This is a genomic window from Achromobacter mucicolens (assembly GCF_902859725.1).
Taxonomy (GTDB): Bacteria; Pseudomonadota; Gammaproteobacteria; order Burkholderiales; family Burkholderiaceae_B; genus Achromobacter; species Achromobacter mucicolens.
Genome location: NZ_CADIJP010000019.1, coordinates 57,672 through 112,946 on the forward strand (window position 1 = coordinate 57,672; position 55,275 = coordinate 112,946).

General features: G+C 66.1%; 56 protein-coding genes (1 of these 56 cut by a window edge). 43 read left to right on the top strand and 13 right to left on the bottom strand.

Annotated elements, in window-relative coordinates:
- From HV786_RS21695 to HV786_RS21710, 4 genes are all read left to right on the top strand, one after another.
- On the top strand, window positions 1–568 hold the 3' portion of the coding sequence (locus HV786_RS21695) for an ABC transporter substrate-binding protein (protein WP_056323846.1). 404 nt of this gene lie to the left of the window's left edge; 568 of the gene's 972 nt are visible here — the last part of the coding sequence; its start codon lies off the left edge, out of view; its stop codon occupies window positions 566–568.
- Window positions 569–890: 322 nt separating this feature from the next.
- Window positions 891–1,781 (top strand): ABC transporter permease, encoded by an 891-nt coding sequence (locus HV786_RS21700; protein ID WP_056323849.1) that lies wholly within the window; start codon window positions 891–893, stop codon window positions 1,779–1,781.
- 1 nt (window position 1,782) lies between these two features.
- Window positions 1,783–2,577, top strand: coding sequence for an ABC transporter ATP-binding protein (locus HV786_RS21705; RefSeq protein WP_056323852.1), 795 nt, complete (start codon window positions 1,783–1,785; stop codon window positions 2,575–2,577).
- A 132-nt stretch (window positions 2,578–2,709) separates the two neighbouring features.
- A complete protein-coding gene (locus HV786_RS21710) occupies window positions 2,710–3,039 on the top strand; it encodes a ribonuclease E inhibitor RraB (RefSeq protein WP_128828628.1) in 330 nt (109 codons plus the stop codon).
- A 3-nt stretch (window positions 3,040–3,042) separates the two neighbouring features.
- On the opposite strand, the gene HV786_RS21715 is transcribed toward HV786_RS21710, so the two are convergent.
- From HV786_RS21715 to HV786_RS21725, 3 genes are read right to left on the bottom strand one after another with little or no spacing between them, the layout of a single operon-like run.
- On the bottom strand, window positions 3,043–4,290 hold the full coding sequence (locus HV786_RS21715; RefSeq protein WP_175211859.1) for an NAD(P)/FAD-dependent oxidoreductase: 1,248 nt from the start codon (window positions 4,288–4,290) through the stop codon (window positions 3,043–3,045).
- A gap of 8 nt (window positions 4,291–4,298) precedes the next feature.
- Window positions 4,299–5,942: an NAD(P)-binding protein gene (locus tag HV786_RS21720; RefSeq protein WP_175211833.1), complete on the bottom strand. Its 1,644-nt coding sequence runs from the start codon at window positions 5,940–5,942 to the stop codon at window positions 4,299–4,301.
- Window positions 5,942–7,453, bottom strand: a complete 1,512-nt coding sequence (locus HV786_RS21725) for a polyamine aminopropyltransferase (RefSeq protein ID WP_128828627.1) — start codon at window positions 7,451–7,453, stop codon at window positions 5,942–5,944. Before HV786_RS21725 ends, HV786_RS21720 begins: the two co-directional genes overlap by 1 nt.
- 89 nt (window positions 7,454–7,542) lie before the next feature.
- On the opposite strand from HV786_RS21725, the gene HV786_RS21730 reads away from it, so the two are divergent.
- The 8 genes from HV786_RS21730 (at window position 7,543) to HV786_RS21765 (ending at window position 13,301) form a co-directional block, all read left to right on the top strand.
- A complete protein-coding gene (locus tag HV786_RS21730; protein WP_128828832.1) occupies window positions 7,543–7,929 on the top strand; it encodes a DUF350 domain-containing protein in 387 nt (128 codons plus the stop codon).
- A 39-nt stretch (window positions 7,930–7,968) separates the two neighbouring features.
- Window positions 7,969–9,021: an SPFH domain-containing protein gene (locus tag HV786_RS21735; protein WP_175211835.1), complete on the top strand. Its 1,053-nt coding sequence runs from the start codon at window positions 7,969–7,971 to the stop codon at window positions 9,019–9,021.
- A 6-nt stretch (window positions 9,022–9,027) separates the two neighbouring features.
- Window positions 9,028–10,503 (top strand): DUF4178 domain-containing protein, encoded by a 1,476-nt coding sequence (locus HV786_RS21740; protein ID WP_128828626.1) that lies wholly within the window; start codon window positions 9,028–9,030, stop codon window positions 10,501–10,503.
- Window positions 10,504–10,668 carry a hypothetical protein gene (locus tag HV786_RS21745; RefSeq protein ID WP_172802197.1) on the top strand — a complete coding sequence of 55 codons (165 nt, stop codon included), beginning with the start codon at window positions 10,504–10,506 and terminating at the stop codon, window positions 10,666–10,668.
- Complete coding sequence (gene speD / locus HV786_RS21750; protein ID WP_128828625.1) at window positions 10,665–11,015, top strand: adenosylmethionine decarboxylase; 351 nt, start codon at window positions 10,665–10,667, stop codon at window positions 11,013–11,015. Before HV786_RS21745 ends, speD begins: the two co-directional genes overlap by 4 nt.
- 130 nt (window positions 11,016–11,145) lie before the next feature.
- Window positions 11,146–11,904, top strand: a complete 759-nt coding sequence (gene modA, locus HV786_RS21755) for a molybdate ABC transporter substrate-binding protein (RefSeq protein WP_128828624.1) — start codon at window positions 11,146–11,148, stop codon at window positions 11,902–11,904.
- A 27-nt stretch (window positions 11,905–11,931) separates the two neighbouring features.
- Window positions 11,932–12,618, top strand: a complete 687-nt coding sequence (gene modB, locus HV786_RS21760; protein ID WP_056323878.1) for a molybdate ABC transporter permease subunit — start codon at window positions 11,932–11,934, stop codon at window positions 12,616–12,618.
- Window positions 12,615–13,301, top strand: a complete 687-nt coding sequence (locus tag HV786_RS21765) for an ATP-binding cassette domain-containing protein (protein WP_128828623.1) — start codon at window positions 12,615–12,617, stop codon at window positions 13,299–13,301. The genes modB and HV786_RS21765 overlap by 4 nt, the downstream gene beginning before the upstream one ends.
- Before the next feature lie 39 nt (window positions 13,302–13,340).
- Here the strand turns inward: HV786_RS21765 and HV786_RS21770 are convergent, their stop codons facing one another.
- A complete protein-coding gene (locus HV786_RS21770; RefSeq protein ID WP_128828622.1) occupies window positions 13,341–14,135 on the bottom strand; it encodes a TOBE domain-containing protein in 795 nt (264 codons plus the stop codon).
- Window positions 14,136–14,310: 175 nt separating this feature from the next.
- Between HV786_RS21770 and HV786_RS21775 the strand changes: the two genes are divergently transcribed.
- From HV786_RS21775 to HV786_RS21835, 13 genes are all read left to right on the top strand, one after another.
- Window positions 14,311–14,907, top strand: a complete 597-nt coding sequence (locus HV786_RS21775) for a DUF4136 domain-containing protein (protein WP_128828621.1) — start codon at window positions 14,311–14,313, stop codon at window positions 14,905–14,907.
- Window positions 14,908–14,917: 10 nt separating this feature from the next.
- On the top strand, window positions 14,918–16,114 hold the full coding sequence (locus HV786_RS21780) for a DUF3734 domain-containing protein (RefSeq protein WP_128828620.1): 1,197 nt from the start codon (window positions 14,918–14,920) through the stop codon (window positions 16,112–16,114).
- Window positions 16,115–16,440: 326 nt separating this feature from the next.
- A complete protein-coding gene (locus HV786_RS21785; RefSeq protein ID WP_420809652.1) occupies window positions 16,441–16,746 on the top strand; it encodes a winged helix-turn-helix domain-containing protein in 306 nt (101 codons plus the stop codon).
- 204 nt (window positions 16,747–16,950) lie between these two features.
- A complete protein-coding gene (locus HV786_RS21790) occupies window positions 16,951–18,249 on the top strand; it encodes an efflux RND transporter periplasmic adaptor subunit (protein ID WP_175211837.1) in 1,299 nt (432 codons plus the stop codon).
- Window positions 18,250–18,314: 65 nt separating this feature from the next.
- Entirely contained in the window at window positions 18,315–21,545 is a 3,231-nt protein-coding gene (locus HV786_RS21795) for a multidrug efflux RND transporter permease subunit (protein WP_128828619.1), read from the top strand.
- Window positions 21,542–23,035, top strand: a complete 1,494-nt coding sequence (locus HV786_RS21800; RefSeq protein WP_175211839.1) for an efflux transporter outer membrane subunit — start codon at window positions 21,542–21,544, stop codon at window positions 23,033–23,035. Before HV786_RS21795 ends, HV786_RS21800 begins: the two co-directional genes overlap by 4 nt.
- The gene (pdxJ, locus tag HV786_RS21805; RefSeq protein ID WP_062839094.1) at window positions 23,032–23,772 is read left to right on the top strand and encodes a pyridoxine 5'-phosphate synthase; all 741 of its coding nucleotides are present in this window, start codon (window positions 23,032–23,034) and stop codon (window positions 23,770–23,772) included. Before HV786_RS21800 ends, pdxJ begins: the two co-directional genes overlap by 4 nt.
- Window positions 23,773–23,810: 38 nt before the next feature.
- On the top strand, window positions 23,811–24,245 hold the full coding sequence (gene acpS / locus HV786_RS21810) for a holo-ACP synthase (protein WP_056323898.1): 435 nt from the start codon (window positions 23,811–23,813) through the stop codon (window positions 24,243–24,245).
- 49 nt (window positions 24,246–24,294) lie between these two features.
- On the top strand, window positions 24,295–25,353 hold the full coding sequence (gene nagZ, locus HV786_RS21815) for a beta-N-acetylhexosaminidase (protein WP_128828618.1): 1,059 nt from the start codon (window positions 24,295–24,297) through the stop codon (window positions 25,351–25,353).
- Window positions 25,316–27,142, top strand: coding sequence for an excinuclease ABC subunit UvrC (uvrC, locus tag HV786_RS21820; protein ID WP_056323901.1), 1,827 nt, complete (start codon window positions 25,316–25,318; stop codon window positions 27,140–27,142). Before nagZ ends, uvrC begins: the two co-directional genes overlap by 38 nt.
- Window positions 27,143–27,342: 200 nt before the next feature.
- Window positions 27,343–27,915: a CDP-diacylglycerol--glycerol-3-phosphate 3-phosphatidyltransferase gene (gene pgsA, locus HV786_RS21825; protein ID WP_128828617.1), complete on the top strand. Its 573-nt coding sequence runs from the start codon at window positions 27,343–27,345 to the stop codon at window positions 27,913–27,915.
- 160 nt (window positions 27,916–28,075) lie between these two features.
- Window positions 28,076–29,383 (top strand): MFS transporter, encoded by a 1,308-nt coding sequence (locus HV786_RS21830; RefSeq protein ID WP_062839092.1) that lies wholly within the window; start codon window positions 28,076–28,078, stop codon window positions 29,381–29,383.
- A gap of 206 nt (window positions 29,384–29,589) precedes the next feature.
- Window positions 29,590–30,591, top strand: a complete 1,002-nt coding sequence (locus tag HV786_RS21835) for a cytochrome-c peroxidase (protein ID WP_128828616.1) — start codon at window positions 29,590–29,592, stop codon at window positions 30,589–30,591.
- Window positions 30,592–30,651: 60 nt separating this feature from the next.
- Here the strand turns inward: HV786_RS21835 and queF are convergent, their stop codons facing one another.
- The gene (gene queF / locus HV786_RS21840) at window positions 30,652–31,476 is read right to left on the bottom strand and encodes an NADPH-dependent 7-cyano-7-deazaguanine reductase QueF (protein WP_128828615.1); all 825 of its coding nucleotides are present in this window, start codon (window positions 31,474–31,476) and stop codon (window positions 30,652–30,654) included.
- 317 nt (window positions 31,477–31,793) lie between these two features.
- Here queF and aceA point away from each other — a divergent pair, with 317 nt between their 5' ends.
- Window positions 31,794–33,113, top strand: coding sequence for an isocitrate lyase (gene aceA / locus HV786_RS21845; protein ID WP_128828614.1), 1,320 nt, complete (start codon window positions 31,794–31,796; stop codon window positions 33,111–33,113).
- 205 nt (window positions 33,114–33,318) lie between these two features.
- Window positions 33,319–33,714 carry a DUF1398 family protein gene (locus HV786_RS21850; RefSeq protein WP_128828613.1) on the top strand — a complete coding sequence of 132 codons (396 nt, stop codon included), beginning with the start codon at window positions 33,319–33,321 and terminating at the stop codon, window positions 33,712–33,714.
- Window positions 33,715–33,740: 26 nt separating this feature from the next.
- Here HV786_RS21850 and HV786_RS21855 read toward each other — a convergent pair whose 3' ends face one another.
- Window positions 33,741–34,805 carry an NAD(P)-dependent alcohol dehydrogenase gene (locus HV786_RS21855; RefSeq protein ID WP_128828612.1) on the bottom strand — a complete coding sequence of 355 codons (1,065 nt, stop codon included), beginning with the start codon at window positions 34,803–34,805 and terminating at the stop codon, window positions 33,741–33,743.
- A 106-nt stretch (window positions 34,806–34,911) separates the two neighbouring features.
- Here HV786_RS21855 and HV786_RS21860 point away from each other — a divergent pair, with 106 nt between their 5' ends.
- Window positions 34,912–35,796 carry a LysR family transcriptional regulator gene (locus tag HV786_RS21860; RefSeq protein ID WP_128828611.1) on the top strand — a complete coding sequence of 295 codons (885 nt, stop codon included), beginning with the start codon at window positions 34,912–34,914 and terminating at the stop codon, window positions 35,794–35,796.
- 28 nt (window positions 35,797–35,824) lie between these two features.
- On the opposite strand, the gene bioD is transcribed toward HV786_RS21860, so the two are convergent.
- From bioD to HV786_RS21875, 3 genes are read right to left on the bottom strand one after another with little or no spacing between them, the layout of a single operon-like run.
- Complete coding sequence (bioD, locus tag HV786_RS21865) at window positions 35,825–37,261, bottom strand: dethiobiotin synthase (protein ID WP_175211841.1); 1,437 nt, start codon at window positions 37,259–37,261, stop codon at window positions 35,825–35,827.
- Complete coding sequence (locus HV786_RS21870; protein WP_175211843.1) at window positions 37,258–37,935, bottom strand: alpha/beta fold hydrolase; 678 nt, start codon at window positions 37,933–37,935, stop codon at window positions 37,258–37,260. Before HV786_RS21870 ends, bioD begins: the two co-directional genes overlap by 4 nt.
- Complete coding sequence (locus tag HV786_RS21875; protein WP_175211845.1) at window positions 37,932–39,122, bottom strand: aminotransferase class I/II-fold pyridoxal phosphate-dependent enzyme; 1,191 nt, start codon at window positions 39,120–39,122, stop codon at window positions 37,932–37,934. Before HV786_RS21875 ends, HV786_RS21870 begins: the two co-directional genes overlap by 4 nt.
- A gap of 182 nt (window positions 39,123–39,304) precedes the next feature.
- Between HV786_RS21875 and HV786_RS21880 the strand changes: the two genes are divergently transcribed.
- The 12 genes from HV786_RS21880 (at window position 39,305) to HV786_RS21935 (ending at window position 49,335) form a co-directional block, all read left to right on the top strand.
- On the top strand, window positions 39,305–40,573 hold the full coding sequence (locus tag HV786_RS21880; RefSeq protein ID WP_128827115.1) for an adenosylmethionine--8-amino-7-oxononanoate transaminase: 1,269 nt from the start codon (window positions 39,305–39,307) through the stop codon (window positions 40,571–40,573).
- Between the two features lie 161 nt (window positions 40,574–40,734).
- On the top strand, window positions 40,735–41,712 hold the full coding sequence (locus tag HV786_RS21885) for a P-type ATPase actuator domain-containing protein (RefSeq protein ID WP_175211847.1): 978 nt from the start codon (window positions 40,735–40,737) through the stop codon (window positions 41,710–41,712).
- Window positions 41,709–41,870 (top strand): cbb3-type cytochrome oxidase assembly protein CcoS, encoded by a 162-nt coding sequence (gene ccoS, locus HV786_RS21890; RefSeq protein WP_062839088.1) that lies wholly within the window; start codon window positions 41,709–41,711, stop codon window positions 41,868–41,870. Before HV786_RS21885 ends, ccoS begins: the two co-directional genes overlap by 4 nt.
- A gap of 184 nt (window positions 41,871–42,054) precedes the next feature.
- On the top strand, window positions 42,055–43,542 hold the full coding sequence (ccoN, locus tag HV786_RS21895; protein WP_056323933.1) for a cytochrome-c oxidase, cbb3-type subunit I: 1,488 nt from the start codon (window positions 42,055–42,057) through the stop codon (window positions 43,540–43,542).
- 10 nt (window positions 43,543–43,552) lie between these two features.
- Window positions 43,553–44,281: a cytochrome-c oxidase, cbb3-type subunit II gene (ccoO, locus tag HV786_RS21900; protein WP_056323935.1), complete on the top strand. Its 729-nt coding sequence runs from the start codon at window positions 43,553–43,555 to the stop codon at window positions 44,279–44,281.
- 2 nt (window positions 44,282–44,283) lie between these two features.
- Window positions 44,284–44,460: a cbb3-type cytochrome oxidase subunit 3 gene (locus tag HV786_RS21905; RefSeq protein WP_056323938.1), complete on the top strand. Its 177-nt coding sequence runs from the start codon at window positions 44,284–44,286 to the stop codon at window positions 44,458–44,460.
- The gene (gene ccoP, locus HV786_RS21910; protein ID WP_062839086.1) at window positions 44,457–45,422 is read left to right on the top strand and encodes a cytochrome-c oxidase, cbb3-type subunit III; all 966 of its coding nucleotides are present in this window, start codon (window positions 44,457–44,459) and stop codon (window positions 45,420–45,422) included. The genes HV786_RS21905 and ccoP overlap by 4 nt, the downstream gene beginning before the upstream one ends.
- Window positions 45,423–45,496: 74 nt before the next feature.
- On the top strand, window positions 45,497–46,987 hold the full coding sequence (gene ccoG / locus HV786_RS21915) for a cytochrome c oxidase accessory protein CcoG (RefSeq protein ID WP_128828608.1): 1,491 nt from the start codon (window positions 45,497–45,499) through the stop codon (window positions 46,985–46,987).
- A gap of 36 nt (window positions 46,988–47,023) precedes the next feature.
- Entirely contained in the window at window positions 47,024–47,296 is a 273-nt protein-coding gene (locus tag HV786_RS21920; protein ID WP_062839085.1) for a FixH family protein, read from the top strand.
- A 16-nt stretch (window positions 47,297–47,312) separates the two neighbouring features.
- On the top strand, window positions 47,313–47,549 hold the full coding sequence (locus HV786_RS21925) for a hypothetical protein (RefSeq protein ID WP_056323947.1): 237 nt from the start codon (window positions 47,313–47,315) through the stop codon (window positions 47,547–47,549).
- A gap of 104 nt (window positions 47,550–47,653) precedes the next feature.
- Complete coding sequence (locus HV786_RS21930; protein WP_128828607.1) at window positions 47,654–48,577, top strand: ABC transporter ATP-binding protein; 924 nt, start codon at window positions 47,654–47,656, stop codon at window positions 48,575–48,577.
- Window positions 48,574–49,335: an ABC transporter permease gene (locus HV786_RS21935; RefSeq protein WP_128828606.1), complete on the top strand. Its 762-nt coding sequence runs from the start codon at window positions 48,574–48,576 to the stop codon at window positions 49,333–49,335. The genes HV786_RS21930 and HV786_RS21935 overlap by 4 nt, the downstream gene beginning before the upstream one ends.
- Window positions 49,336–49,456: 121 nt before the next feature.
- Here HV786_RS21935 and HV786_RS21940 read toward each other — a convergent pair whose 3' ends face one another.
- Both HV786_RS21940 and HV786_RS21945 read right to left on the bottom strand, forming a co-directional pair.
- A complete protein-coding gene (locus HV786_RS21940; protein ID WP_056323953.1) occupies window positions 49,457–49,858 on the bottom strand; it encodes a DUF4168 domain-containing protein in 402 nt (133 codons plus the stop codon).
- Between the two features lie 210 nt (window positions 49,859–50,068).
- Window positions 50,069–50,881 carry a sulfite exporter TauE/SafE family protein gene (locus HV786_RS21945; protein ID WP_175211860.1) on the bottom strand — a complete coding sequence of 271 codons (813 nt, stop codon included), beginning with the start codon at window positions 50,879–50,881 and terminating at the stop codon, window positions 50,069–50,071.
- A 149-nt stretch (window positions 50,882–51,030) separates the two neighbouring features.
- On the opposite strand from HV786_RS21945, the gene HV786_RS21950 reads away from it, so the two are divergent.
- Entirely contained in the window at window positions 51,031–51,828 is a 798-nt protein-coding gene (locus HV786_RS21950) for an AraC family transcriptional regulator (RefSeq protein WP_128828605.1), read from the top strand.
- Here the strand turns inward: HV786_RS21950 and trhA are convergent.
- Window positions 51,825–52,469, bottom strand: a complete 645-nt coding sequence (trhA, locus tag HV786_RS21955) for a PAQR family membrane homeostasis protein TrhA (protein ID WP_128828604.1) — start codon at window positions 52,467–52,469, stop codon at window positions 51,825–51,827. The genes HV786_RS21950 and trhA overlap by 4 nt on opposite strands.
- 463 nt (window positions 52,470–52,932) lie before the next feature.
- On the opposite strand from trhA, the gene HV786_RS21960 reads away from it, so the two are divergent.
- Window positions 52,933–54,063: an extracellular catalytic domain type 1 short-chain-length polyhydroxyalkanoate depolymerase gene (locus HV786_RS21960; protein ID WP_175211849.1), complete on the top strand. Its 1,131-nt coding sequence runs from the start codon at window positions 52,933–52,935 to the stop codon at window positions 54,061–54,063.
- A 143-nt stretch (window positions 54,064–54,206) separates the two neighbouring features.
- Window positions 54,207–54,728: a DUF1993 domain-containing protein gene (locus HV786_RS21965; protein ID WP_128828602.1), complete on the top strand. Its 522-nt coding sequence runs from the start codon at window positions 54,207–54,209 to the stop codon at window positions 54,726–54,728.
- A 43-nt stretch (window positions 54,729–54,771) separates the two neighbouring features.
- On the opposite strand, the gene HV786_RS21970 is transcribed toward HV786_RS21965, so the two are convergent.
- Window positions 54,772–55,269 carry a VOC family protein gene (locus HV786_RS21970; protein ID WP_128828601.1) on the bottom strand — a complete coding sequence of 166 codons (498 nt, stop codon included), beginning with the start codon at window positions 55,267–55,269 and terminating at the stop codon, window positions 54,772–54,774.
- Between the last annotated feature and the right edge of the window lie 6 nt (window positions 55,270–55,275).

Genomic DNA, 55,275 nt, shown 5'->3' on the forward strand with positions numbered 1-55,275 from the left:
CAACGTGACCGGCGTGTCGGATCTGCTGGCCCTGGACAAGCAAGTCGAACTCATCAAGAAGATCCTGCCCAATGCCAAGCGCGTGGGCATCGTCTACAACCCGGGCGAGGCCAACTCGGTCGTGGTCGTCAAGAAGCTCCAGGAAATCCTGCCCAAGTCCGGCATGAGCCTGGTCGAAGCCGCCGCCCCGCGCTCGGTGGACGTGGCTTCGGCGGCTCGCAGCCTGATCGGCAAGGTCGACGTCATCTACACCAACACCGACAACAACGTCGTGTCGGCGTATGAGTCGCTGGTCAAGGTGGGTAATGACGCCAAGATCCCGCTGATCGCGTCGGACACCGACAGCGTCAAGCGCGGCGGCATCGCCGCCCTGGGCATCAACTACCGCGATCTGGGCGTGCAGACCGGCAAGATCGTCGTGCGCATCCTGAAGGGCGAGAAGCCCGGCGCGATTCCGTCTGAAACCAGCTCCAAACTTGAGCTCTACGTGAATCCGGGCGCGGCCGCCAAGCAGGGCGTGACCCTGTCCGACGCGCTGATCAAGTCGGCCGCGGTGGTCGTGAAATAATACGGCGCGATATCGGCCCCGCCATGCCTATCCGGCGTGCGCGGGGTTTTTCTTGCGTTTTTCGTGGTGTCTGGCTTACCCGATGTTCCATAGGGCGGCAGCGTTCACAAGACGTTCGCGGCCCGGCGTTGTTGCTTCCTTGACAGGTCTCGCACGTCCGCTGGCGCCGCCGGCGGGAAGACACGTGGGCGGGAAACGAGAGAAAATCCATGCCGGGAAACGTTTATTGCGAAAGCTCGGGTAAAACTGACCCGTGAACGCAAGAAATCGCGCGTTTCACTTCTTTAATATGCTCGTTTCTTATCTTGATTGGATCTGACCCATGTCATTGTTCTCGTTGTTAGGCGCGCTGGAGATCGGGCTGATCTTCAGCCTGGTGGCCTTGGGCGTCTTCATCTCCTTTCGCCTGCTGCGCTTCCCGGACCTGACCGTGGACGGCAGCTTTCCGCTGGGCGGCGCAGTCTGTGCGACGCTGATCGCATCGGGCACCGATCCGTTTTCCGCCACCATCATCGCCACCATCGCGGGCGCGGCGGCCGGGCTGGTCACGGGCTGGCTGAACGTCAAGCTCAAGATCATGGATCTCTTGGCCAGCATCCTGATGATGATCGCCCTGTATTCGATCAACCTGCGCATCATGGGCAAGCCCAACGTGCCGCTGATCACCGAACCCACCGTCTTCACGATTCTGCAGCCGGCGTGGATTTCAGACTACGTTGCGCGCCCGCTGATCCTGATCGTCATCGTCATCCTGTGCAAGCTGGCGTTGGACTGGTTCTTTGCCACGCAGACCGGCCTGGCGGTGCGCGCCACCGGCTCGAACGGCCGCATGGCCCGCGCGCAGGGCGTGAACACCGGCCGCATGATCCTGGGCGGCATGGCGCTGTCCAACGCGCTGGTCGCGCTGGCGGGCGCGCTGTTTGCGCAGACGCAGGGCGGATCGGACATCTCGATGGGCATCGGCACCATCGTGATCGGCCTGGCCGCGGTCATCGTCGGCGAAAGCATCCTGCCGTCGCGCAAGCTGGTGCTGGCCACGCTGGCCGTCATCATCGGCGCCATCGTCTACCGCTTCTTCATCGCCCTGGCGCTCAATAGCGATTTCATCGGCCTGAAGGCGCAGGACCTGAACCTCGTCACCGCGGTGCTCGTCACGATCGCCCTGGTCATCCCCATGCTCAAGCGCCGCCTGGTCGGCAAGAAGGGGCGCTGATATGTTGTCCGCAAAAGACCTGAAAATCACCTTCAACGCGGGGACGCCCATCGAGACCCGCGCGCTGCGCGGCCTGACGCTGGAAATCCCGTCGGGCCAGTTCGTGACCGTGATCGGTTCCAACGGCGCGGGCAAGTCCACGTTCCTGAACGCCGTGTCGGGCGACCTGCCGGTCGATTCCGGCCGCATCGACATCAATGGCGTGGACGTGACGCGCCAGCCCGTGTGGGCGCGCGCCGGCAGCGTGGCCCGTGTGTTCCAGGACCCCATGGCGGGCACCTGCGAAGACCTGACCATCGAAGAAAACATGGCGCTGGCGCAGATGCGCGGCGCATCGCGTGGCTACAGCCGCGCCGTGAAGGCCTCGATGAAAGCCGGCTTTCGCGAACGCCTGGCCACATTGGGGCTGGGCCTGGAAAACCGCCTGACCGACCGCATCGGCCTGTTGTCCGGCGGCCAGCGTCAGGCGGTCAGCCTGTTGATGGCGGCGCTGCAACCGTCGCGCATCCTGCTGCTGGACGAGCACACCGCCGCGCTCGACCCGCGCACCGCGGACTTCGTGCTGCAACTGACGGCGCGCATCGTGGCGGAAAACAAGCTCACCACCATGATGGTCACGCACAGCATGCGCCAGGCGCTGGACGTCGGCGACCGCACGGTCATGCTGCATCAGGGCCAGGTCGTGCTGGACGTGTCCGGCGACGAACGCCGCGGCATGGACGTTCCGGACCTGCTTGCCATGTTCGAGCGGGTGCGGGGCGAGAAACTGTCGGACGACGCCCTGTTGCTGGGCTGATGACGAAGAAAGCGCGGTCTGCAAGGACCGCGTTTTTTTCGCCTCGAATTTTGCCCGGGCTTTTGCCCAGCACAGGGCCGGACCTCTGCTACCATCGCCGCCTCTTGAAAAACGATAAGCAGAGCAGCAGCGATGGAAGTCAGCCAGGCGTCGATTGACGGCATGTACAGCAAGATGGCGCAGAACGGCTGGGATACGTTCGGCCCATTGAAGTGGGGCTACTGCTTCATGGCCTCGCACGAACACGCGCTGGAACTGATCTTCCGCGAGATCGCCGACAGCAAGTACCAATTGGAAAGCCTCGTACAGGCCGACGACGAAGACGGCGGCTGGACGATGTGCGTGAGCAAGGTCGAAATCCTGCCCGCGGACAAGCTTTTCCGGCGCTGCAATGCCTTCAATGAACTGGCCGACGAGTACAGCGCGCTGTTTGACGGCTGGGACGTGGAACGGGTGGCGTGAACGCTAGATGAAGCGGCCGGGCCGGAAAGCCGGATGGCGCGCCGCGGCGCTGCCGTCCACCATCTGGTCGGCCAGAATCTTCGCGGTGCCCGGCGCGGTGCTGAACCCGATGTGCTGGTGTCCCAGCGCCAGCCACAGGCCGGGATGACGCGGCGCCTCGCCGATCATCGGGCGGCTGTCGGGCAGAGTGGGGCGGCGGCCCAGCCAGGCGGCCGCATCCAGCCGGTCGCCCAACGGGAAGGCCTCACGCGCGCGCTGTTCGGCCAGCGCAAGCTGATCCGGCCGCGCGGGCGCGTCGCAGGCGTCCAGCTCCACGCCCGTGGACAGGCGCAGCCCGCGCGCGATCGGCGACAGCACGTAGCCGCCGCCCGTGTCGTACACGGGTCGCGTCACGCGCGCGCCTTCGCGGCCGCTGTAGTGCATGTGATAGCCGCGTTCAAACGCCATCGGCAGGTCGATGCCGGTGGTCTTCAAGAGCGCCTTGGACCACGGACCCAGCGCCACCACGAGCCGGTCGGCGGACAGGGATTCGGACGTCGTTGCCCCGTTCACGATCCACGACGCGCCGTCGCGGCGGATGCCGCGGGCGTCCAGCCGCCGGAATTGGCCGCCTTCGCGGCGGTAGAGGTCGGCGTAGGCCGCCACGACCTCGTGCGGATCGTCGACCGAATACGATCCCTGGATCCACAACGCGCGGTGAAAGATCGGCGACAGCGCGGGCTCGGCTTCGGCCAGTGCCGCGGGGTCCAGTTCCTGCGTGGGCACGTCATACTGAGCGAACGTGCGGCGCGCCAGCGCGCTGGCCTGCCACGCCTGCGCCGAGCGGTACAGGAAGATCCACCCGGTGTCGCGCAGCCGGTGGCGCGCGCCGCTTTGGTCCAGCAGCTTCAGGTGCTCGGGCGCGGATAGCCGGATCAGGCCGTCCAGCGCCCGCGCGGTTTCCTGGAAAACGGCCGGCCGCGCGCTCATCAGAAAGCGCGCCGCCCAGCCCAGGTTCGCCGCCAGATACGGCCAGCGGTAGCGGAACTGGACCGTGTCGTTCTTCAAGAGGCGCGGCAGTTGCTTCCATAGCCCCGGATGATTGAAGGGCATGAGGGAACTGCGGGCCAGCACGCCGGCGTTGCCCAGCGACGTTTCCATGCCCGGTTCCTGGCGGTCGACAAGCAGGACCTTCATGCCGCGACGGCGCAGTTCCAGCGCGCAGCAGACGCCGACGATGCCCGCGCCCAGCACGATGACGTGATTGCCCATGTCGATTTTCATCCTTGTTCGTGGTGGCCCAGGATACGCCCTGCCGCCTTGACGCCCCACCATGAGGCTTCTTCGAAGACCGAATACCCAGACAGGTCGGCGTGCGCAAACAACACCGGGCCATCGACCGCGCGCAGCGCGGCCAGGCCCGGATTGGACAGGTAGCCGCAGACCGGCGAGGCCATCGCGTGGCCGCGCACCGTGATCTCAAGCTGGCGGGCGCTGCGCCAGAATTCCTTGCCGTACGCCGCAACCAGATCCGCCGCGGCGATGTCGCGCAGATCCTGCGGGCTGGCGCGCGTCAGCCAGTCGCGCGCCGCCTGGGGCGTCTGGCCGCTTAGCGCGTGATACGCCGTGAACACGCTGCGCGGCGTGCGCGCCACGCGCAGCAGCTGGTGGGTGGACACGACATAACCCAGCGCCTGGCCTTCGTAGACCACGTTGTCCCAAGACAGGGGCTCGCCGGGCGCTTCGAGCGGGTAGCCGTCCATGACGAAGTTCGACACCATCCAGGCCGCGTGCGGGGCGGTGTGCACGGCCGGGTCGTAGCCATACGCCCGCAGGTCGGGCAGCAGGCGCTGCGCGACGAAAAGCGGCATGGCGCACACCGTGCGGCGCGTCTGCACGGCATAGGCGCTGGCGGCGCCGTCCGGCGAGTCCTTCACGCACAGGACCCGCGGGCCGGCGGGCAGTTCGTCGATGCGCATCGCCGTGCCTTGCAGCAGCCAGCCGGTGTGGCCGAGCTGCCTGGTGATGGCGTCCCGCATGCGGTCGGCCAGCACGGCCAGGCCGCCCGGCCACGTCAGCACGGCGCCTTCGCCGGCGTTGGCGGCATGGCCGTCGCGGCTGGCAAAGTAGTGCAGGCCGGCCCACGCCGACACCTCGTCGTGCCGCGCGCCGTAGTCGTCGCGGCAGCAGTAGTTCAGATACCAGTGCAGCGCGGGCGAGGTATAGCCCTCTTGCGTCAGCCACGCCTTGAACGTCAGGCCATCCAGCGCGCGCCAGGCCGGATCGCGCGAGGACATTTCCAGCGGGATGCAGAACACCTTGCGGCCGTCGTTGCCGACCTGCGTGCGCAGTTGATCGATCAGCGCCAGAAAGCGCCGGTGCTGCGCGGCGTCGGCATCGGGCACGCCCGTCATGGGCAACAGGCCTTCCTCCCAGCGCCCGTTGCGCAGCAGTCTTTCCTGCGGCGAATGCACGAGAACCGCCTCGTCGTAGTAGGGACGGGTGTCGCCCGCGCCGTGTTCGATGATGCCGAAGTCGGCCAGCATCTCGCGCACGTGGGTCGAGGCCAGCGACGGCAGCGGCAGGTAATGCGCGCCCAGCGGGTAGTCCAGGCCGTCGCGCTGTCCTGCCGCGGCATTGCCCGCAAATTCTGGGCCCTGTACCACGACAAAATCGGTGAAGCCCTCGCGCGCCAGCTTCCAGGCGCAGGACAGGCCAGCGACGCCAGCGCCCAGAATGGCGACCTGGTGCTGCCGGGTGCCCGTCGGATGCGGCAGGGCCGCCTTGTCGCGCAACGCGTGGCCGGCCTGCATGCCCGGGTAGTGCACGTCCGGCGTCGTCTCGACGACGCGCGATCGCCAGTAGCCAACCGAACCTGCGGCGGCGGCCGTGGCAGCGCCCAGGAGGAAGCTGCGCCGACGCATCAGCGGATGACCTTGCGCCAGTCCTCGTCGAAATAGCGCACGAGAGATTGTTCGTTCAGGCGGTTCGGCGGCATGGCCAGCGCCGGCATGTCGGCGGGAAAATGAAAGAGCGCGCGCACGGTGACGGCGTCCAGGTAGCGCGTGGCCACCGTGATCTTCTCGGGCGGCGCGTAGTCGCGGCGCTTGCTGGCCAGGATGAAGCCCCAGTCGCCGAACGACGGCACGTAGGTGTGATACGGCCAGGTGTTCAGGCCGGCTTCCTTGAGCGTCGCGTCCACGCTCCAGAACGAGCGCGGGGCAAAGTAGGGCGAGGTGGACTGCACGACCATGTAGCCGTTTTCGGCCAGGTGCCGCGCCATCAGGTGGTAGACCGGCACGGAATACAGCCGGCCCAGGCCGAAGTTGGACGGATCGGGAAAGTCCACCACGATGAAGTCGTACACCTGGGCGTGGGACTCCAGCCAGCGGCCGGCGTCGTCATTGATGACGGTGACGCGCGGGTCCTTGAGCGAACCTTCGTTCAGCTTGACCAGCGGCTCGGAACGCGAAAACAGGTTCGTCATGGCCGGGTCCAGGTCCACCAGCGTGACGTGCTCGACGTGTTTGTACTTGAGGATCTCGCGCACGGCCAGGCCGTCGCCGCCGCCCAGCACCAGCACGTTGCGCGCCCAGGGCAGCGCCTGCAGGCCCGGATGCACCAGCGATTCGTGATAGCGGTGTTCGTCGCGCGACGAGAACTGCAGGTTGCCGTTGATGTACAGGCGCAGGTCGTCGTGCCAGCGCGTCACGGCCAGGCGCTGATACTGCGTGGTCTCCGCGTGGATCACGTCGTCGCCGTACAGGCCTTTTTCGGCCCAGGCGGTCATGCTGCCGGAATAGACGAACCCCAATCCCAGGATGCCGATCACCACACCAGCGCGCACGGCCTTTTCGCCGGGGCGGCTGACTTCGGCACGGAACAGCCACGTGGTCCAGAGCGCCACGCTGGCGTTCAGGATGCCAAAGAGAAAGCTGGTGCGCAGTAACCCCAGCTTGGGCGCGAGCAGCAGGGGGAACACCAGGGACACCGCCAGCGCGCCCAGGTAGTCAAAGGTCAAAACGCGGCTGACGATTTCACGGAATTCCGCCTTGCGCTGGTTGAACACGCGCATCACCAGCGGGATCTCCATGCCCACCATCAACCCGATGATGAAGACGCCCACATACAGGGCCGCGCGAAAGGGCGCGGACAGCCACGCGAACACCAGGAACAGCACCGCGGCCGAGACGCCGCCCAGCAGCGCCACCAGCAACTCGACGTCGATGAAGCGATTCAGAACGTCTTCGTCTCTTACATATTTTGACAACCACGAACCGATGCCCATGGCGAAGAGATAGCAGCCGATCACCGACGAGAACTGGAGGATCGAATCCCCAAGCAAATAGCTGGCGAGCGCGCTGCTGATGAGCTCGTAGCCCAAGCCGCAGGACGCGACGATCAGTACCGAAAGAATGAGAACGCGGTCGCGCATAGGGAGTCCGAGCCAAAAAATGCGTTCGCAGTATATCGAACGCGACGTATATACTGCGCGCAATTGGGAGGCTGGCAATGGGAGAAGCAATGCATCCGGCGGTGACCTATCTGATCTACATCGTTTCAGCGCTCATCATGCTGGGCGTTTTCACGGCGGTCTACACCGCCGTCACGCACTACAAGGAATTCGACCTCATCCGCGAGGGCAACATCGCCGCCGCCCTGTCCTATGGCGGCGCGCTGGTCGGTTTCAGCCTGACCCTGTGTTCCAGCATCGCGGTCCACGCCAGCTTCGTCATGTTCGTGGTGTGGGGCGTGGCGGCGATGATCGTGCAGATCGTCGTGTACGCCGTCGTGTCCAAGGCCATAAGGGGCATGACCGACGCCATCGCGGAAAACAACATCGCCATGGGCGGCCTGATCGGCGCGATCTCGCTGGCGGCCGGCATCGTCAACGCCGCCTGCCTGACCTGAGCGCGGCGCGCAATCCCCGATCTGACAGGAGGACTTTCCATGAGTCTCGGTTCATTCATTCGCAAGCAGTTCATCGACATCCTGCAATGGAACGAGGATCGCGACGGCGTGCTCGCCTGGCGCCATCCGATGCAGGATTTCGAAATCCAGTACGGCGCCAGCCTGACCGTGCGGGAATCGCAGATGGCGGTGTTCGTCAACGAAGGCAAGGTGGCCGACGTGTTCGGCCCCGGCATGTACAAGCTGACGACGCAGACGCTGCCGATCCTGACCTACCTGAAGAACTGGGACAAGCTGTTCGAGTCGCCCTTCAAGTCGGACGTCATCTTCTTCAGCACGCGCCTGCAGCTGGGCCGGCGCTGGGGCACGGCCCAGCCGGTGACGCTGCGCGACAGCGAGTTCGGCATGGTGCGCCTGCGCGCCTTCGGCGTGTATTCGTACCAGATCTCCGATCCTGGCAAGTTCTATCGAGAAATCAGCGGCACGCGCGATGTGTACACGGTGGACGACCTGGAGGCGCAGCTGCGCAACATGGTCGTGGCCGCCATGACGACCGCCCTGGGCAGTTCCAAGGTGCCATTCCTGGATATCGCCGGCAACCAGGGGCTGATGTCGCAAAGCATCGCCGAGCAACTGGCGCCCGTGTTCGACCGCTATGGCGTCAAGCTGGACAACTTCACGGTCGAGAACGTGTCGCTGCCCGAAGAACTGCAAAAGGCGCTGGACACCCGGATCTCGATGGGCATGGCCGGCGACCTGGGCAAGTTCACGCAGTACCAGACCGCGACGTCGATTCCGCTGGCGGCCCAGAACGAAGGCGGCATCGCGGGCATCGGCGCGGGCCTGGCCGCGGGCGCGGCGCTTGGCCAGACGATGGCGCAGGGCCTGGGCGCGGCGCAAGGCCAGCCGCAGCAATCCCCGCAGCAACCCGCCCCGCAGCAGGCGCAGCAACCGGCGCAGCCGGCCCAACCCGCGCAGGCCGATCCGGTCCAGCGCCTGCAGCAATTGAAAGACCTGCTGGACAAGGGCCTCATCACGGCGGCGGATTACGATTCGGCCAAGGCCGAAGTGCTGAAGAAACTCACCAGTTAAGGCGCCATGCAGCAGGTTCTGTGTCCGCAGTGCGGCGCCCCAGTCAAGTTCACGTCCGCGGCCTCCGTCATGGCGGTCTGCGGCGCCTGCCGCAGCACCTTGCTCAAGGATGCCGAGTCGGTCAAGCGCATCGGCGAGGCGGCGGAGGTCCTGGAGGACTATTCGCCGCTGTGCCTGGGCGCGGCGGGCGCGCACGACGGCAAGCGCTTTGATGTCATCGGCCGCATTCAGATGCGCTTTGACGAGGGCTTCTGGAACGAGTGGTACCTGTGGTTCGAGGATGGCACGGACGGCTGGCTGTCGGACGCGTCCGGCCAGTACGCCGTCACGCGGCGGCGCAAGGCCAAGACCGCACAGGAGATGCCGGCGTTCGACAGCATTTCGCCCGGCGACGAATTCAAGCTGGATGGCCAGCGCTTCGTGGCGGCGGACGTACGCGTGAGCCAGGCCGGCGGCGCCCAGGGTGAGCTGCCCTTCGTGCCGGGCGACGGCTGGCAGGCCAAGGTGGCCGACTACCGGAGCCTGGACGCCTTTCTCACGCTCGACTATTCCGACGGTCCGCAGCCCGAGCTCTACATCGGCAAAGCGTTCGACCTGTCCGCCATGCAGGCGGGCTCGCTGCGCACCGCGGAGCAGGTCGAGGAAACGGCGGGGCGCTTTCGCGGCCAGATCAAGGCGCTGGACTGCCCCAACTGCGGCGCGCCGATCTCGTTTGTGGCTGCCATGGCCACGAATGTGGTTTGCCCGTCATGCGCGGCGGCCGTCGATTGTTCCGGCCCCACCGCCGAGGTCATCGAAAAGGCGCGGCGTGTCGAGAAAATCCACGCCACGCTCCCGCTGGGATCGGTCGCCAAGATGGAAGGCGTGGACTACACGCTGATCGGCCTCATGAAATGCGCCGATCCCGACCCCGAAGAACCGTCCAGCTGGACCGAATACCTGCTGTTCAACGCCGCCAAGGGGTTTGTGTGGCTGGTGGAGTCGGACGAAGGCTGGGAACGCGTGCAGGTCTGCGACACCTGGCCCAGCCATAACAACGCCTCCAGCGTGCGCTGGCGCAACCGCGAATACAAAAAGCTGTACGACTACACCTCGCGCGTGGAAATGGCGCTGGGCGCCTTCAACTGGCGCGTGAAGGTGGGCGACAGCACGCAGATCACCGATTACAAGGTCGGCACGCTGAAGCTGACCCGTGAACTGGGCGACAAGGAACTGGGCTGGTCAGCGTCGGCGCCGGTGTCGCCGGCGCAGCTGGCGCAGTGGTTCGACCGGCCGGAACTCAACCGCCAGAAGGCCATGCGCATGTCGTCCGGCAAGGCCGCCGGGGGCTATCGCAAGTGGGCCAAGGGCGCGCTGATCGCGATGCTGTTCCTGAACTTCGGCAACATCTTCGACGGCCGCTTCATTCCGGTGCTGATTGGGATGGTGTTTCTCTGGCTTCCGGCCCTCTTGGCCGACACGCTGATGGGCGAGGACGAATAGATGAAAGGCAAGTTGTTGTATGCCATCTACGCGGTGGTGGTCGTGCTGGCCACCACCAGCGCCAGTGCGCCGGGCACGCGCCTGGCCGGGGGCAGCAGTAGCAGCAGCTGGGGCAGCAGCTATTCGGGCGGATCGGGCTGGTCGTCGGGCGGATCCCACAAGTGACTGCCCACGCAACACCCGGCCGCCACGTGCTGGCGGACTTTCGCGGCGTGGCGCCCAGTCTGCTGACCGACGCGCAGGCGCTGGAACGCCAGATGACCGCCGCAGCCCACGCGGCCGGCGCGCAGGTGCTGAGCGCGCATTTCCATCATTTCGGGGAAGGGGCGGGGGTCACCGGCGTCATCCTGCTCAGCGAATCCCACATCAGCATCCATTCCTGGCCCGAGCACCGCTTCGCGGCGCTGGACATTTTCATGTGCGGGGCCGCCCGGCCCGAAGACGCGCTCGATTTCCTGCGCGCCGCCCTGGCGCCCGAATCCGTCGAAGTCACGACGGTTGCCCGCGGCTAGAAGGCGGCCCTTCAGGCTGGCCTTGATTATTCCTTGATATTTCATAAATGCCTCCTGCGGCAAAATTGACGAGCGTTATATACCTGGATATATTTCGATGCCGAATCGTTGGTTTCCACAGGAGAAGGACATGCTTCACAAACGCCCGCTCATCGCGCTGACCCTGGCGCTCGCCGCCGCGTGGGGCGCCAATGCCAGCGCGGGGGAACTGGTGGTGTCGGCCGCCGCCAGCCTGACCAACGCATTCAAGGACGTCGCGCAAGGCTTTGAAAAGGAACACCCCGGCACCAAGGTGATCCTGAATTTCGGCGCCTCCGATGTGCTGCTTCAGCAAATCGTGAAGGGCGCGCCCGCCGACGTGTTTGCGTCGGCCGACCAGAAGGCCATGGACAAGGCGGTCGAGGAAAAGGCCGTCAAGCCCGCCTCGCGAGTCGATTTCGCGGCCAATGAGATCGTGCTGATCGTCCCGAGCGACAGCAAGGCCGGCATCAAGACGCTCAAGGACCTGGAGCGTCCCGAGATCAAGCGCATTGCCTACGGCAATCCGTCCTCGGTGCCGGTGGGCCGCTACACGCAGGCTGCGCTGCAGGCCCAGGGCCTGTGGGATGCCGTGCAGGCCAAGAGTGTGCTGGCGCAGAACGTGCGCCAGAGCCTGGACTACGTGGCGCGCGGCGAGGTCGACGCGGGCTTTGTGTTCGCCACCGACGCGGCCGTCATGCCGGGCAAGGTCAACGTGGCCGTGCGCGTGCCATCGCAGACGCCAGTGACCTATCCGATTGCGCTGACCACGCGCGAGGCCGCCGCCAAGGAAGCCGAAAGCTTCGTCAAGTACGTGCTGTCGCCGGCGGGGCAGGCGATACTGTCGCGCTATGGATTCCAAAAGCCCTGAGTGTCCGTTCAATCGTAGTGAATATCGATGAGTGATCCGGTCTGGGTCCCGCTGCTGCTTTCGTTGAAAGTGGCAGGCTGGGCGACGCTATTGGCGACCGTGGCCGGCACGGCCGCGGCGTATTGCCTATCCCGCTGGCGCTGGCCGGGCCGCGACCTGCTGGACGCCATCCTGACCTTGCCGCTGGTGCTGCCGCCGACCGTGCTGGGCTACTACCTGCTGGTGCTGCTGGGCCGGCGCGGCATCATTGGCGAAACGCTGGCGGGCTGGGGCATCGAACTCGTATTCACCTGGCAGGGCGCCGTGGTGGCGGCGTCCGTGGTGGCCTTTCCGCTGGTGTTCAAGTCGGCCCGCGCCGCCTTCGAAAGCGTGGATGGCCAGCTTGAAAACGCGGCGCGCGTGCTGGGCGTGGGCGAGGCGGGCGTGTTCTTTCGCGTCACCTTGCCGCTGGCCGCGCGCGGGATCGCCGCGGGCGTGCTGCTGGCCTTTGCACGGGCGCTGGGCGAGTTCGGCGCCACGCTGATGATCGCGGGCAACCTGCCGGGCCGGACGCAGACCTTGTCGGTCGCCATCTACGAAGCCGTTCAGGCCGGCGACGACGCCACCGCCAACATGCTGGTGCTGGTCACGTCCGTGACCTGCATCGTCGTGCTGCTGGCCGCCGGCAAGCTGGTGCCCATTGGCGCCGGCCAGCGCAACGGAGGCGGGCGATGAGCATCGACCTTTCCGTGCGCAAGCACATGGTGTCGGGCGACCGCAAATTCGACCTCGACGTGCAATTCAAGTCGGCCGCCAAGCGCATCGCGCTGTTCGGGCCGTCCGGCGCGGGGAAAAGCCTGACCCTGCGCGCGGTGGCCGGACTGCTGCGCCCGGACGCAGGGCGCATCGAGGTCAACGGACGGGTGCTGTTCGACAGCCAGGCAAGCATCTGCCTGCCCGCGCGGACCCGCCGCGTGGCCTACCTGTTCCAGGACTACGCGCTTTTTCCCCACCTGACCGTGGCGCAGAACATCGCCTTCGGCCTGCGCCGCGGGTTGTTCAATCCGCCCCGGCGCGAGGTAACGCGCGAGGCACGGCGCTGGGTCGACGCGTTCGAGCTGGGCGCCATTGTCGGCAGCTACCCCCACGAAATTTCAGGTGGGCAAAAGCAGCGCGTCGCCCTGGCGCGGGCCCTGATGCTGCAGCCCGACATCCTGCTGCTGGACGAACCGTTTTCCGCGCTGGACTCGCAACTGCGCGGCAAGATGCGGCAAGAGCTGGACGCGCTGCAACGCCAGCTGGATGTGCCGATGCTGCTGATCACGCACGATCCCGCGGACGTCGAGGCGCTGGCCGACGAGGTCTTCGAAGTGCGCGAGGGCAGGGTGGGGCGCCACGACGAGAACGTCGGGCTTTAGTGCGCCGGCGTGGCGGCCGCCTTCGCTGGCGGCTGCGCGTCAGTCGAGCACGCCGAGGATCACGCTGGACGCCTTGAAAATCGCCACGGCTTCGGCGCCAACGTCCAGTTTCAGGTCGGCCGCGCTTTCGTTCGTGACGATGGCGGCCAGCGTCGTGCCGCCGTCCATCGCGATCAGGATCTCGCTGTTGACGGCGCCCGGCCGCAGGTCGGTGATGCGCCCCTGCAACTGGTTGCGCGCCGACAGTCGCAGGCCCGGGCCCGGCGCGCCAACAATGACCGAAGACGCCTTGACCAGCGCGATGGCTTCCTTGCCGGGAGCCAGGCCCAGTTCTTTCGTGCTTTCACGCGTGATCGTGGCCGCGACGGTATGACCGCCGGCAATACGCAGGAGCACTTCGTCGTTGACGGCGCCCGCGCGGATCTCGATGACGGTCCCCAGGAATTTATTGCGTGCGCTGGTCTTGAGCATGAATCGCCTCATCAGGTCGATGTCGCCGCTGGCATCCAGCCCCGCGCGCGTCAGGTTGTCCATGAACTTGCGGTGTTCGACTTCGAGCGCCCGGAAGGTCGCGATCAGGCCGCGCGCCCGATCGGTAAGCTGCGTGCCGCCGCCGCCCTTGCCGCCAGCCGCGCGCAGCACCAGCGGTTCACCGGCCAGGTTGTTCATGGCGTCGATGGCGTCCCAGGCGCCCTTGTAGCTCATGCCCACGGCGCGTGCCGCCGCCGTGATCGACCCGGTGGCGTCGATCTGCGCCAGGAGGTCGATGCGGTTCTTGCCGCCCCAGGTCTGGGCGCCGGAGCGAAACCAAATGGAGCCGTCGAGTTCAAGCATGCGCGTGTCGGTAGGAGTGGCCGGGAGCGACGGGAAGTGTAACGGACCGGGCGCGGGGCGCAATGCGGCCGCGACGATTCCGGGCGGATGGTTGGTGGTTGCGAATGAGATTCTGTTGAAACTTTGGTGGCTTCGCGGCACTATGTTGTCGCCTTGAACTCACGGAGAGATCGACATGAAAGCGTTGAAAATGCTGACGGCGGGTTCCATGACGGCATTGCTGGCGGCCTGCGCCTCCGGTCCCACGGTCAAGAGCGACTATGACCACCAGGCCGATTTCGCGCAGTATCAGACCTTCGGCTACATGTCTCCGCTGGGTACGGACAAGGCCGGCTACAACACGCTGCTGACCGAACGCCTGAAGAGCGCGGCGCGCGGCCAGATGGAAATGCGCGGGTATACCTACAGCACCACCAATCCCGACCTATTGTTGAACTTTGGCGCCAAGCTCCAGCAGCAGACCGAAGTCACGCCCGGCTTCGCACCCATGGGCCCGTATTACGGTTATCGCACCGGCTTCTACGGGGGCTGGCCCGGCTACGGTTGGGGCGACGACGTCTATCAATACACCGAGGGCACGCTCAGCGTCGATCTGGTCGATGCGCGGCGGCGGCAACTGGTCTGGGAGGGCGTCGCCGTCGGCGAAGTCCAGAATCCCGACAGCGCCGGTTCCCAGCAGAACGTGGACAAGGTGGTGGCGGAGATCTTCGCCAAGTATCCCTTCCGCGCTGGCGTCGGGACGCCGCAGGTGCCGGACAAGACCAAGCGCTAGAGGACGCCGCATGACTGCAAGCCGCGAGGCCCTGACCGAAGACACCGGCGACACGCCGTCCTACGACACCGTCGCGCTCGTGCTGCAAGGGGGCGGGGCGTTGGGTTCGTACCAGGCAGGGGTGTACCAGGGCCTGCACGAAGCCGGCATCCGGCCTAACTGGATTTCCGGCATTTCCATCGGTTCGATCAACGCGGCCATCATCGCCGGGTCCCCGGAAGACGAGCGCGTCGAGCGCCTGCGCGGCTTCTGGGAAAGCATCTGCCGGCCCACGGGCTTTGCCGCGCTGCCCTGGGGCGATACCTTGGACGGCATGTTCGAAGGGGTGCCGTTCGGGTTCGGCTCGCCCGCCATGAACGGACAGGTCTCCGCGCTGCAAGCCCTGTTGACCGGCCAGCCGGGCTTTTTCAAGCCGCGCTTTCCGCCGCCTTACCTGGTGCGCGGGCGCGGCGCCGCCTCCACCAGCTTCTACGACACAACGCCTCTGGCCGCCACGCTGCGCCAGTTCGTGGATTTTGACCTGCTCAACAGCGGCGCGGTGCGGGCGAGCTTCGGCGCCGTCAACGTGCGTTCGGGCAATTTCGCGTATTTCGACAGCCTGCACGACACCCTGCGGCCCGAGCACATCATGGCATCGGGCGCGTTGCCGCCGGGGTTTCCGTCGGTGGAGATCGATGGCGAGCATTACTGGGACGGCGGCCTCGTATCCAACACGCCGCTCGCGCAGGTGCTAACCACGGACAACATGCGCGACACGCTGGCGTTCCAGGTCGACCTGTGGCCCGCGCGCGGCTCGCTGCCGACGTCGCTGGAAGAGGTGGCCGAGCGGCAAAAGGACATCCAGTATTCCAGCCGCACCCGGTTGGTAACAGACCAGCTCCGGCGCGTCCTGAAACTGCGGCATGGCTTGCAGCGCCTCTTGGAACGCCTGCCGGAAAGCGAACGCAGCGCGCCCGAACTGGCGGACATCCGCAAGCTATCGCACACGCCGGCCACCAACATCGTCAACCTCATCTACGAGGCCAAGCACCGCGAGCGCTATTCCAAGGACTACGAGTTCGGCACCGAAGCCATGCGTGAACACTGGGAGTCGGGCCTGGCGGACATCCGCCATACGCTGGAAAAGCCCGGCATCCTGGCCCGGCCCACGCAGGACAGCTGCTTTGTCACGCACGATATCCATCGCAACGGGACCCATCATTCGTAACGCAGTGGCGGCTTACCGTCGTTTGCGGGGTGGGCAGGTCGGATTGGTCTGAAAGATGCGCGGCGACGGGCTGAAATCCGCGCCGTGCAGGTAGCCTTCAAGGACATTCCGCAACCTTGTTCCGGGACGGGCCGCCCCTTGCATGCCGGCGGCCATCCTGGTGGAGATCCGCCTTGAATGCTCCTGTGCCCGCTCCCTTTCTTGTCAAGCCCGGCACGCGCAAGCGCGCGCGTACGTCCGCTAGCAACCCCGAACGTGGCCCCGCATGCAGCCCCTCGCGGACGCAATCAACCGCCGGCCGGGCGCCGGACCTGCCCCAAGACCCCGTGGACGGGTGGTGGAGCCTGCTCTACTGGGGCTGGACGCTGCAATTGCCCAACGGCGCGCGCTTGGACCTCACCGAAGTCGAGCGCGCCTGCTTCGCCTGCCTGGTCAGGAATCCGCAGCGTGAATTGGTCCGCGAAGAAGTGAAACACCTGCGCGGCGGCATGAACATGCGGTCACTCAATGTCGCGATCTGCCGGCTGCGCACCAAGGTCCGCCAGGCGGGTGCGCGGCTGCCCCTGCACACGGTGCATGGCGTCGGCTATGCGTTCCTGGGCAATCTCCGAGAGCTCGCCAGCAGCAAATAACTGTTGCGCAATTGCGCCTGAAAGTTCCCCCGGACCCCCCAAAAGTACGTGATTTCCCCAATATCTGAGTTACATTACTGGGCTATTCACGTGTCGTTGGTGACGCTTGGTCATGATTTGATCGCTGCTCTTCGGCACGTTCGAATTGCTGCGGTACCTGACGCGATTTCACGACGCGCTTCATTACGCTACGCGGGGGTTTCAATGCGGTTTTCGCCTAAACGAATTTCGGGTCTGGCTGTTTCCGGTGGCGTCCTCGCGCTCATATTGGCCGGTTGCGGGGAAAGACCCCAGATGAATCCCGGCATGCCCCAGGTCAGCGTGGTCACAGTGCAGCCGCAGCGCGCGCCCATCGTCTCGGAATTGCCGGGCCGCGTGGATGCCGTGCGCGACGCGCAGATCCGCGCCCGGGTCACCGGCATCGTGCAGCGCATCACCTTCGAGCAGGGCGGCGACGTCAAGGAAAACCAGCTGCTGTTCAAGATCGATCCGGCGCCCTACAAGGCCGCCTACGATCAGGCGACGGCGCAGTTGAAGCAGGCGCAGGCCAACCTGTTCAGCGCCAAGCTCCTGGCCGACCGCTACGCGCCGCTGGTCAAGGCCAACGCCGTCAGCAAGCAGGAATACGACAACGCCGTGGCGTCCTTCCGCCAGGCCGACGCCACCGTGGCCGCCGCGAAGGCCGCTCAGGACAACGCCGCCATCAACCTGAGCTACACGGACGTCACCTCGCCGATCACCGGCCGCATCGGCAAGCCGCTGGTCACCGAGGGCGCGCTGGTCGAATCCACGTCCGCCACGCAAATGGCCACGGTGCAGCAGCTCGATCCCATCTACGTCGACTTCACGCAGTCCACCGCCGATTTGGCCGCCCTGCGTCGCGCCTTTGCCAGCGGCCGTCTGCAGCAAGTGGGCAAGGACGCCGCCCGCGCCACCGTCGTGCTTGAAGACGGCTCCGAATACGAACATCCCGGCAAGCTGCTGTTCACCGGCATCACGGTGGATCCCAGCACCGGCCAGGTGAACCTGCGCGCCGAGGTCCCCAATCCCGATGGCATCCTGCTGCCCGGCATGTACGTGCGGGTCCGCCTGGAGCAGGGCTTTGACGATGTCGCCCTGCTGGTTCCCCAACAGGCGCTGCAGCGCACGGCCGACGGCAAGCAGAGCCTGATGCTGGTGCGCGACAACAAGATCGCGCAGGCGCCGGTCACCACTGGCGGCGCGTACGAAAACAACTGGCTGATCACCAGCGGCCTGAAGGCAGGCGACGTGGTCGTGGTCGAAGGCTTCCAGAAGATCCGCCCCGGCGCGCCGGTGCAGGTCAGCCAATGGAACCGGGGCGGCACGCCCGCGCAGGGCGGCGCGCCCGCCGCGCAGCCTGGCGCCAAGCCCGCCGAACCTGGCGCGCAGCCCGGCGCCAAACCGGCCGAACCCGCCCCGCAGCCCGGCGCCAAGCCGGCCGAGCCGGCCCCGCAGGACAAGGCCGCCGGCCAGAAATCGTAAGCGGCACGCGGCGCAGCAAGCGCCGCGTTCCTCTTTGGTGAGCATCGCTTTAAGAGTCAGCCCACATGCCGCAATTTTTCATCGATCGACCAATCTTCGCCTGGGTAGTTGCCCTTTTCATTCTGCTGGCAGGGGTGTTGGCCATCCCGAACATGCCGGTTGCGCAGTACCCCGATGTGGCCCCGCCGGCCATCACGATCACCGCGACCTACCCCGGCGCGTCGGCCCCCGAAGTGGCCGAATCGGTCACCAGCATCATCGAAGATCAGCTCAACGGCGCCAAGGGCCTGATCTACTACGAGTCCGTCAGCGACTCCTACGGCACCTCGACCATCACCGCGACGTTTGCGCCGGGCACCAATCCTGACCTTGCGCAGGTGGACGTGCAGAACCGCGTGTCCAACGTGATCGCCCAGTTGCCCAGCGCGGTGCAGCAGCAGGGCCTGCAGTACGAGCAGACGAGTACCGGCTTTCTGATGATCGTGACGCTGTCGTCCACCGATGGTTCGCTGGACCAGACGGCGCTGGCCGACTACATCACCCGCAACGTGAAGAACCCGGTTTCGCGGGTGCCGGGCGTGGGCCAGTTCCAGTTGTTCGCCGCGCCTCGCGCGATGCGCGTCTGGCTGGACCCGGCCAAGCTGGTTGGCTTCAATCTCAGCATGGCCGAGGTCAACAACGCCATCGCCAGCCAGAACGTGCTGATCTCCGGCGGCAGCATCGGCGCGCCGCCCAATCCGGAATCGCAGCGCATCACCGCCACGGTCACGGCCAATGGCCAGTTGAGCACGGTCGACGGCTTTGGCCGTATCGTCCTGCGTGCCAACACCGACGGCTCCAAGGTGCTGCTGCGCGACGTCGCCCGCATCGAGGTCGGCGCCGACAACTACCAGTTCGGCGCCCGCCTGAACGGCAAGCCCACGGCGGCCTTCGCCATCGTGCTGTCACCCAATGCCAACGCGCTGGCCACGGCGCAAGGCGTGCGCAACCAGATGCAGGAGCTGTCCAAGTATTTCCCGGGCAACATCCAGTATTCGGTACCGTACGACACCGCGCCCTACGTCAAGGTCTCCATCGAGCAGGTGCTCCATACCCTGGCCGAAGCCATGGTGCTGGTGTTCCTGGTCATGTACCTGTTCCTGCAGAACGTGCGCTACACGCTGATCCCGGCGCTCGTGGTCCCGGTGGCCATGCTGGGGTCGTTCGCCGTGATGCTGGCGCTGGGCTTCTCGATCAACGTGCTGACCATGTTCGCGATGGTGCTTGCCATCGGGATTCTCGTGGACGACGCCATCGTGGTCGTCGAAAACGTCGAGCGGATCATGGCGACCGAGGGCCTGCCGCCCAAGGAGGCCACCAAAAAAGCCATGCCGCAGATCAGCGGCGCCATCATCGGGATCACGCTGGTGCTGGTGACCGTGTTCCTGCCGCTGGCCTTCATGAGCGGGTCGGTGGGCGTGATCTACCGCCAGTTCTCGGTGGCCATGGCCGTGTCCATCTTCTTTTCGGCGCTCTTGGCGCTGACCTTCACGCCGGCGCTGTGCGCCACGATCCTCAAGCCGGTGGCCAAGGGCCACCACGAGGACAAGAAGGGCTTTTTCGGCTGGTTCAACCGCAAGTTCGACGCCACGACGCACGGTTACCAGAACTGGGTTTCGCGCATCCTGCACAAGGGCGGCCGGATGATGCTGGCGTTCCTGGTGCTGGTCCTGCTTTTGGGCTGGCTCTACCTGCGCCTGCCGTCGTCGTTCCTGCCCGAGGAAGACCAGGGCTACGTGGTCAGCAACATCGAGCTGCCCACCGGCGCCAGCGCCAACCGTACGGTCGAGGTCATCGAGCAGGTCGAAAAATACTTCCAGGGCATTCCCGCCGTCGAGAACATCATTGCCGTGCAGGGCTACAGCTTCAACGGCAACGGTCTGAACGCGGCCATCGCCTTCACGACGCTCAAGGACTTCAAGGACCGCAAGGAGCGCCAGGATTCGGCCGGCGCGATCGCCTTCACCGCCTTCGAAAAGCAACTCATGGGCATCCATGACGCGCAGGTCTTCACGCTGGTGCCGCCGGCCATCTCGTCGCTGGGCAACGCCACCGGTTTCGACTTGCGCCTGCAGGATCGCGGCGCCGCCGGCACCGAGGCCCTGGCCGCGGCCACCGCGCAACTGATGGGCGAGGCCATGAAGAGCCCCGTGCTGTCGCAGGTCCGCATCACGGGCTTGTCGCCAGGCACGCAGCTCAGCCTGAACATCGACCGCGACAAGGCGGCCGCGCTGGGCGTGGACTTCAACGAAGCGGCATCGCTCATCTCGACCGCGGTCGGCTCGGCCTACCTGAGCAAGTTCCCCAACATGGGCCGGATGCAGAACATCTGGGTCCAGGCCGATGCGCCGTACCGCATGCAGTTGTCCGACGTGCTCAAGCTGAACGCCCGCAATGCGCAGGGCGGCATGGTGCCGCTGTCCACGTTCGTCAAGGGCGAATGGGTACAGGGGCCGGTGCAGGTCGTGCGCTACAACAGCTACGAGTCGATGCGTATCGGCGGCAGCTCGGCGCCGGGCTATTCCACCGGCGAGGCCATGGAAGAAATGCAGCGGCTGGTCGCCCAGTTGCCGCAAGGCTTTGGCTACGAATGGACGGGATTGTCCTATCAGGAACGCCAGGCCGGCAACCAGGCCCCCATCCTGATGGGCCTGTCGCTCCTCGTCGTGTTCCTGGTGCTGGCCGCGCTGTATGAAAGCTGGGCCATCCCCATCTCCGTCATGCTGGTGGTGCCTCTGGGCATGCTGGGCGCGGTGGCGCTGGTCAGTGCGTTGGGCATGTCCAACGACGTGTACTTCCAGGTTGGCATGGTGACCGTGATCGGGCTGGCGGCCAAGAACGCCATTCTTATCGTGGAATTCGCCAAGGACCAGTACGCGCGCGGCATGGGCCTGTACGAGGCCGCGGTGGAGGCCGCGCGATTGCGCTTCCGGCCCATCCTGATGACGTCGCTGGCGTTCATCCTGGGCGTGATTCCGCTGGCGCTGGCCACTGGCGCGGGCGCGGCCAGTCAGCGCGCGGTGGGCCTGGGCGTGCTGGGCGGCATGCTGGCCGCCACACCGTTCGCCGTGATCTTCGTTCCGACATTCTTCGTGGTGGTGCTGGGCCTGTTCAAGACCCGCCCGCGTCTGCTCGGCGCCGAACTGCGCGCCTTCGAGCAGGAGCAGGCCGAAAAGAAGGCGGCGGCCGAAAAGGGCGCTACCCCGGCAACGCCGCAGACCGCACAACCCACTGGTGGCCAGGAGGGCAAGGAATGAAAGCCCTGATGTTCAGACAGACCGCCTTGTCCGCCTTTGTGGCGGTGGCGTTGGCCGGCTGCTCGCTGGCGCCCGATTACAAGCGTCCCGACGCGCCGGTCAGCCCGGCGTGGCCGGATCAGCCCAAGGTGCAATACGGCGCGTATTCGCGCGCCACCACGCTGGGCTCGCAGCCCGCCGCCGATGTCGTGCCGCAGGCCGTCACACCCGCGGCGGACCTGGGCTGGCGCGAATTCTTCCGCGATCCGCGCCTGCAGGCCCTCATCGAGCTTGCGCTGGTCAACAACCGCGACCTGCGCGTGGCGGTCCAGCGCGTCGAAGAGGCCCGGGCGCAATACGGCATCCAGCGCGGCGCGCAGTGGCCCAGCATCGGCGCCGGCATCCAGGGCCAGCGCCAGCACCTGCCGGCCAACATGCGGGCTGGCGGCCCGGATTCCAGCTCGATCAGCAGCTCCTACCAGGCTGGCATCGGCCTGACCACGTTCGAAATCGACCTGTTCGGCCGCCTGCGCAACCTGTCCGAAGCCGCGTACCAGCAGTACCTGTCGACCGAGCAGGCGCAAAAGACCGTTCACATCACCTTGGTGGGCTCGGTTGCGCAGTCGTATTTCAACCTGCGCGCCGCCGAGGTCCAGCTGGACCTGACGCAGCGCACGCTGGCCTCGCGCCAGGAATCGTATGACCTGGTCAAGCGCCGCTTCGACGGCGGCGTGGCCTCCGAACTGGACCTGAACCAGTCCAAATCGCTGCTGGACACGGCCTCTGCCGACCTGGCGCAACTGGCGCGCGCCCGCGCGCAGGCCATGAACGCGCTGGTGCTGGTGGTGGGCACGCCGCTGCCCGACACGCTGCCCCCGCCGGCCACGTTCGGCCGCGACCAGGTGCTGGCCACGGTGCCGTCGGGCCTGCCGTCCGACCTGCTGGAGCGCCGGCCCGACATCGCCGCCGCCGAAAACCAGCTGCTGTCCGCCAACGCCAACATCGGCGCGGCGCGCGCGGCGTTCTTCCCGACCATCTCGCTGACTGGCCTGCTGGGCGTGGCCAGCCCGTCGCTGGGGGATCTGTTCAAGGGCGGGCAGGGGTATTGGAGCTTCTCGCCGTCGATCACGACCCCGCTGTTTGCGGGCGGCAGCATCCGCGAAGGACTGAACCTGGCCAAGGCGCGCGACAATATCGCCGTGGCGCAGTACGAGCAGACCATCCAGCAGGCGTTCCGCGAAGTCTCGGACGCGCTGGCGGGCGAGGCCACCTACGGGGCGCAGCTCGATGCCCAGCGCGCGCTGCAGGATTCCTCGGCGCGGACGCTGGAGTTGTCGAATTTGCGTTATACCAACGGTATCGACAGCTACCTGCAGGTGCAGACCGCGCAGGTGGACTTTTTCAACGCCCAGCTCGCATTGGTGCAAACCGGCCTGGCCGCGCTGATCAACCGCGTGGAGCTTTACAAGGCGCTGGGCGGCGGCTGGGAAGAAACAACGAAAGTGCAATGATAGAACTTGGTGTAAACATCGATCACGTCGCCACGCTGCGGCAGCAGCGCCATACGGCGTACCCCGACCCGATCGCCGCGGCGCTGCGCGCCGAGGACGCTGGCGCCGACCTGATCACGCTGCATCTGCGCGAAGACCGGCGGCACATCCAGGATGCCGACGTCTACGCGATCCGCCCGCAGTTGCGCACCCGCATGAACCTGGAATGCGCGGTCACGCCGGAAATGCTTGAGATCGCCTGCGCGGTCAAGCCCAGCGACGTTTGCCTGGTGCCCGAAAAGCGCACCGAGCTCACGACGGAAGGCGGGCTGGAAGTGGCCGGCGCGATGGGCCCGGTGTCCGACGCCGTGGCGCTGCTGACCGAAGCCGGCATCCGCGTCTCGCTCTTCATCGATCCGGACCCCGTTCAGATCGCCGCCGCCGCCAAGGCCGGCGCGCCCGTGATCGAACTGCACACCGGCGCCTATGCCGAGGCCGAGGGCGAGGCCGCCCACGCCGAACTGCAGCGCATCCGCCTGGCCGTGACCGAAGGGCTGCGCCACGGGCTGCGCGTGAACGCGGGGCATGGCCTGCATTACGGCAACGTCAAGCCGGTGGCCGCGCTGGACGGTATTTCCGAACTCAACATCGGCCACGCCATCGTGGCGCAGGCGATCTTCGACGGCTGGGAAAAAGCCGTGCGCGACATGAAGGCGCTGATGGTGCAGGCGCGGTTGCACGCGCTGCGCGGGCTTTGAACGCGGGCCGATGACGCGTTTTGACCGCTAGCCAGGCGATGCCGATGTCCGACTCTTCTTCCGCCACGCCCGCCGGCGCCATTGCCGGCATCGGCATGGACCTTCTGCGCATCGACCGGATCGAGCGCGCGCTGGCGCGCCACGGCGACCGATTCGCCGAAAAGATCCTGGGACCCGAAGAACTCCTCAAATTCCATGCCCGCCGCGCGCGCGACCCCGTCCGCGGGCTGCGATTCCTTGCCACGCGCTTTGCGGCCAAGGAAGCCTTTTCCAAGGCGATCGGCCTGGGCATGCGCATGCCGATGACGTGGCGGCGCGTGCAGACGCTGAATGCGCCGGGCGGCCGCCCGGTGCTGGTGATCGCGCCCGAATTGCAGGCCTGGTATGCCGAACGGTTCGGCGCGGCCCACGTTTCCATTACCGATGAATCCGACATGGCCGCCGCGTACGTGGTGGTCGAGCGCAAGCCCTGAGCCCGGGATTTTTCCCGCCGGCTTGCTGCACATCTACAAGGACACCTCCATGGCCAAAAAGAAATCCAAGGCGGTCCTGCCCCCCGGCCCCGTGATGGTCGATGTGGCGGGATACACGCTTACTAAGGCGGAAAAGAAGCGCCTGCGCCACCCGCTGGTGGGCGGCGTCATCCTCTTTGCCCGCAACTTCGAGAACCGCGCCCAGCTCACCGCGCTGACGCGCCAGATCCACAAGGCGCGCAAGGAGCCGCTGCTGATCCTGGTGGACCATGAAGGTGGCCGTGTGCAGCGGTTCCGCGAAGACGGCTTCACGCCGTTGCCGCCGATGCGCGCGCTGGGCCAGTTGTGGGACCAGGATCCGCTGCAGGCGATGCGCCTGGCCACCGAGGCCGGGTATGTCCTGGCCGCCGAACTGCGCGCCTGCGGCGTGGACATGAGCTTCACGCCGGTGCTGGACCTGGATTACGGCGTCAGCAAAGTCATCGGCAACCGCGCCTTCCACGCCGATCCCCGCGTCGTGACCATGCTGTCGCGCGCGCTGGTGCAAGGCCTATCGCTTGCCGGCATGTCGGCCTGCGGCAAGCATTTCCCCGGCCACGGTTACGTGGAGGCCGACTCGCACCACGAGATCCCGGTCGATCCGCGCACGCTGGACGAGATCATGAAGGACGACGCCGCGCCCTACGCGTGGCTGGGCGACGCGGTGCTGCCGTCCGTCATGCCCGCGCACGTGATCTATCCCAAGGTGGACAAGCACCCGGCGGGATTTTCCAAGCGCTGGGTGCAGGACATCCTGCGCAAGCGCCTGGGCTACGATGGCGTGGTGTTCTCGGACGACCTGACCATGGAAGGCGCCGCGGTCGCGGGCGACATCCTGGACCGTGCCAACGCCGCGCTGCGCGCCGGTTGCGACATGGTGCTGGTGTGCAACCGCCCGGACCTGGCCGACGACCTGCTGTCGCGCCTTGAGTTCGACCATGCGCCCGAGTCCGTTGCGCGCATCCGGCGCCTGATGCCGCGTTTCGATGCGCCCGATTGGGATACCTTGCAGGCCGAAAGCCGTTACCAGAATGCCCGACGACTTCAATCTCAAATCGTTCCTGTCTGACCTGCCGCATCTGCCGGGTGTCTACCGGCACCTGGATGCGGCCGGCGAGGTCATGTATGTCGGCAAGGCGCGCGACCTGAAGAAGCGCGTCTCGTCGTATTTCCAGAAGACGCTGTCCAGCCCGCGCATCGCGCAGATGGTGGCCAAGGTGGCGCGCCTGGAGGTCACGGTGACGCGCTCCGAGGCCGAAGCGCTGATCCTGGAAAACAACCTCATCAAGAGCCTGAAGCCGCGCTACAACATCCTGTTCCGCGACGACAAGTCCTATCCGTACCTGCACATCACGGGGCATGACTGGCCCCGCATCGCGTACTACCGCGGCGCCACCAACAAGCGCGGCCAGTTCTTCGGCCCGTTTCCCAACGCCTGGGCCGTGCGCGAAACCATCCAGATCCTGCAAAAGGTCTTTCGCCTGCGCACGTGCGAGGACAGCGTGTTCGCCAACCGCTCGCGCCCCTGTCTGCTGCATCAGATCGGGCGCTGCTCGGCGCCTTGCGTGGGCGCCATCGAAGCGGCCGAGTACGACCGCGACGTGCATCGCGCCGTCCGCTTTCTGAACGGCGAGGCCAAGGACGTCATGGGCGAGATCGAGGCCCGCATGCAGCAGGCCTCCATGGAGTTGCGCTTCGAAGAAGCCGCGGCGCTGCGCGACCAGATGGGATCGCTGGCGCGCGTGCTGCACCAGCAGACCATGGAAAACGTCAGCGGCGAAGACACCGACATCATTGCGGTCGCCATTGCCGGCGGCAAGGTCTGCGTGAACCTGGCGATGGTGCGCGGCGGCCGCCATCTGGGCGACAAGCCGTTCTTTCCCTCGCACGCCGAAGGCGAGGCCGCGCCGCAGGTGCTGGAAGCCTTCGTGGCCCAGCATTACACCGAGAACGCGATGCCGCCCATCCTGGTGTGTTCGCACACCTTGCCCGATCCCGAGCTGATCGCACTGCTGGTCGAGCAGTCGGGCGGCCGGCCGACGCGGGTGCTGACGCGGCCGCAGGGCACGCGCCGCTCGTGGCTGGAGCAAGCGGCAAAGAACGCCGAAATGGCGCTCGCGCGCGCGTTGACCGAATCCGGCGCCCGGGCGGCCCGCACGCTGGCGCTGGCTGAAGCCCTGGACCTGGACACCGACGAAGCCGCGCTCGACGCGCTGCGCATCGAGTGCTTCGACATCAGCCACACCGCCGGCGAAGCCACCCAGGCTTCCTGTGTGGTGTTCGAACACCACGACATGCAGCCCTCGCTGTACCGCCGTTACAACATCGCCGGCATCACGCCCGGCGACGACTACGCGGCCATGCGTCAGGTGCTGACCCGGCGTTTTGCGAAGGTGGCCGATGGCGACGCGCAGATGCCCGGCCTTGTCCTCATCGACGGCGGCAAGGGCCAGGTCGAGGTCGCGCGCAAGGTCTTCGCGGAACTGGGACTGGACATCCAGACGCTGGTGGGCGTGGCCAAGGGGGAAGGGCGCAAGGTCGGCCTGGAAACCCTGGTCTTCGCCGACGGCCGCCCGCCGGTCGCCCTGGGCGGTGAATCCGCCGCGCTGATGCTGATCGCCCAGGTGCGCGACGAGGCCCACCGCTTCGCCATCACCGGCATGCGCGCCCGCCGCGCCAAGACACGCAACGTCTCGCGCCTGGAAGAAATCGAAGGCGTGGGCGCCCGCCGCCGCCAGCGCCTCCTGGCCCGCTTCGGCGGCTTCTCCGGCGTTGCCCGCGCCAGCATCGAGGACCTGGCCTCCGTAGACGGCATCTCGCAAGACTTGGCAATTCGAATCTACGAGGCGCTGCGCTGACACCCTGGAATCGCTCAGATGTCACGAACTTGTGTCACCCTCGCCGCCGACCCAACATGCCAAACCCCCAATTTCAACCACTCCACCCGACGAGCAATCCGGGCCGCGCGGATCCGGCTCCGCCGGTCCGCTGCGGCGCCCCTGGGGAAGGCGCCAAAGGCGCTTCGGAGGGGACCACCCTCTGTTAGGATACGGACACTATGCCAATTAACGTTCCCATAATCCTGACGTGGCTGCGTATCGCCATGATTCCGCTGGTGGTCGGGCTGTTCTATCTGCCCGAAAGCTGGATGTCTGTTCCCACGCGCGATACGCTGGCGGCATGGGCATTCATCATCGCCGCGCTGACCGACTGGTTCGACGGCTGGCTCGCCCGGCGCTGGAACCAGACATCGGCATTTGGCGCATTTCTGGACCCGGTGGCCGACAAGCTCATGGTCTGCGCCGCCCTCATCGTGCTGCTTGACCTGAGCCGGGTCGACGCCTTCATTTCGCTCATCATCATCGGCCGTGAAATCACGATTTCCGCGCTGCGCGAATGGATGGCCAAGATCGGCGCCAGCGCCAGCGTGGCCGTGCACCGGCTGGGCAAGTTCAAGACGGCGGCGCAGATGATCGCCATTCCGTGCCTGCTGTACAACCAGTCCATCTACGGCGTCAGCACCAAGCTGCTGGGCGACGTGCTGATCATCGTGGCCGCGGTGCTGACGGTGTGGTCGATGCTGTACTACCTGCAGCGCGCCTGGCCCGCGATCCGCGAAAAGGCCATGTAGTATCGATTTTCCGGGCCGGCTGCATAAGCCGGCCCGGCGCAGTTTCAAACCCTGCAGTCGCAAAAAAATTCACGCCCGGGCAAGTACCCGCGCGCTGCCGGAGACAACCCGCGAACCGCCTTGGGCGGAACGCATCCTGCCGCCTTCGCGGCCCTGTGCAATGAACACCGCTACCGCCGCCACCCCCTTGCTCTCAGACGCCGACGTACGCCGGCGCGACTGGAAAATCATCCTGCTCATCGGCGTGGCGCACGCGTCGTCCCACTTCTTCCAGCTTGTGCTGCCGTCGCTGTACGGCGCGCTGGGCCTTCAGTTCGGGCTGGACTTCGCGCGGCTGGGCCTGCTGGTGTCGACGTTCTACGTGGTTTCCGGCATCGGCCAGGCGTCCTCGGGTTTCGTGGTGGACCGCATCGGCGCGCGCCCCGTGCTCTGGTTCGGGTTGGGCTGCTTCGTGCTGTCGGGCGTGCTGATCGGATCGGCCACCGGCTACGTCATGCTGATGGCCGCCGCCGTCATCGGCGGCATCGGCAATTCAGTGTTTCATCCGGCGGATTACTCCCTCATCAACCACCGCGTCACCGCGCCGCGGCTCGGCCATGCGTTCTCGACGCACGGCCTGACCGGCAACCTGGGGTGGGCGCTCACGCCCGTGTTCATCACCACCATCACGCTGCTGGCCAACTGGCGCGTGGCAGCCTATAGCGCCGCCGGCCTCGTGGCGCTGGTGCTGCTGCTGACGGTGCTGGGACGCGACCTGCTGGGCGGCCCGTCGCCCGTCGAGGCCGGCGGCGACGCCAAGGATGCCGCCAGCGCGCCCAAGCCCGCCGCCAAACCGCAAGAGGGCGTTCTGGCCACGCTGTCCGCGCTCTTGTCCAAGCCCGCGCTGTGGGGCGCTTTCCTCTTCTTTGCCTGCACTTCCATCGCGCTTTCGTCGGTGCAGAACTACACGATTCCCTTGCTGGGCCAGCTTTACGACCTGTCCAAGGTCACGGCCAGTTCCGCGCTGTCCGGGTACATGGTGGCCTCCGCGGTGGGCATGGCGGCCGGCGGCTTCCTGGTGTCGGCCAACCCGCGCACCGAGCGCACCGTCATGGTGGCGCTGATCCTGGCCGGCCTGACGCTGGTCGTCTTGGCGCTGGGGCTTGTGCCCGCAGTGCTGGCCGCGCCCGTCGTGGGCCTGGCGGGCTTCTGCTCGGGCGTGGCGGCACCGTCGCGCGACATGCTGATCCGCCGCGTGACGCCCAAGGGCTCGACGGGCTCGGTCTACGGCCTGGTGTATTCGGGCATGGACGTGGGCTCGGCGCTGGGGCCGCTCGCCTTCGGCCTGCTCCTGGATGCCGGCTTGCGGCAAGGTCCGTGGGTGGGCGCGGGCGTGGCGTTCGCCGTGGCCGCTTTCCTGGCGCAGTGGATCGCGGTGCAGGCGCGGCGGGCCGAACCGCCCGCGGCGGCGGCGGCAGCGCGGCCGTAATGCCGTGAGACCGCGGGCGCCGTAACCGCAGGGCGCCCGAAACCCTTTGATCGCCCCGCACGGCGCCAGCGCTGCCTTGCGCGCCGTCAAGCACGGCATCGCCGCGTGCGCCCCGGCCGGCGCCGCTTGATGCCTCGCAAGGCCAGGGCATGGCTTCCCCGATGTAATAACCATGTGGTTGAACTGGTTATTCACAGGAGAAGCAAATGAGAAAGACAAGTACGCTGCTGGCCGTGGGACTCGTACTGGGACTGTGGGCAAATCAGGCGTGGAGCGCCTCGCAGGAACCCATCCAGCCGATCGAGCCCGCCGTCATCAAGGAACCCGCCAAGGTCGAACTGGGCAAGAAGCTCTTCTTCGATCCGCGTCTGTCCCGCTCCGGCGCGATCTCCTGTAATTCCTGCCACAACCTCGCCATGGGCGGCTCCGACAACCTGAAGGCCTCCATCGGCCACAAGTGGCAGCAGGGCGGCATCAATTCGCCGACCGTGCTCAATTCCAGCCTGAACATCGCCCAATTCTGGGACGGCCGCGCCAAGGACCTGCGCGAGCAGGCGGGCGGCCCGATCGAGAACCCCATGGAAATGGCGTCCACCCACGAGCTGGCGGTGCAGGTGCTCAATTCCATTCCGGGCTACCGCGCCGAATTCAAGCAGGTCTTCGGCAAGGACACGATCACCATCGATGAGGTGACCAGCGCGCTGGCCGCGTTTGAAGAAACGCTGGTCACGCCGAATTCGCGTTTCGACCAGTGGCTCAAGGGCGACAAGAAAGCGCTGACCGTCCGGGAATTGGCCGGGTACGACCTTTTCAAGAACAGCGGCTGCGTCGCTTGCCACAACGGCGTGGCGGTGGGCGGCAACTCGTTCCAGAAGATGGGGCTGGTCACCCCCTACATCACCGAGAACAAGGCCGAAGGCCGCGCCGCGGTCACGGGCAAGGACGCGGACCGCTTCAACTTCAAGGTGCCGACGCTGCGCAACGTGGCGCTGACCTACCCGTACTTCCATGACGGCGAAGCGGCCACGCTGACGCAGGCCGTCGACGTCATGGGCCGCCTGCAACTGGGCCGCACGTTCACGCCCGATGAAAACGGCCAGATCGTGGCGTTCCTGAAGACGCTGACGGGCGACCAGCCGGTCATCCAGTACCCGGTGCTGCCGCCGTCCGAAGACGACACGCCGCGGCCTGAGCCGTTCGTGAAGTAAGCGTGGAATCGTGAACGCAAAGCGGCCGCCCTGGAGCGGCCGCTTTGCGTGGCAGGCGCGTTACTGTCGGACGGTTCGCATGTCGGCGGGCGGCGCCGCCTCGAAGTTGCTGCGCCAGGGATTGATGTCCAGTCCGCCGCGGCGCGTGTAGCGCGCATACACCGTCAACTGTTCCGGGCCGCAGGCTTGCATGATGTCGCTGAAGATGCGCTCGACGCAGTGCTCGTGGAACTCGGCGTGCTGGCGGAACGACACCACATAGCGCAGCAGCGATTCGCGATCAATCGGCTTGCCGCGGTAACGGATCTGGACCGTGGCCCAATCGGGTTGGCCCGTCACGGGGCAGTTCGACTTCAAGAGGCGCGACGCCAGCGTTTCCTCGACCACGTCCCCCGGCCGCGTACGCAGCAGATCGGGGGCGGGCTCATAGGTGTCGATCTCGATATCCAGCTTGTCGATGTAGATGCCGTCCATCTCGCCCATCTGCAGTTCGGAAAAGCGCTGCGGCAAGAAGAAGTCCAGGCCCACCGGCGCGCCAGCGGCGGCGCTCAGGTCGCGTTCCAGGCGGCCGCGCAGGGCCGCCGAATTGACCAGGCGGGTCTGGTTGAACGAGTTCAGGTACAGCTTGAACGACTTGGACTCGATGATGTTGGGGCTGTCGGCCGGCACCGAGAACGTCGCCATCGCCACCCGAGGCTTGCCCTTGGCGTCCAGCCACGACAGCTCATAGGCGTTCCACAGGTCCACCCCGGTAAAGGGCAGGTTGCCGTCATTCAGATTGAGCGCCGCGCGGTTGTGCGAGCGCGCAATGGGGAACAGCAGCGAGGGATCGTATTGCGAGGCGTAGGCCACGCTCTGCCCGAGGGGGCCGTGAGACAGGGTCATAGCAGGAATTCAAAAACGGGATGACGGCATTGTAGGCGCTGGAAGAGGCGCGATATTCCACAACGTGAAATGTAACTCTCGGCATGTGAAAGCCCGTGTTGCGTAGCAGCGGGGCGGCATTTCACAAACGACAATCGCATTTCATTATACAAAATAGCGTTCATAACTCATTGATTTAAATAACTAAGATTTTTCGTCTTGTATAAGACTCGCCCTCACATTGCTCCGCAGCACAGGCATAGACTTTCTCCAACGATTCACGCAATGCACGACGCGAATCCTTTGAAGTTCTCTCACTACTGACCAGGAGCATCACCATGAGCAATCGCGAAACCGAAATCCGCAACCTGCAGAAAGATTGGGCCGAGAACAGCCGGTGGCAGGGCATCAAGCGCGACTACAGCGCCGAAGACGTCATCCGCCTGCGTGGCTCGATCAGCGTCGAACACACGCTTGCCCGCCGCGGCGCCACGCGCCTCTGGGAACTTCTGCACAGCGAGCCGTTCGTCAATTCGCTGGGCGCCCTGACCGGCAACCAGGCCATGCAGCAGGTCAAGGCCGGCCTGAAGGCCATCTATCTGTCGGGCTGGCAGGTCGCCGGCGACGCCAACCTGGCCGGCGAAATGTATCCCGACCAGTCGCTCTATCCCGCCAACTCCGTGCCGCAGGTGGTTCGCCGCATCAACAATTCGTTGACGCGCTGCGACCAGATCCAGTGGATGGAAGGCAAGAACCCCGGTGATGAAGGCTACATCGACTTCTTCGCGCCCATCGTGGCGGACGCCGAAGCCGGTTTCGGCGGCGTGCTCAACGCCTATGAACTGATGAAGGCCATGATCGAGGCGGGCGCGTCGGGCGTCCACTTCGAAGACCAGCTCGCTTCCGTGAAGAAGTGCGGCCACATGGGCGGCAAGGTGCTGGTGCCCACCCGCGAGGCCGTGTCCAAGCTGGTGTCGGCCCGCCTGGCCGCCGACACGATGGGCACGCCGACGTTGCTGCTGGCCCGCACCGATGCCGACGCCGCCGACCTGGTCACCAGCGACGTCGATGAAAACGATCGTCCGTTCATCACGGGCGAGCGCACAGTGGAAGGCTTCTTCCGCACCCGCGCCGGCATCGACCAAGCCATTTCCCGCGGCCTGGCCTACGCGCCGTATGCCGACCTGATCTGGTGCGAAACGTCCACGCCCAACCTGGAATACGCCCGCAAGTTCGCGGACGCCATCCATCGCCAATTCCCGGGCAAGCTGCTGGCTTACAACTGCTCGCCGTCGTTCAACTGGAAGAAGAACCTGGACGACAGCACCATCGCCAAGTTCCAGCGCGAGCTGGGCGCCATGGGCTACAAGTTCCAGTTCATCACGCTGGCAGGGTTCCACGCGCTGAACTACGGCATGTTCGAGCTGGCCCACGGCTACGCCCGCCGCCAGATGAGCGCCTTCGTGGAACTGCAGCAGAAGGAATTTGCCGCCGCGGAAATGGGCTTCACCGCCGTCAAGCACCAGCGCGAAGTGGGCACTGGTTACTTCGACGCCGTGACCCAGACGATCGAGGGCGGCAAGTCGTCCACGACCGCGCTGACCGGCTCGACCGAAGAGGCGCAGTTCGAACACGGCAAGGCGCAGAAGGCTGCGTAAGCCGGCAGTGCCCGGCCTGTCCCGCGGGACGCCGGGCGCCGCATGCAGGTGTGTAGTCGCAGGTGCTGTTGTAGGGTGGATTCAAGGGTGCCTGCGGGCACCCTCTTTTTTTGTTTCGCGATGGCGCCATTCCCGCAGTACGCTGGACGGTGCGAAGAACGAGGCGCCGGAACGGTCTTCACCTTTTCATCGTCAGGAGCCATCCATGAACGCGTCCACGCAATCCATCATTCGTGAAACCGCGGAGGCATCCGCTCAGGGCCACATCCACTTCGGCCAAGTCATCAGTCAACTGGCGGGCGCAGGGGTCGAATCCTATGTGGTCGACTACCGGGCCCGCCGCACCGCCTACTACCTGCCTGATGACCAGACGCTGGACATCCCGCTGGATGTGCCCGACGTCGCCATTGCCAATGATTTTGATCGGGCCGCGCTGCAAGCCGCGATTCGCGGCGCGCAGCGGGGCGAGGTGAAGTACCCGGAATTCAAGCGCCTGAGTTGCGCGGCGGGATGCGTCGGCTACGCGGTGTGGATCGCGGGCCGGCACGTCACGTACTTCGGCCGCTTGGGTGATGCCCACGACGAGAAGTTTCCCGACTGAACCCAGAAGGCCTTCGGGGAAGCAGGTTATGCGGCAGCGCGCGTTTCCTTCAGCGACGCCATGTCGATCACGAAGCGATACTTCACATCGTTCTTCACCAACCGCTCGTAAGCCTCATTCACGGCCTGGATCGGCACGATTTCCACGTCGCTGACGATGTTGTGCTCGGCGCAGAAATCCATCATCTCCTGCGTCTCCTGCATGCCGCCGATTGCCGAGCCGGCCAGCGACTTGCGGCCCATGATGAGGTTGGCTCCGGGGATGGGATCCAGCGGCGTCAGCGCGCCGACCAGCGCCATGGTGCCGTCCAGCGCCAGCAGGGCCATGTAGGGATTGACGTCGTGGCTGACGGGAACCGTGTTCAGCAGGAAGTCGAACGTGCCGGCGTGCGCCGTCATGGCGTCGGCATCGCGCGAGACCAGCACCTCGTCCGCGCCCAGGCGCTTGGCATCGCGGGCCTTGTCGGCCGAAGTCGTGATCATCACCACATGCGCGCCCATTGCATGCGCAAACTTCACGCCCATGTGGCCCAGCCCGCCCAGCCCGATGACGCCGACCTTCTTGCCCGGCCCCACCTTCCAGTGGCGCAGCGGGGAATAGGTGGTGATGCCGGCGCACAGCAGCGGCGCGACGGCCTTGAGGTCGAGCTTGTCGGACACCTTCACGACGAAGTGCTCGGTCACCACGATGCGATCGGAGTAGCCGCCGAACGTCAGCTGGTCGCTGCCGCGCTCCTTGTCGTTGTAGGTGAGCGTGGCGTTCTCTTCGCAATACTGTTCGAGGTTCAGACGGCACGCCTTGCAATGGCGGCACGAGTCCACCATGCAACCCACGCCGGCGTAGTCGCCGACCTTGAATCGCGTCACGTTCTTGCCCACTTGCGCGACGCGGCCAATGATTTCGTGGCCGGGCACCATCGGGTACATGGAATTGCCCCAGTCGCCGCGCGCCTGATGCAGGTCGGAGTGGCAGATGCCGCTGTACAGGATGTCGATCAGCACGTCGTCGTCGCCCGGTTCACGGCGGGTGAAGCTGAAGGGAACCAGGGGAGTGTCGGCGCTGTGCGCGGCGTAGCCTTGGGCTTGGATCATGACGGCCTCTTGGGATGTTTGTTGAGCAGGCGTTCACAATAAGCCCGGTGACAACGCACTTCAAGCTAGAATTTCGGCATGATTTATTGAATAAATTTGCATAATCATGCCGCTCGACAACCTGTCCCATCTTGCCGCGTTCTCCGCGGTTGCCCGTCTGGGCAGCTTCCGCAAGGCGGGCGAAGAGCTCAGCCTGTCCACGTCCGCGGTCAGCTACGCCATCCGCAACCTGGAAGAGCGGCTTGGGGTGAACCTGTTCAACCGCACCACGCGCAGCGTGGCCCTGACCGAAGCCGGCCACCGCCTGGCCGAGCGCCTGCAGCCGGTGCTGCATGGTTTGGGCGACGCGCTGGACGAAATGAACCACTTTCGCGGCTCCGCCGCCGGCACGCTGCGCATCAACACGTCGCGCGCGGCCTCGTACCTGTTGCTGATGCCCATGGCGGCTCGCTTTCTGGGGGCGTATCCGGACATCCGCCTGGAGATCGGTGAAGACGACAGTTTCGTGGACATCGTGAAATCCGGCTTCGACGCGGGCGTGCGTCTGCTTGAAGCGGTGCCCGAGGACATGGTCGCGGTTCCCATCGGCCCGCCGCTGCGCGCGGTGGTGGTGGCGTCGCCCGCCTACCTGCAGGGGCGCGAGGCGCCCCGCACGCCAGCCGACCTGCTGCGGCACGACTGCGTGCGCTACCGGTTTCCCAGCGGCCGCTATTTCAAATGGGAGTTCGAGAAGGACGGCGAAAAGATGGATATCGACGTGCCGGGCCGCATTGCACTGAGCGACGTGCATGCCGAGGTGCGCGCGGCCTGCGATGGCATCGGTATCGGCTACGTTCCCCAAAGCTACGTGGCGGACCTGCTCGCATCGGGCAGGCTGGTGCGGTTGCTGGAGGATTGGTGTCCCGTGGTTCCGGGTTTCATGCTGTATTACCCCCGTCAGCGCCGCGTCTCATCGGCGCTGCGGGCGTTCATCGACATGGCCCGGCAGTGATGCCGGGCGCGGCGGGCTGGCGTCTGGGCTAGTCCGCTTCGGTTTCGGCGTCATACAGCGCCGCCAGGCATTCGGCCAACGGGGCGACGCCCTGGGCCAATGCCTCGACGGCCGCGGCGTCCACACGCGGCAGCGGCGGGATCTCCGCGAGCACGCGCACGCCGCCAAAGCGCTCGATGGCTTCCTTGTTGCCCGCGGACGGCGGGCCGCTCATGACCACGCCCAGCACCGGGATGCCGCGCCGCTGCAACGCCTTCAGGCTCAGCAAGGTGTGGTTGATGGTGCCCAGTCCGCTGCGCGCCGCCAGCACCACCGGCATGTCCAGGCGTGCGATCAGGTCGATCATCATGTGCGTGTCGTCGATCGGCACATACAGGCCGCCCGCGCCTTCCACAATCAGCGGCGCCCGCGTCGCGGGCGGCACGATGGTGGTGGCGTCGACGACCGTGTCCTCCAGCGTCGCGGCCGCCCACGGCGACAGCGGCGCTTGCAGCACGTAGGCAGGCAGGTGCAGGCGCTCGGGCGGCAACTGCGCCAGGTGGGCGACGGTGTCGGTGTCGCCGGGCTCTTCGGCCACGCCCGTCTGCACCGGTTTCCAGTAATCGGCACTCCAGGCACGGGCCAGGATGGCCGACACCAGGGTTTTGCCGATGCCGGTATCGGTGCCCGTCACAAAAACGCCATTGGGCCGCTGCATGTTCTTTCTCCACATACCGAACGCCAGGTGATACGTCACCGTGGCGCCATGTTCGTCAAACGCGCCCAAGACCCGGCGCAGTTGCGCCGCGCCCAGCGGCGGGCGGCCGGGCGCGGGGGTGGTCGCGCCGATGCCCTTCAGGCCGCGCAGGAAATGCAGGCCGTCAGGATGATCTTGTATCAGGCGTTCGCCGCGCACGCCACCGGCCATATCGGTCATGGCCGGACGGATGGCGTGGGGGGGCGGATAGTTGGGCGTCGCGGGCGCCAGGCCGGCGGCGGCGTGCGCCGCCCGCCATTCGGCAAAGGTGCCCGAGGCCAGCGTGACGACGGCCAGATGGCCGCCGGGGGCCAACAGGCCGGCCAGCCGCGCCAGACCCGTGTTCAGGTCCGAGAACCACTGCACGGCCAGGCTGGAACAGATCAGGTCGAAGCCGCCTGTCAGCCCAGCGGGGTGCTCGCCGTCCAGCAGCTGGTAACGCGCCGTGCCGGGCAGGGCGGGGCCACGCCGCGCGGCGGCCAGCATGCCGGGTGAAATGTCGGTCACCGTCCAGTCGGCTGGCCCCAGCCGTCGCGCCAGCGCCTGGGTCAGCAGGCCGGTGCCGCAGCCGATCTCCAGGATGCGGGGGCAAGGCGGCAGGGGCAAGAGGGCGATGTCGCTCGCCAGCCGTTCGGCCGCGATGCGCTGGATGGCCGCGTGGTCTTCGTAGCGGGCGGCGGCGGCGCCAAAGCGGTCGCCGACGCGGGCATTGCGGGCAGCCTGCGTCATGCGGGCGACGCCACGCGGGCAGCAAAAGCGCGGATGTGGGCCGCGCACCAGTCAGTGTCCGAGACGGGCAAGAGATGGCCGCCGTGTTCGCGCCAATGCAGGTCGCCATCTGGCCGCCCGGCAAAGGCGGCGCGCATCATCCCGGCCGGCACGATGGCGTCCGCGCTGCCGGCCAGTGCCAGCAGCGGCACAGGCAGGGCGGCCAGCGCGGCGCGCTGGTCGTCGTCGCGCAGGGATTCAAGACCCTGATGCAGCGCAGCCATCCGGGGTGCGCCAAAGCGGGAATCTTCGCCACAGCGCTGGCGGAAATCGCGCAGCACGTCGTCCGCCGACTCGGTCAGACGCTTGCGCATCCGGTCCAGCATGCGGACGGGCACACCCGCGGGGTAATCCGCTGCGGCGCAGAAGCGGGGAAAGCCATTGATCGACACCAGCCCCACGCATTGGTCCGGCAGGCGGCCCAAGAGGCGCAGGACGCCCAGCGAGTGGCCGACCGCGATCACCGGGCCTGTAAGGGCCGGCTCACGGGCGGGGCCGAAGTAACCCGCGTCGGAGACGGCGTGGGGCCATGCAGGCAACGCGGCGCGCAGCGGGTCCCAGAACGCCGCGTCGAACGCCCAGCCATGGACGAACAGCATCGTCGGGCGGATGGCGGAATCCGGAAACGTCGTCATGCCAGCACCGCCGCGAAACCCTCGATCAGCTGGGTCACGTCGTCGTCGCAATGCGCCGCGCTGAGCGCGATGCGCAGTCGGCTCGTGCCTGCGGGTACTGTGGGTGGACGGATCGCCACGGCCAACAGGCCGCGGCGCTCCAGGTCTGCGGCCATGGCCAGCGCGCGGGCTTCATCGCCCACGATGGCGGGCACGATCTGGGTCGAGGACGCGCCGGTGTCCAGCTCCATGCCGCGCAACGCGTCGCGCAGCCGCTCGCCGCTGGCCGCCAGCCGCGCGCGTTCGGCATCCAGCGCGGGCGCAAGATCCAGCGCCGCGTCCATGGCGCCCAGCACGGCGGGCGGCAGCGCGGTGGTGTAGATGAAGCCCGAGCACGCGTTCACAAGAAAATCGCACAGCGCGCGCGAGCCCGCCACGTACGCGCCAAATCCGCCCAGCGCCTTGCTGAAGGTGCCCATTGCCAAGTCGATCCGCCCCGGCGCCAGTCCGGCCAGCCCCATGCCGCCAGGCCCCAGCACGCCGGTGGCATGCGCTTCGTCCAGATACACAAAGGCATTGAAACGGTCGGCCAGGTCCGCCAGCCGGACGACGTCGGTGCGGTCGCCGTCCATGCTGAACACGCTTTCGGTGATGATGAACCGCGAAACCGGCAGCCCGCTGCCGGTCTCTTGCGCGCGGCGCGCCAGCAAACTTTCCAGATGATCGAGGTCGTTGTGGCGAAAGCGTATCTGCCGCACGCCGGCGGCCTGGCAGCCATGATGCAGGCTGGCGTGATTGAGCTTGTCGGCGTAGACCTCCACCTCGCCGTGGGCGGCGGCTGCGCGCATCAGGGCGGGCAGTACCGCGGCGTTCGCCTGCCAGCCGGACGCCAGCACCAGGGCGGCCTGGGTGCCCTTCAGCCGGGCCAGCTTGGCCTCGACCTGTTCGTGCAGGTCCAGGTTGCCACAGACCAGCCGCGAGGCCTGAGCGCCGGCCCCGTGGCGTGCCGTCCATTCACGGGCGCGGTCGACCAGCAGCGGATGCCGCGCCAGCCCCAGGTAGTCATTGCTCGAAAAGTTCAGGACGGGCACGCCATTCATCACGATGCGCCCGGGCGGGGCGGACGACGCCGTGCGCAGCCTGCGGCGCTTGCGGCGGGTGTCGGCGAGCGCCAGCTCGGCGGAAAAAAGCGAATCCAGCTTAGACATCGATAAATCCTGCAGCGGCCCCAAGGCCCGCGCGCCGCGGCGGCAGGCAGGCTGACGGACAGGGAACGCCCGCGCCAGGCCGTAGAATGCGGGCCATTGTAGTGGAGGCGCGACGGCCCCCGGGGCGCCTGCGCAGGCTGCGGCGAACCCGGCCGGCGGTGCCCGATTTCAAGAGGTGAACGATGCACGTGCCCGACTGGATGGCCCAAGGCCAACCCCATATCTGGCTTCCCTATGCCCAGATGAAGACGGCAACGCCGCCGCTGCCCGTGGTGCGCAGTCACGGCAGCCGGCTGGAGCTGGCCGACGGCCGCACGCTGGTGGACGGTGTGGCGTCCTGGTGGACGGCTTGCCACGGTTACAACCACCCGCACATCGCCCAGGCCGTGCGCGCGCAACTGGACGCGATGCCGCACGTCATGTTCGGCGGATTGACGCACGAACCTGCCTTGAGGCTGGCGCGCCGCCTGGCCGGACTGCTGGGGCCGGGCCTGGACCGCGTCTTCTATACGGATTCCGGCTCGGTGGCGGTAGAGGTCGCCATGAAGATGGCGCTGCAGTTCTGGCTGAACCAGGGCGAGCACGGCCGGACCCGCTTCCTCGCATTCCGGGGCGGCTATCACGGCGATACCTTCGGCACCATGGCGGTGTGCGATCCGGACGAGGGCATGCACAGTCTCTTTAACGGCATGCTGGCCGGGCACGACATCGTCAGCCTGCCGCGAGACGACACGGGGCACGCCGAGCTGGACGCCTGGCTCCAGGCGCGCGCACCGCAACTGGCCGGCATCCTGGTCGAGCCGCTGGTCCAGGGCGCGGGCGGCATGCTGCTGCACGATCCCGAGGTCCTGCGCCGCTTGCGCCGCCTGGCGGACAAGCACGGGTTGCTGTTGATCTTCGACGAGATCTTCACGGGTTTCGGGCGCACCGGCACCCTGTTCGCCTTCGAGCAGGCCGGCATCCGCCCCGACATCATCACGCTGTCCAAGGCGCTGACCGGCGGAACGCTGCCGCTTGCCGCCACGGTGGCCAGCGACCGGGTCTTCCAGGCCTTCTGGTCCGACAACCCCACCCATGCGCTGATGCATGGCCCCACCTTCATGGGCAATGCGCTGGCTTGCGCGGCGGCCAATGCCTCGCTCGACCTGTTCGAGACGGAACCCCGGCTGGCGCAGGCGCAGGCCATCTCTGCGGCGTTGTCCGCCGGCTTGGAGCCTTGCCGTGAATTGCCCTGGGTGCGCGACGTGCGCGTACTCGGGGCGATCGGGGTGGTCGAACTGGGCGGCATCGCCGACCGCGAGGCCCTCAAGCGCCGCCTGGTCGAGGCGGGCGTCTGGGTGCGTCCCTTCGGCAACGTGGTCTACCTGACGCCTGCGCTGACCATCGACGCCGAGGATCTGGCCCGACTGACCACCGCCGTGACGGCGGTGCTGCGGGCCGGCCGCCCGTAAGGCCGCCGCTATGCCGCCACCAAGGCCGCCACAACGGCGGCCACGAATGGCGCTTCGCCGCCCCTAACGCCGTTCGGCCGCCCCGGTGCGACGGCAAATCGCCACGACCGTCTTGATTCAAATCAAGGCGGCCGGGGGCGGGCCTGATTACCATCGCCATCATGCGTGCCAAATCCATTTTCGCCGTCCCGGCCAGCCTGCCCGACGCCGACCGCCAGCAACGCCGCCACGCGCTGGTGCGGCTGTCGCTCGCGTGGCTGGCGATGATGCAGGTCATGATGTTCGCGTGGCCCGGCTATCTGCGCCACGAATCCATGCCCGCCGACGCGCTCGAAACCCTGGATTGGGCCATCGTCCTCATGAACTGGGCCAGCTTCGCGCTGACCGTGCCCGTTGTCCTGTATTCGGCATGGCCCATCTGGCGCCATGCCGGCGCCAACCTGCGGCAGGGGCGCGCCGGCATGGACGTGCCGGTGGCGCTTGGCATCGTCGCCGCCTTCGTCCCCAGCGTGCACGCCACCTACACCGGCCGCGGCGAAGTCTATTTCGACTCGGTCACGATGTTCGTGGCGTTCCTGCTCACCGCGCGCTATCTCGAACTGTGCGCCCGCCAATCGTTCGGCGGCGCGGGTTCCGCCGGCCGCCGCCATGCCCGCGTCGAAGACCAGCGCCTGCAACTGGGGGCGCGCGCAGACCGGTTGGCGTCCCGGTTCGTCCTGGCGCAGGTGGCGCTGGCGCTGGCCGCCGCCGCCGGCTGGGCCTACATCGATCCCGCCCACAGCATTCCCGTCATGGTGGCGCTGCTGGTCATGAGCTGTCCCTGCGCCATGTCCATGGCCGTGCCCACCGCCATGGCGTCCGCCCATAGCGCGCTGGCGGCGCACCCCGACATGCCCGAGTCCGCGCTGGACGCGCTGCTTGCCGAGGCGCGGCGCAAGGCGCGGCAGAATCTTTACGGCTCGCTCGTCTGGCACCTCCTGATGACGCCGCTGGCCCTGGTAGGCTGGGTCACGCCCTGGCTGGCTGCCATCACCATGCTGCTGTCGTCGCTGGCGGTGGCCTACAACTCGTGGCGCCTGTGCCGCCGCGACTGGTCGGGCGCCACGGCGGCCGGCAGCGCGCTGGGGGCGGCATCATGACCATCCTCTACCTTCTGCTGCCGCTCTCGCTGCTCTTTGTCCTGGCCATCGGCGTATCGCTGTGGTGGGCCGTTTTCAATGGCCAGTACGACGACACCGACAACGCCGGCACGGCCATCCTGCGCGACGACGATAGCGGCGCCGCCGGCCGCCGCTGATCGTCTCGCGCCGTTTGCCGCCGCCGCTGGGCAGGTCTTTTCACGGCCAGATACCCCTAAAGGCGTTGCGGTTATGCAGCGATGTCCAAGGCGTCGCACCCCGGTTGATCCAAATCAACGCCGACTCCTGTGACTAGTCCCATCATCGAAGCCTGGAAGTTCTTGTTACTTTAGGGGATGGGTGATGAACGATTGCCCCGCAATCGCAAGCAAGTCCGATACCTTCAACTACAAGGTCGTGAGGCAGTTCGCAATCATGACCGTGGTCTGGGGCATTGTCGGCATGGCTGTCGGTGTGTTTCTTGCCGCGCAGCTAATTTGGCCTCAGTTGAATTTCGATACCGCATGGCTCAGCTACGGCCGCCTGCGCCCGCTGCACACCAACGCCGTGATCTTCGCCTTCGGCGGCAGCGCTCTTTTCGCGACGTCCTACTACGTCGTGCAGCGCACCTGTCAGGCGCGTCTGTTCTGCGACAAACTCGCCGCCTTCACGTTCTGGGGCTGGCAGGTCGTCATCGTCGCGGCCGCGATCACCTTGCCCATGGGCTTTACCAGCAGCAAGGAATACGCCGAACTCGAATGGCCCATCGACATCCTGATCACGCTGGTCTGGGTCGCCTACGCCATCGTGTTCTTCGGCACCATCATCAAGCGCCGGTCCAAGCACATCTACGTGGCCAACTGGTTCTTCGGCTCGTACATCCTCACCATCGCCATCCTGCACATCTTCAACAACATTGAAATGCCGGTGTCGATGTGGAAGTCCTACTCCGCCTACGCGGGCGTGCAGGACGCCATGGTGCAGTGGTGGTATGGCCATAACGCGGTGGGCTTTTTCCTGACCACCAGCTTCCTGGGCATGATGTATTACTTCGTGCCCAAGCAGGCCGGCCGTCCCATCTACTCGTATCGACTGTCCATCGTCCACTTCTGGGCGCTGGCCTTCACTTACATGTGGGCGGGTCCGCACCACCTGCTGTACACGTCGCTGCCCGACTGGACCCAGTCGCTGGGCATGACCTTCTCGCTGATCCTGCTGGCGCCTTCCTGGGGCGGCATGATCAACGGCATCATGACCCTGCAGGGCGCCTGGTACAAGCTGCGCACCGATCCGATCCTGAAGTTCATGGTTACCGCGCTGTCGTTCTACGGCATGTCCACGTTCGAAGGCTCGATGATGTCGATCCGCACCGTGAACGCGCTGTCGCACTACACGGACTGGACCATCGGCCACGTGCACTCCGGCGCGCTGGGCTGGGTCGCCATGATTTCGTTCGGCTCGCTCTACTACCTGATCCCGCGCCTGTACGGCCGCGAAAAGATGTACAGCGTCAAGGCCATCGAACTGCACTTCTGGATCGCGACCATCGGCGTGGTGCTGTACATCGCCGCCATGTGGATCGCCGGCGTGCAGCAAGGCCTGATGTGGCGCGACACGGCGCCGGACGGCACCCTGGTCTACAGCTTCGTCGAAGAACTGAAGACGCGCGTTCCGTACTACCTGATCCGTTTGCTGGGTGGAACCCTGTTCTTGTGCGGTGTGTTCGTCATGGCCTGGAACGTATGGAAGACGGTGAGCGGCGCCACGGCGGTCAATCCCGCCATTCCGCAAGACGATCCCCATGCCGCCCGTCCGACGGTCCCCGCGACCGCCGTGCCGGCCACTGTTTGACGAGGACATCATGGCCAACAAGAATCACGGCTTCTTTTCTCACCAGACCCTCGAGAAGAACATCGGCTGGATGATCATCGCCAGCATCCTGGTGGTCTCCTTCGCGGGCCTGGTCCAGATCATCCCGCTGTTCTTCCAGCACAGCACCACCCAGCCCGTGGCGGGCGTCGAACCCTACAGCCCGCTGCGGCTGATGGGCCGCGACGTCTACATCCGCGAAGGCTGCGTGGGCTGCCACTCGCAGCAGGTCCGCGTGCTCGCCGCCGAGGTCCAGCGCTACGGGTCGTACTCCGTGGCGGCTGAGTCGGTCTTCGACCACCCGTTCCTGTGGGGCTCCAAGCGTACCGGCCCCGACCTGGCCCGCGTGGGCGAGCGTTACTCCGACGACTGGCACCGCATCCACCTGCGCGATCCGCGCAAGGTGGTGCCGGAATCCAACATGCCCGCCTATCCGTGGCTTGAAAAGACGGTCATCACCGGCCAGAACGTCGACCAGCGCATGCGCGCCCTGCGCGCCCTGGGCGTGCCCTACACCGACGAGGAAATCGCCGCAGCGCCGAAGGCCATCGAAGGCAAGACCGAAGAAGACGCGCTGGTGGCCTACCTGCAAGGGTTGGGCGTAGGCGTTCGCAAGGCGCAACTGGCCAAGCAGGCTGAAGAAGCCAAGAAGGCCGAAGAAGCCAAGAAGTCCCAGCAGTCCTCGGCGCAGCCGGCCGCTCAAGCGGCCTCGGGAGGCTGATCATGGTCGGCTATATCAGCGCAATCGTCACCGCCATCTCGATGGCGACCTTTTTCGGCATCGTCTGGTGGGCCTGCTCGCGCGGCCGCCAGAGCGCCAACCGCGAATCGGCCATGCTGCCGTTCGCACTGCCCGATGAATTCGGGCAGGCACAACAAGATGGAGCGAATCGGTCATGAGCGATTTCGTCAATGGCTTCTGGGGGTATTTCATCTCGATCGTCGCCGTGGGCGGGGTGGTGTGGTGCGTGTGGCTGCTGTACACGCAACGCCGCTGGCTCAGCGCCAAGCCGGCCAGTGGCCAGGTCGAGGACACCGGCCACGTCTGGGACGGCGACCTGACCGAGCTCAACAACCCGGTCCCCACCTGGTGGACGTGGATGTATCTGCTGGCCTGCGCCTTTGCGCTGGGGTACCTGTTCCTGATGCCGGGCCTGGGCGAGTACAAGGGCAAGCTGGGATACAGCAGCACCGAGGAAGTGGCGCAGCAGCAGGCCAAGATGGCCGAGGCCGTGCGTCCCATCTACGCGCGCTTCGAAACCATGACCGTCCCGCAGATCGCACAGGATCCGGGCGCCCGCGAAATCGGCCAGCGCCTTTTCCTGAACACCTGCGCGCAGTGTCACGGTTCCGATGCCAAGGGCGCGCCCAGCTTTCCCAACCTGACGGACGGCGACTGGCTGCACGGCGGCTCGCCCGAAGCCATCATGCAAACCATCAAGCAAGGCCGCCACGGCATCATGCCGCCCTGGAAGGACTCGATCGATCCCAAGATGGCTGGCGACATCGCGCAGTACGTGCGTTCGCTGTCGGGCCTGACCGCCGATCCGGTCCGCGTGTTCCGCGGCAAGCGCGAGTTCGCCAACTTCTGCGTCGCCTGTCACGGTGTCGATGGCAAGGGCAACCAGCTCGTCGGCGCGCCGAACCTGACCGACGACGTCTGGCTCTACGGCAGCTCGGAAGCCAGCATCGTCAAGACCATCCTTGAAGGCCGCGACAACCGCATGCCGGCACACGAACACATCCTGAGCCCCGAGCAGATCAAGATCCTGACTGCCTGGGTCTGGGGTCTGTCGAACAAGCCCGACGCGCAGAAGCAGGCCGCTGCATCGCCCGCCGAGTCCGGCGCGGCCAAGCAGTGAACCGGCAGCACGTAAATGGACGGCCGCGCAGCGGCCTTCCATATCACTAAGCACTAACCAGCACGGAGCAGCAAATGGAAGATGGGTCAACCGCAAGCGTCAGCAGTTCGCCTGGCGGTGACCCGCCGCCTTGGCGGCCGCATACGCGGCCGCCGCGCCCTGGCCAGGAGACCCTGGAACAGACGCTGGCGGGGGTGCGTAGCAAGATCTACCCGCGGTCCGTCAGCGGCATATTCGCCCGTTGGCGCATCGCGTTCGTCTTCATCACGCAGATCATCTTCTACGGTCTACCTTGGCTGCAATGGAACGGGCGACAGGCCGTGCTGTTCGACCTGGGCGCGCGCAAGTTCTATTTGTTCGGACTGGTGCTCTGGCCGCAGGACGTCGTCTATCTTGCCGTGCTGCTGGTCATTTCGGCATTGGCGCTGTTTCTTTTCACGGCGGTGGCCGGGCGCCTGTTCTGCGGCTACGCCTGTCCGCAAACCGTCTACACCGAAATCTTCATGTGGATTGAGCGCAAGGTCGAAGGCGACCGCATTGCGCGTATCCGCCTGGACGAATCGCCCTGGACTTGGCGCAAGTTCCGCCTGAAATTCACCAAGCACTTCCTGTGGATCGCGCTGGCGTGGTGGACGGGATCCACGTTCATCGGGTACTTCGCGCCCATCCGCGAACTCGGCCACGAACTCTTCGCCCTCCAGCTCGGACCGTGGCAATGGTTCTGGATGCTGTTCTACGGCTTTGCTACCTGGGGCAATGCCGGCTTCATGCGCGAATCGGTGTGCAAGTACATGTGCCCTTACGCTCGCTTCCAGAGCGTGATGGTCGATCCGGACACGTTCGTCGTCACGTACGACAAGCGCCGTGGCGACCCGCGTGGCGGCCGCTCGCGCAAGGTCGACCACAAGGCGCAAGGGCTGGGCGACTGTGTCGACTGCAGTCTCTGCGTGCAGGTCTGTCCGACGGGCATCGACATCCGTGACGGCCTGCAATACATGTGCATCGGCTGCGGCGCGTGCATCGACGCCTGTGAGCAGGTGATGGACAAGATGCAGTATGAACCGGGACTCATCCGCTACACGTCCGAGCGCGCGATGCTGGACGGCCTGTCCACCAAGAGCGCGCGGTCGCATCTGCTGCGGCCTCGCGTGCTGATCTACGGCACTTTGATCCTGATTCTGGCGGTGGCCTTCGTGGCCTCGCTGGTGGTCCGCAACCCGTTGCGTGTCGACGTCATCCGAGACCGCGGCGTGCTGGGCCGCGAGGTGGCGGGCGGCATGATCGAAAACGTTTACCGCCTGCAGATTATCAACACCTCGGACGCGCCGATGCGCCTGCGCCTGACGGCCGAAGGCATGCCCGACTTGGCGGTGATGGCGGGGCAGCAGGGATCGGACGTGGTCGAGGTCGAGCCGGCCGCCAACAAGCTGGTGCCGATGGTCATCCGCGCCCCGGCGGGCGCCACGCCCGGCGCGCATGCCATCACGCTGCGCGCCAAGGGGCAGGACGGCGAGAACCGCCAGGTCGAAACCGATGAAGCCGCCAGTTTCTACGTGCCCGAGTAGGGCTGACACTTGCCCAGGGCACTACAAGGACATTTCATGAACGCTGCACACATCACCCTCGAATCCGCCGACCCGGCGCATCCCGTCAAGCCCTGGTACCGCGAGCCCTGGCCGTGGATCCTGATGGCAGGTCCGTTTGCCGCCATGATAGGCTGCTTCATCACGATCTACTTTGCGATGACCCAGTTTGCCAGCCAGCCCATCCAGGAGGGCGTGGTCAAGCGGGGGCTGGTTATCGAACAAACCGCGCCTGCCGCGGCCGGGACGCAGTCGCCGGCGGCTGCCAGCCCGGCAGCCGCCAAACCTTGATCGGGGGAGTGCACGCATGGGATTGCGATCGCTGATGTGGATTCTGTGGCCATCGTTTTTGGCCGCCGCAGCGGGAAGCGCGCTGATCTTCGCCCTGATCGACCCGCTGGACGTGACCATTTTTGGATATGTTCCGACGGGCCGCATGGGCTTTTACACCGTGTCGTTTTTCGTCCTGTGGGTGATGGCCGGTTTTTCAAGCGCGCTGACGGCCTACCTGATGCCGAAGGTAGAAGAGGACGAAGACTTCTAGGACCAGTGTTTCCAAAAATCAAACACACCGTTCCGCCACGCTGAACAAGCGAGGGTCTGCGCGGCGGGTAAAATCCTCCGGCTATGGTCAAGTTGGGGGCTCGCGTGCAGCCAGTCATTTCAGTACAAGGCTTATCCAAGCAATATGCGTCGGGATTCCAGGCGCTCAAGAACGTCAACCTGGACATCCAGCGCGGCGAGATTTTTGCGTTGCTCGGGCCGAACGGCGCGGGCAAGACCACGCTGATCAGCATCATCTGCGGCATCGTGAATCCCACCCAGGGCACGGTGCTGGCCGACGGTCACGATATCGTGACGGACTTTCGCGCCGCGCGGTCCAAGATCGGATTGGTGCCGCAGGAGATTTCCACCGACGCCTTTGAAAGCGTGTGGAATACCGTCACCTTCAGCCGCGGGCTGTTCGGCAAGCCGGCGGATCCCGCCTATATTGAAAAAGTCCTGCGCGAGCTGTCGCTGTGGGACAAGAAAGACAGCCGCATCATGGCGCTGTCCGGCGGCATGAAGCGCCGTGTCATGATCGCCAAGGCGCTGTCGCACGAACCGGCCATCCTGTTCCTGGACGAGCCGACCGCGGGCGTCGATGTCGAATTGCGGCGCGGCATGTGGGAAATGGTGCGTCGGCTGCGCGAAAGCGGCGTCACCATCATCCTCACCACGCACTACATCGAAGAAGCCCAGGAAATGGCGGACCGCATCGGCGTCATCCGCAAGGGCGAGATCATCCTGGTCGAGGAAAAGAACGCGCTCATGGCCAAGTTGGGCAAGCGCCAGCTTGCCTTGACGTTGAAGGCGCCGCTGCCGGGCATTCCCACGGCGCTGGACGCCTACCAGCTCGAGCTGTCCGCCGATGGCTACAAGCTGGTCTATACCTATGACAACGAACGGGGCGGCGACATCTCGCGTCTGCTGCAAGATCTGAGCCGCCTGCAGATCGAATTTGCGGACCTGAATACCTCGGAAAGCTCGCTCGAGGACATCTTTGTCAGCCTGGTGCACGGTCAATCATGAACTTCTACGCCATACGCGCCATCTACCTCTTCGAAATGGCCCGCGCCTGGCGCACGCTGATGCAAAGCGTGCTGTCGCCGGTGATTTCGACCTCGCTCTATTTTGTCGTGTTCGGCTCGGCCATCGGATCGCACATGGTCGAAATCGACGGTGTGAGCTACGGAGCGTTCATCGTGCCCGGCATGATCATGCTGTCGCTGCTGACGCAAAGCGTCGCCAACGCTTCGTTCGGCATCTACATGCCACGCTTCTCCGGCACGATCTACGAGATCCATTCGGCGCCGATCTCCTACGTGGAGATCCTGATGGGCTACGTGGGAGCGGCCGCCAGCAAGTCCATCATCCTGGGCCTCATCATGCTGGCCACCGCGCGCCTGTTCGTGACGTTCGATGTGGCGCACCCGTTCTGGATGCTGTCCTTCCTGGTGTTGACCGCGGTAACGTTCAGCCTGTTCGGCTTCATCATCGGCATCTGGGCCGACGGCTTTGAAAAGCTGCAGATCATTCCGCTGATGATCATCACGCCCCTGACGTTCCTGGGCGGCACGTTCTATTCCATCAACATGCTGCCGCCGTTCTGGCAGACCGTTACGCTGTTCAATCCCGTGGTCTACCTGGTCAGCGGTTTCCGCTGGGCGTTTTTCGGGGTATCGGACGTCAGTATCGAAATCAGCGTGGGCATGACACTGGCCTTCCTGGTGGCGTGCCTGATTGGCGTGCGTTGGATCTTCAAGACGGGTTATCGCCTGAAGACCTGACAGGCCCAATGAACAAGGCGCCGCGGCCCCAGCGGGGATCGCGGCGCCAAGTCATCGAATTCGCCTGGTGGTACGCGGGCGGAATCCGATGTGGGTGTCTGCTTAGGCTTACCGTTGCAGGTCAGCGCTGCGCCGGCGCCATCTTCATCAGACGGTCGCGAAGCTGGGGATCTTGCTGCACGGCTTGGCCGATACCGTTGAATTCCTCGACCGACAGCCCATCGGCGCGGACAAGTTTGACCATCTTGGCGTCCGCTTCCTGAACGACCTTCTGCTTGGCCTCGTCGGTCTTGGCGGCGTCGACCTTGGGACGGTATTCGTCAACGACGCCCGAAATCTTCTGCGAAGCCGAGGCGAACTTCTGCAATTGTTGATCCGTCGGTTTCTGGATGGCGGGAGCCATGCCAGGCTGAGCCTGCGTCTGCGCCGGGGCCTGCGCGCTTTGTTGAGCCAGGGCGGGTGCACCGGACAGCGCCGTCGTCAGCACGGCGGCGGATAGGAATGCAAAAGTGGAACGCTGCATGAAAACTCCTTGTTCCGGTTGATAGTCCGACCATGATGACGATCCGGGCGGCCAGGGGACAAGTTTCGCGATGTGTTTTCCTGTGTCGGCAGGCCACGAGACGGCCGAGCGTGGGCGGGGGGCGCCCCGGGGCCGCGGCCGAAACGTTTTGCGCGGTTTCGTAGTCGCTGCTGGCCGCGATGTTTCCTTAGGTTTGCCGAAAATCGAGCGTTAGAGCGCGATCATGCTCAACATGACGAGAATCAGCAGCAGAACATAGACGCGGGCATGTACACGGTCGGGGATGCGCGGGATCAGCGGGGCGGCAAGGTGAATCCCGGCCAGCGACCCCAGCGCAAGCACCGCGAAGGCCAATATGTCCACATATCCCACAATCCACGGCGCCAGCGCGTGGGGCAGGTCGCGCGCGGCGGCCAGGTAGGCCAGCGTGCCCGCCAGCGCGACCGGCAGCGATAGCGGATTGGCCATGGCGGCGGCCTTGACCATGGGCAGGCCCCGCCGGCGCAGCAGCGGCACGGTCATGACGCTGCCTCCCACCCCCAGAAACGCGGCAATCATTCCGATGACGACGCCGCCGCCCATCGTGGTGACGCGGTCCAGCCCGCGCGGCCCCGCGCCGCGCCCAGACATGAAGCCCTGGCGCAGCACGCAATCCAGAACAGTCGCCGCCAGATAGACGATGAATGCGTGACGCATGAAGTCGCCGCCGGCTTGCATGGCGGCAAGCGCGCCCAGCAGTGCGCCCGCTGAGATATAACCCGCCAGCGGCCAGACGTATTCGCCGATGAGGTTGCCGGCGCGCCAATGCTTGCGCGTGGCCAAGACCGAGTTGACGATCATCACGCACGTGGAAGTGGCCACCGCGATGTGCATCGCCGACTGGCGCATCTCGTCGTTCGCGCCATGCAGCGACGTCAACACCCCATACAGGGCCGGCACCACCACGAAACCGCCGCCAAAGCCGAACAGCACCGTCGTGACGCCGCTCAGACCGCCAAACAGCGCCAACACCACATAGATCATGTCGTTGCCCAATCAGGAAAAGCGCCACGATAGGACGCCGGCGATTGGCCCGCTTTCGAGGGTGGGACAATGATGTTTTCGTTTCGGCCAACGCCTTGCGCCGTGGACGCGTCGCATCCAAGCTGGCGCGTCGCTCCCGGCAGATCCCCATGCGCAACACCCATATCGACCGCTACGACAACCTGGACCGCCCGGTGGTGGCCATCGGCAACGACTATCCGCCCGGCGGCCTGCTGCCGGCGCATGCGCATCGGCGCGCGCAGTTGCTGTACGGGGCGACGGGCGTCATGCACGTCGTGACGCGCGACGGCAATTGGGTGGTGCCGCCGCAACGCGCCGTCTGGATTCCGGCGGGTGTGACGCATCAGGTCCGCATGTTGGGCGTCAGCACGCGCAGCGCGTACATCGAGCCGGGCGCGGCGCGCGCGGACCGCACTGTCTGCGAGGTGATTGAAGTGTCCGCGCTGATGCGCGAGTTGTTGCTGGAGGCGGTGGACATGCCCGCCGCCTATGATCCGCGCGGCCGGGATGGGGCACTGGCTGCCTTGCTGCTGCACGAGATCGAGCGCGCGGCGGTTCTGCCCCTGCATATTCCGCTGCCGCGTGACAGGCGCCTGGCGCCGCTATGCCGCGCGTTCATCGCCGCTCCGGATGCGCGGATGCCGCCGCAGGCATGGGCCGACCGGTTGCACGTAAGCCTGCGCACGTTCAGCCGGGTTTTCAGGCAGCACACGGGCATGTCGTATCTGGCCTGGCGGCAGCGCGCTTGTGTGGTGCTGGCGTTGGCGCGCCTGGCCGACGGCGACCCCGTCACGGCCATTGCGCTGGATTTCGGGTATCAAAGCCCTGCGGCGTTTTCAACGATGTTCCGTCGCGTGCTGGGCCATCCGCCGACGGCGTATTTGCGGCAGGCGCCCGCGGCTGCCCGGGCGCCGTTGCGGCGTTAGGCGGCGTACCAGAACACTGCAAAGAAGTGGCAGACAGTGCCGGCCAGCACGAACAGATGCCAGATGAAGTGGCTGTAGCGCCAGCGGTTGTCGAAGACGAAAAACACCACGCCGCCGGTGTACGCCAAGCCGCCCGCCACGAGCCACCACAGTCCGCCGGGCGGCACCAGTTCAAGCAGCGGTTTGACCGCGATGACGACGATCCAGCCCATTGCCAGGTACAGGCCGGTGGACAGCGCGGGGCGGTTGAGCCGCTTGCTCGCCTTCAGGCCCACGCCCAGCAGCGCCAAGCCCCAGACGAGTCCAAATAGGGTCCAGCCCCATGGTCCGCGCAGCGCGCCCAGCGCGAACGGCGTGTAGGTGCCGGCAATGAGCAGGTAGATGGCTGAATGGTCCAGTACGTTGAAGATCTGCTTGGCGCGGCAGCGCGGCAGCGCGTGATAGATGGTGGACGCGAGGTACAGCAGGCACATCGACGCCGCGAACACGGCGGCGCCGGCAATGAAGGCCGCATCGCCCTGGCGCACTGCGGCGGCGATCAGGAGCGGTGCGCCAGCCAGCGCGCCCGCCGCGCCAAGTCCGTGGCTGATGCTGTTGGCGATTTCTTCGCCCAGGGTCTGGGGTCGGTCGTTGGGAAACATGGGGGACCTGTTTGTGACAAGTTGCCCACCTTAGGCCTTTTGGTTCGGGCGCTCAAGCGCAAGGGTTCAGTTCGGCCGCCCGATACCGGAAAGATTTGATCTGGTGCAAGGTTGAGACCCAGGGAGGCGATCCAGGCGAGTGGGGCGAACGGGACGAGCCGTGCAGGCAAGGCGGTTAGTTACTCTGTGATACATTTAACGCGCGAACGAACCGCCCGGCAGAGGCAGCGCGCATTCTTCACTTTGGGCTTGCACGTCGGCCACGCGTGGCGCGGCCGTGATCGACATTCTTAGGGGAAGCATCCATGAATCCGGCACTCGGCGTCACGGTTGGAAAGTTCTCATCACGCGACAGGCATCTGTCTTGCGGAGCGGCATAGCCGCGGCGACCGCCGTCCGGCGCTGACGCCCTCGGCTCCTCCGAACGGCGCGGCAAACAGGAACTTCCGAACAGGCCCACTCAATGGCGCGCAGTTTCAGCAGTCTGTTTTTCAAAGCGGCAAAGAAGATCACCCGGCTCCAGCGCACGGCGATGCGCCTGGCGGCCCCAAAACCCGCCCGCAAGCGCGCGGCCCCGGCCCGCAAGAAGGCTGCCGGCGTCACGACCGGACGGGCGGCCAAAACGGCGCGGCCCGCTGGCGCCGCGGGCGCGGGCAGGGCGGCAGCGGCCGAGACGGCGTCGCTGGGCGCCGGGCGCTGGGAAGCCTTGCGCCAGTTCTCTGACAAGACGGGCCGCAGGCTGGCCTTTTCGCGCTACACCCCCGCCACCGCCACGCCCGCGGCAATGCCACTGGTCGTGATGCTGCACGGCTGCCGGCAGACCTCGGTGGCCTTCGCGCGCGGGTCACGCATGAACCAGTGGGCCGATGCCGGCGGCTTCATGGTGTTGTATCCGCAGCAATCGCTGGCGCGTCAGGTGCAGCGCTGCTGGCGCTGGTTTCAGCCCGACGACGATCATGGCGGCGCCGAGGCTGACCTGATCGCGGCGCTGATCCGATCCGAAGCCGCGCGCCACGGCGTCGATCCCGAACGCATCTATGTGGCGGGCCTGTCGGCTGGCGCGGGCATGGCGGCGCTGGTCGCGTTGCGGCATCCGCGCCTGATCGCCGCCGTGGCCATGCATTCGGGACCGGTCGTGGGCGACGCGCACAACGCGGGCCACGGCCTGGGCACCATGCGGCGCGGCAGCATCAAGCCGCTTGCGCCGCTGCTGGAATCGGTCTCGGATCCCGCCGTCTTCGAACTGGGCATGCCGGCGCTGATCCTGCATGGCCAGCTCGATCCCGCCGTGGCTCCCCGCAACGCCAGACAGCTCTTCGAACAATTCCGCACGTTGAACACCGCCGATCCACACGCGCTGCCGGTCGAACGCGTGCTGGGCCTGGGCACCGAAAAGGCCTACCGCCGCGTGGACGTGCTGCGGGGCCGCAAGACCGTGTTGCGCCTGTGTGAAATCACGCGGCTGGAACATGCCTGGAGCGGGGGCGATCCGTCCATCCGCTATCACGCGCGCAGTGGCCCGGATGCCTCGGCGCTGGTGTGGCGGTTCTTTCAGGGGCAGCGGCGCGCGGGGGCGATTGCCGGGGCGCAGTGAGCGCGCTGGATCGCCGGGCAATTGCGGCCCGGCGGGATTGTTCAGGCGCAAGGAACGGTGATGTCGCGGCTACCGGCGGCTTGCGGGGCGGGCGCGGCGTAACATCGCGGTTGCACACTCACACCCTTACGGAAATCTCCGCCATGCCCTTGTCCATGTACCAGGCGTCCGTGCCTGTCTTCATTCGCGGCCTGAACGTGCTGGCCGCGCTGCTCGAAAAGGCCGCCGCGCATGCGCAGGCCGCCGGCATCGACCCTGCCGATCTCGTGAACGCGCGGCTCGCGCCCGATATGTATCCCCTGTCGGGTCAGGTGCAGCGCGCAAGCGATGCCTCGAAGTTCGCGGCGCAGCGGTTGTCGCAAGGCGAAGCCCCGAAATTCGCCGACACCGAAAGCACACTCGAGCAATTGCAGCAGCGCGTGGCGGACACGATCGCGTATCTGCAAAGCGTGAAGCCCGAGCAGATTGACGGCGCCGAAGCGCGCCGGATCACGTTGAGCTTCGGCGACTTCAAGCCCGAATTCCAGGGCGATGAATATCTGCTGACCTTCGCGCTGCCCAACTTCTACTTCCACGTGACCACCGCGTACGGCATCCTGCGCCAGGCAGGCGTGCCGATCGGCAAGCTGGACTTCCTGGGGCCTTATCCGCAGCTAGCCCCTTGATGGCGGGGGACGCGGCCCGTTGCGAGCCGCGTCTGCGTTGCCATCACTGCTTCGATGGATCGCCGCAGCCGTCCATCGGGCCCATCTTCGCCATGTTCTGCTGAATTTCCTCGGGCGTCAGGTCCTGGATGTGCGTGGCGACGGACCAGCGGTGGCCGAACGGGTCCACCACCTGGCCGTAGCGGTCGCCCCAGAACATGTCGGCGGCAGGCATCGTGACCTGTGCGCCTGCTGCGACTGCCTGCTCGATCGCGGCATCCGCGTCGGTCACGTACAGGTGCAGCACGGCAGGGGTGCCCTTGAGCGCCTTCGGTCCCAGGCTGCCCCATTCCGGAAAATCATCCATCAGCATGAGCACCGAATCGCCGATGCGAATGGCCGCATGCATGATCTTGCCGTTGGGGCCGGGAAGGCGCATCAGTTCCTCGGCATTGAATGCTTTCTTGTAGAAGGCGAGGGCGTCGGACGCGCCTTCGCAGATGATGTGCGGCGTCAGCGTGTGCATGCCGTCGGGAATGGGCTTGGCTGCTTGGGTGGCCATGGTGGG

Excerpts from the sequence above, each read along its gene's own strand:
- aceA (WP_128828614.1), top strand. The coding sequence starts at position 31,794 with ATGAGCAATCGCGAAACCGAAATCCGCAACCTGCAGAAAGATTGGGCC.
- HV786_RS21765 (WP_128828623.1), top strand. The coding sequence starts at position 12,615 with ATGAGCATCGACCTTTCCGTGCGCAAGCACATGGTGTCGGGCGACCGC.
- HV786_RS21950 (WP_128828605.1), top strand. The coding sequence starts at position 51,031 with ATGCGCAACACCCATATCGACCGCTACGACAACCTGGACCGCCCGGTG.
- HV786_RS21730 (WP_128828832.1), top strand. The coding sequence starts at position 7,543 with ATGCATCCGGCGGTGACCTATCTGATCTACATCGTTTCAGCGCTCATC.
- HV786_RS21880 (WP_128827115.1), top strand. The coding sequence starts at position 39,305 with ATGCACGTGCCCGACTGGATGGCCCAAGGCCAACCCCATATCTGGCTT.
- HV786_RS21905 (WP_056323938.1), top strand. The coding sequence starts at position 44,284 with ATGGTCGGCTATATCAGCGCAATCGTCACCGCCATCTCGATGGCGACC.
- HV786_RS21965 (WP_128828602.1), top strand. The coding sequence starts at position 54,207 with ATGCCCTTGTCCATGTACCAGGCGTCCGTGCCTGTCTTCATTCGCGGC.
- nagZ (WP_128828618.1), top strand. The coding sequence starts at position 24,295 with ATGGCCAAAAAGAAATCCAAGGCGGTCCTGCCCCCCGGCCCCGTGATG.
- trhA (WP_128828604.1), bottom strand. The coding sequence starts at position 52,469 with ATGTTTCCCAACGACCGACCCCAGACCCTGGGCGAAGAAATCGCCAAC.
- HV786_RS21700 (WP_056323849.1), top strand. The coding sequence starts at position 891 with ATGTCATTGTTCTCGTTGTTAGGCGCGCTGGAGATCGGGCTGATCTTC.
- HV786_RS21720 (WP_175211833.1), bottom strand. The coding sequence starts at position 5,942 with ATGCGTCGGCGCAGCTTCCTCCTGGGCGCTGCCACGGCCGCCGCCGCA.
- HV786_RS21860 (WP_128828611.1), top strand. The coding sequence starts at position 34,912 with ATGCCGCTCGACAACCTGTCCCATCTTGCCGCGTTCTCCGCGGTTGCC.
- HV786_RS21745 (WP_172802197.1), top strand. The coding sequence starts at position 10,504 with ATGAAAGGCAAGTTGTTGTATGCCATCTACGCGGTGGTGGTCGTGCTG.
- queF (WP_128828615.1), bottom strand. The coding sequence starts at position 31,476 with ATGACCCTGTCTCACGGCCCCCTCGGGCAGAGCGTGGCCTACGCCTCG.
- HV786_RS21795 (WP_128828619.1), top strand. The coding sequence starts at position 18,315 with ATGCCGCAATTTTTCATCGATCGACCAATCTTCGCCTGGGTAGTTGCC.
- HV786_RS21835 (WP_128828616.1), top strand. The coding sequence starts at position 29,590 with ATGAGAAAGACAAGTACGCTGCTGGCCGTGGGACTCGTACTGGGACTG.
- HV786_RS21800 (WP_175211839.1), top strand. The coding sequence starts at position 21,542 with ATGAAAGCCCTGATGTTCAGACAGACCGCCTTGTCCGCCTTTGTGGCG.
- HV786_RS21945 (WP_175211860.1), bottom strand. The coding sequence starts at position 50,881 with ATGATCTATGTGGTGTTGGCGCTGTTTGGCGGTCTGAGCGGCGTCACG.
- HV786_RS21970 (WP_128828601.1), bottom strand. The coding sequence starts at position 55,269 with ATGGCCACCCAAGCAGCCAAGCCCATTCCCGACGGCATGCACACGCTG.
- HV786_RS21705 (WP_056323852.1), top strand. The coding sequence starts at position 1,783 with ATGTTGTCCGCAAAAGACCTGAAAATCACCTTCAACGCGGGGACGCCC.
- HV786_RS21790 (WP_175211837.1), top strand. The coding sequence starts at position 16,951 with ATGCGGTTTTCGCCTAAACGAATTTCGGGTCTGGCTGTTTCCGGTGGC.
- HV786_RS21875 (WP_175211845.1), bottom strand. The coding sequence starts at position 39,122 with ATGTCTAAGCTGGATTCGCTTTTTTCCGCCGAGCTGGCGCTCGCCGAC.
- HV786_RS21735 (WP_175211835.1), top strand. The coding sequence starts at position 7,969 with ATGAGTCTCGGTTCATTCATTCGCAAGCAGTTCATCGACATCCTGCAA.
- HV786_RS21725 (WP_128828627.1), bottom strand. The coding sequence starts at position 7,453 with ATGCGCGACCGCGTTCTCATTCTTTCGGTACTGATCGTCGCGTCCTGC.
- ccoP (WP_062839086.1), top strand. The coding sequence starts at position 44,457 with ATGAGCGATTTCGTCAATGGCTTCTGGGGGTATTTCATCTCGATCGTC.
- HV786_RS21960 (WP_175211849.1), top strand. The coding sequence starts at position 52,933 with ATGGCGCGCAGTTTCAGCAGTCTGTTTTTCAAAGCGGCAAAGAAGATC.
- pgsA (WP_128828617.1), top strand. The coding sequence starts at position 27,343 with ATGCCAATTAACGTTCCCATAATCCTGACGTGGCTGCGTATCGCCATG.
- HV786_RS21715 (WP_175211859.1), bottom strand. The coding sequence starts at position 4,290 with ATGGGCAATCACGTCATCGTGCTGGGCGCGGGCATCGTCGGCGTCTGC.
- HV786_RS21775 (WP_128828621.1), top strand. The coding sequence starts at position 14,311 with ATGAAAGCGTTGAAAATGCTGACGGCGGGTTCCATGACGGCATTGCTG.
- HV786_RS21920 (WP_062839085.1), top strand. The coding sequence starts at position 47,024 with ATGAACGCTGCACACATCACCCTCGAATCCGCCGACCCGGCGCATCCC.
- ccoS (WP_062839088.1), top strand. The coding sequence starts at position 41,709 with ATGACCATCCTCTACCTTCTGCTGCCGCTCTCGCTGCTCTTTGTCCTG.
- bioD (WP_175211841.1), bottom strand. The coding sequence starts at position 37,261 with ATGACGCAGGCTGCCCGCAATGCCCGCGTCGGCGACCGCTTTGGCGCC.
- HV786_RS21770 (WP_128828622.1), bottom strand. The coding sequence starts at position 14,135 with ATGCTTGAACTCGACGGCTCCATTTGGTTTCGCTCCGGCGCCCAGACC.
- acpS (WP_056323898.1), top strand. The coding sequence starts at position 23,811 with ATGCCGATGTCCGACTCTTCTTCCGCCACGCCCGCCGGCGCCATTGCC.
- HV786_RS21870 (WP_175211843.1), bottom strand. The coding sequence starts at position 37,935 with ATGACGACGTTTCCGGATTCCGCCATCCGCCCGACGATGCTGTTCGTC.
- ccoO (WP_056323935.1), top strand. The coding sequence starts at position 43,553 with ATGGCCAACAAGAATCACGGCTTCTTTTCTCACCAGACCCTCGAGAAG.
- HV786_RS21935 (WP_128828606.1), top strand. The coding sequence starts at position 48,574 with ATGAACTTCTACGCCATACGCGCCATCTACCTCTTCGAAATGGCCCGC.
- HV786_RS21885 (WP_175211847.1), top strand. The coding sequence starts at position 40,735 with ATGCGTGCCAAATCCATTTTCGCCGTCCCGGCCAGCCTGCCCGACGCC.
- HV786_RS21740 (WP_128828626.1), top strand. The coding sequence starts at position 9,028 with ATGCAGCAGGTTCTGTGTCCGCAGTGCGGCGCCCCAGTCAAGTTCACG.
- uvrC (WP_056323901.1), top strand. The coding sequence starts at position 25,316 with ATGCCCGACGACTTCAATCTCAAATCGTTCCTGTCTGACCTGCCGCAT.
- ccoG (WP_128828608.1), top strand. The coding sequence starts at position 45,497 with ATGGAAGATGGGTCAACCGCAAGCGTCAGCAGTTCGCCTGGCGGTGAC.
- HV786_RS21855 (WP_128828612.1), bottom strand. The coding sequence starts at position 34,805 with ATGATCCAAGCCCAAGGCTACGCCGCGCACAGCGCCGACACTCCCCTG.
- ccoN (WP_056323933.1), top strand. The coding sequence starts at position 42,055 with ATGAACGATTGCCCCGCAATCGCAAGCAAGTCCGATACCTTCAACTAC.
- HV786_RS21830 (WP_062839092.1), top strand. The coding sequence starts at position 28,076 with ATGAACACCGCTACCGCCGCCACCCCCTTGCTCTCAGACGCCGACGTA.
- pdxJ (WP_062839094.1), top strand. The coding sequence starts at position 23,032 with ATGATAGAACTTGGTGTAAACATCGATCACGTCGCCACGCTGCGGCAG.
- HV786_RS21925 (WP_056323947.1), top strand. The coding sequence starts at position 47,313 with ATGGGATTGCGATCGCTGATGTGGATTCTGTGGCCATCGTTTTTGGCC.
- HV786_RS21940 (WP_056323953.1), bottom strand. The coding sequence starts at position 49,858 with ATGCAGCGTTCCACTTTTGCATTCCTATCCGCCGCCGTGCTGACGACG.
- HV786_RS21780 (WP_128828620.1), top strand. The coding sequence starts at position 14,918 with ATGACTGCAAGCCGCGAGGCCCTGACCGAAGACACCGGCGACACGCCG.
- modA (WP_128828624.1), top strand. The coding sequence starts at position 11,146 with ATGCTTCACAAACGCCCGCTCATCGCGCTGACCCTGGCGCTCGCCGCC.
- HV786_RS21710 (WP_128828628.1), top strand. The coding sequence starts at position 2,710 with ATGGAAGTCAGCCAGGCGTCGATTGACGGCATGTACAGCAAGATGGCG.
- HV786_RS21850 (WP_128828613.1), top strand. The coding sequence starts at position 33,319 with ATGAACGCGTCCACGCAATCCATCATTCGTGAAACCGCGGAGGCATCC.
- modB (WP_056323878.1), top strand. The coding sequence starts at position 11,932 with ATGAGTGATCCGGTCTGGGTCCCGCTGCTGCTTTCGTTGAAAGTGGCA.